This is a genomic window from Bacillus cereus group sp. BfR-BA-01408 (assembly GCF_022663305.1).
GTDB classification, from domain to species: Bacteria; Bacillota; Bacilli; order Bacillales; family Bacillaceae_G; genus Bacillus_A; species Bacillus_A pacificus.
In genome coordinates this window covers 1-47,680 of record NZ_JAKUFF010000031.1, presented here as the reverse complement: position 1 = coordinate 47,680, position 47,680 = coordinate 1, and the positions used below count along the sequence as shown (strand labels likewise).

Sequence of the window (47,680 nt, the reverse complement as noted above, 5' to 3'; positions counted from 1 at the left end):
CGCTGATATATCTCCATAATCACCTATGTAAATTTTATTTACTATCTTACTGCCCCATTAATTTCTAGACTCCTCTCACAATAGTTATTTCACTAAGAGAGATACTTGTCTCATAACTTGAAAAACACATATTCATTGCACTCCGTTATACGTCTAGTTCTTCTTATTTTTTGCTGAATATACTACCAATACAAACCTTAAGACAAGCTACATTGCTTTGAGGAAAAGTAGAAAGGTAGGTAAAATATGAGCATTGAAATATGGATTACTATTATTGTATTCTTCTTAACGATGATCGTTATCTTTTGGCGACCTCGTGGTTTAAATGAGGCGTGGCCGGCAGCAATTGGCGCTGGCATTATCCTGATTACTGGACTTGTATCAAAACCGGACGTCATGGACATTATTAGTAAAATTGGCGGTGCCTCCATAACAATATTAGCGACCATCGTTATGGCGGTAATATTAGAAAGCTTCGGCTTCTTCCACTGGTCCGCAGCGAAACTTGCAAACTTAGCAAAAGGCTCCGGTCGCCGTTTATACTGGTATATTCAATTATTATGTTTTCTTATGACTCTTTTATTTAATAACGATGGTAGTATTTTAATTACAACGCCAATTTTAATTCTTCTCCTAAAAAATCTTCAATTAAAACCGCATCAACAAATCCCTTATTTATTAAGCGGTGCTTTAATCGCTACTGCATCTAGTGCACCAATTGGTGTAAGTAATATCGTAAACTTAATTGCATTAAATATTGTTCATATGACTCTTTATATGCATACTGCTATGATGTTTGTACCTGCAACATTAGGACTATTGTTTATGTCATGGCTTATGTATACGGTTTTGAAGAAAAAACTTCCGAAAAAATTGCCTGTTTCTTCATATGATATTGAAGAAATATTCTTCACGAAAAACTTTCATCCGTTAAAAGGAAAAAATTCAGTTGATACGAAGCAAAAACGGACAAGGTTCATGCTAAAAGTATTAGGCTTCGTCTTCCTTATGCGCTGTCTTCTATTCGTTGCATCCTTCTTATCCATCCCAATCGAGATTGTTGCCGTACTCGGTTCACTCGTTCTTCTCATCTGGAGATGGTACTACTTACGAACGAACCCTGTCGATATTTTGAAAAAGACACCTTGGCACATTTTAATTTTTGCTTTCTCTATGTATGTCATTATTTACGGACTTCACAACGCAGGATTAACAGCAGCACTTGTCCAATGGCTTGAACCAGTTGTAAATCAGCATCTACTTTATGCTAGCTTTACAATGGGCGGACTCGTTTCCCTCCTCTCCAACGTCTTCAATAATCACCCTGCACTTATGATTGGTACAATCACATTAACAGAAATGGGACTAGACCCAATCACTTTAAAAACGATTTACCTCGCAAACATTATTGGTAGTGACATCGGTTCACTACTATTACCAATCGGTACGCTAGCTTCCCTCATTTGGATGTATATCCTGAAACAAAACAAAATTAAAGTAAAATGGAAAGACTATTTAAGTGTATCCCTTATTGTTATCCCGCTCACAACAGTCGTCACATTATTCCTCTTATTCTATTGGGTACATCTCTTCTTCGCCTTATAAAGTGAAACTTTAATCAGTGAGGGGTCTCACTGCCCGCAAATAGCAGGATAAACAACAGAAGCCCGCTTTGCTACCGTCTTAGCAAAGCGGGCTTCTTCTATATTTAAGTTAGGTACTACAGTGTGATCAATCAAGTAAAGAGGTGTAACGTGTTATTGGTATAAATGACTACCCGTTTCTTTAAATTCTTTCGCTTTCTCTTTCATTCCTTTTTCAATTGCTTCTGTCGTTTCTAAATCATTTTCTTTTGCATATTCACGAATATCATGTGAAATTCTCATACTACAAAACTTCGGTCCACACATGGAACAGAAATGAGCCGTTTTCGCACCTTCTGCTGGCAATGTTTCATCGTGATACTCCATTGCACGTTCAGGATCTAAAGATAAATTAAATTGATCGCGCCAACGGAATTCAAAACGAGCTTTTGAAAGTGCATCATCACGCTGATGAGCCGTTTTGTGCCCTTTCGCCAGATCAGCTGCATGCGCAGCGATTTTGTACGTAATAACACCTTCGCGTACATCATCTTTATTCGGTAAACCTAAATGTTCTTTCGGCGTTACATAACAAAGCATCGCTGTTCCAAACCAGCCAATCATCGCAGCTCCAATTGCGGATGTAATATGGTCATAACCTGGTGCAATATCTGTCGTTAACGGCCCAAGTGTATAGAATGGCGCCCCCTGACAAATATCAAGCTCTTTCTCCATGTTTTCTTTAATTAAATGCATCGGTACATGCCCAGGCCCTTCAATCATAACTTGCACATCATGTTTCCAAGCAATCTTCGTTAATTCACCAAGTGTTTCAAGCTCAGAGAACTGCGCTTCGTCATTTGCATCTGCAATCGAACCTGGACGTAATCCATCTCCAAGAGAGAACGAAACATCATACTGCTTCATAATTTCACAAATCTCTTCAAAATGAGTGTATAGGAAGTTTTCTTTATGATGGAATAAACACCACTGCGCCATAATTGAACCACCACGCGAAACGATACCTGTCGTACGTTTTGCAGTAATGGGAATGTAACGAAGTAATACGCCAGCGTGAATCGTAAAGTAATCTACGCCTTGCTCCGCTTGCTCAATTAACGTATCACGATACACTTCCCACGTTAAATCTTCTGCAATTCCGTTTACTTTTTCAAGAGCTTGATAGATTGGTACAGTTCCAACTGGTACAGGCGCGTTACGAATAATCCACTCACGCGTCGTATGAATGTTTTTACCTGTAGATAAATCCATAATTGTATCTGCACCCCAGCGAGTAGCCCACGTCATCTTCTCTACTTCTTCTGCAATAGAAGAAGATACAGCAGAGTTTCCGATATTTGCATTAACCTTCACGTGGAAATTACGTCCGATAATCATCGGCTCTGCTTCAGGATGGTTAATATTCGCTGGTAAAATAGCGCGACCTTCCGCAATTTCCTTACGAACAAACTCCGGCTCTACTCCTTCACGAATCGCAACATATTCCATCTCAGACGTAATAATCCCATTACGTGCATAATGCATTTGCGTAACATTTGCACCTTGCTTCGCTCTAAGCGGTTTGCGATCCATCTGCGGGAAAACAGGTGTATGTTTTGAAGCCACCTTCACACCGTCATCCTCTGGTTTCACTTCGCGACCTTCGTATGCTTCTACATCTCCGCGCTCTAGAATCCAAGAGTGGCGCGGCGCCTGCAACCCCTTTTCTAACTCCACTTTATACTCTGGATCCGTATAAGGACCGCTCGTATCATACACACGAATTGGCGGATTCGGAACACCGTTTGTATCGCTTTGTTCAATCTCACGCATCGGCACCTTCATACCTTCGCGTGGTCCATCCACATACACTTTCTTACTTCCTGGTAAACTCGACTTCAATTCAATTTGCTCAGCCGAAACAGACTGTTTCATAACCTTTGTTGCCCCCCTGTACGTGACAAGGACGAGATATGGCCAGCGTATGCCAAAATAAAAAGAGCCAGGTCCATAAAAAAATAAGGACCTGGCTCATAAAAGACATCATTATGTAAAGCCGTTAACTTCCCTACGCTGGTACGAGCCAGATCAGGTCCAAAGGGTTAAGAAGTTCACGCGCTTCTCTCTCAGCCTACGCATACGTTAGGCACCCCTAGTTTATCACTGATTTAATTTTCAATACTTTCTCATCATACACGATAATCTGAAAAATGCAAAGTTTATTTCTGTCGCTCTTTACGGAATCATCCAAGTTAAATAATAAGCCTGAACATAAGTCATAATCCCCACAATTATTACGAAGAACAAACTATGCTTTACTGTAAACCGGAATAAATCTGATTCTTTCCCAGCAAGTCCAACTGCTGCACAAGCAATGGCAATCGATTGTGGAGAAATCATTTTTCCAGTTACACCGCCCGTTGTATTTGCTGCAACGAGAAGTACTTCAGATACACCAACTTGCTGTGCTGTAATTGCTTGTAAATTTGAGAATAATGCATTCGCTGACGTATCAGACCCTGTTAAGAATACGCCAATCCACCCTAAGAATGGTGAGAAGAACGGGAATAGTCCGCCAGTTCCTGCTAGTGCCAATGCTAGTGTAGAAGATAGCCCAGAATAGTTTGCGATAAATGCAAATCCTAATACAAATCCAATAGATAAAATTGGCATTTTAAGTTCACTTAAAGTTTCTTTAAATGTTACCACTGCATCTTTTACACTCATTTTCAAAATCAGCATGGAAATGAGACAAGCAATTAAAATTGCTGTTCCTGTTGCTGATAATACATCAAACTTCAAAATTGCCTCGTAAGGCGTCGCTTTATTTACAATAGGCTCTGCTTTCATTACTAAATTGTGCAAGCCTGGAATTTCAAACTTAAATACAAGACTTTCTAACGCGCCTCCTGGAGCAAATAATGCTTTAAAGAAACTTTGACTCCAAATGACTACCATAACCGTTAATACGATAAATGGAGACCATGCCTTTACTACTTTTCCCAATGTTAATTTCGGCATCGATGCCGCTGTTGTTGCAGCTACTTCTCTATTTGCTTGCCCAGATTGATAAATTTCTTTCGGTTGCCATACTTTTAAGAACAGCGCTAAACTAACTAAACTTACAAGTGCCGACGTAATATCCGGAAGTTCTGGTCCTAAGAATGTCGCTGTTATGAACTGCGTAATTGCAAATGAGCTACCTGCTACAAGTAAAGCAGGCCACGTTTGTCTTATCCCTTTCACCCCGTCCATTAAAAATACGATAAAGAATGGAACAAATAATGATAAGAACGGTAATTGATGTCCAGCCATTTGTCCAATTTTATGTGGATCAATACCTGTTACTTGTCCGGCAACTGTAATCGGAATACCCATCGCTCCGAACGCTACTGGTGCTGTGTTTGCAATTAAACAAAGACCTGCTGCATATAAAGGATTTAGCCCAAGGCCTGCAAGAAGCGCTGCCGTAATCGCTACTGGTGCACCAAATCCCGCTGCCCCTTCTAAAAATGCACCGAATGAAAAACCGATTAAAATAACGAGTAAACGATGGTCATTCGTAATAGATAGTACAGATGCACGAATTACATCGAATTGACCTGTTTTCACAGATATTTTATATAAAAATACCGACATAATGATAATCCAAGCAATTGGCCATAACCCGTATAAGAAACCATATCCGGTCGCTGCCATCGCCATTGTGAACGGCATCTTATAAGCGAATAAAGCCACTAAAATTGTAAGTACAACTGTAATAAATCCTGCCACATACCCCTTCATGCGGAAAACTGCTAAAGCTAAGAAAAAAAAGATAATCGGAATAAGTGCTACCGCTGCCGAAATCCAAATGTTTCCGAACGGATCATAAACTTGTGTCCATGTGTTCATCGTTCTCTCCCCCTAAAGAATCCCCTTTTAAGTAGAATAACCTCATTAATAGACTATCAGGTCATCATACCTTTCAACCTAAAAATAAAAAACGTTTAAGAAAACGTTTTCAACATCTTTCATTTATACTGTACCATAACAATTTCTATTTAAAAAGATTTTTTCGAAAATTTTATCCGACTTTAATGGGCAGTAAGATCCCACCTCAAAATTCAGCAAAAGCAAAGAGTTTTGGTGAGGGATCAACTGCCCATAAAAGTCCGATTGGTTCAACTAATAATCAGTGGGGGATGAAAAGCCCCCACTGATTAAAGTTTCACTTTATTATTTAACGAAAAAATCTTACAAAATCGTCATGTTCTTGTCATGTTCATCGATAGAAAGCTCGCTACCTTTCCTGCATAATAAAGGTATAACAACGGATATTATTTATGAGGTGATATATATGAACGGAAACAAAATATTAGCAGCTTTATCATACTTTAGTGTATTATTTGCCCCTATCTTATTCCCGATTATTGTGTGGATTGTGGGAGATGTGGAAACGAAACCACATGCAAAACGTGCTCTATGGACACACATTATCCCAAGTATCGCTACATTCATTGGCATGATTATTTTAGGATTTATGGGGCTTGGATCTGATCAGCCGGATGTAACATTTGGAATTGGTGCAATGATTGTCTTATGTATTTGCGGAATCATTAGCTTATACTACTTCATTTGGAACATCGTGAAAGGTATTAAAGTACTGAAAGCCTAATTTCCTTTTTAAACAAACGTTTGATTAAAAAGAAAAACCGTCCCAAAATACCTTTTTGGGACGGTTTTTTTATCTTCTGCGTTTCTTCTTTTTTCTCATCATTTTCTTACGGCGCGTATTCACTTTATCCGCTATAATGTGAAGCGTGCTTGCCACAACAATTCCCATTACGAACGTTACAATTTCAACCTCATGTTCCTTCGCCATTTCTATTAAATTCCCGTCGAGCGCGATTACATTTAATAGGAATAAAAACGGAGAAAACACAATTAACATGTATGCAATACGAATCACATCACCAAGTATAATTGTGTGTGTAAAGAAGGAGCGATGCGGCATTACCTTCTTATACGGATACCAAAATATACGCAGGAATCCCCATTTATTATACGCATTACTATACGTATCTAAATCCGGTGTTAAAAATGTAGTACCTACTAAAAAGCCAATTGCAAAAGTTAATAAAAAATCAAAATTTGTTAGTCCATACGAAAAGAGCATAAACAAAACAACCGGAAGGGATATTAAGTTTATTTTCGTATGCGTTCTTCCTGATGGCATAATGCACTTCCTCGCTTACGTTCGCCCTGTCACCATGTGACAGTTCTCACCTATTGATCTAATTTCTGATCGATAAAGGATGTGTCTATATCCGAACCAAACCATTCTGCCAACTTCACTCGCGCCTTATCTTTTACATCATCATCGACGTATAGCGACGCTTGTAATAGCGCAGCCATTAACGCCCCTAAATCATCCGTATAACCAATTCCAGCAACGAAATCTGGAATCGCATCAATCGGTGCAATAAAATAAGCAAGTGCTCCAATTACAATAATTTTCACTCGTTTTGGAACATCTGGTTTCTGCAAAACGTAAAACAACAATAAACTTGCATAAATGACTGACTGTCCTGCCTGCTTTGCGACATGTTTTACCTTCTTCCAAAATGCTTCAACTGAAAATTTTTGCTCCATGTAAAAGCCTCCCTATTTTTTAAAAGAAATAAGCTACAATATGTTTTCAGTAAAAGTTCATCAAAATTACACATAATCTATCAATGAACTTTCATTGTAACAAACAAACTCAAAAAGAACAAGTGTTCGTTAATTTTTACATACTTCCCTTCATATAATAGGTTTCTAGATAACCACTTACCCATTGTCATTTCTTATTTCTCAACAAGAGATTTTTCACTTTCACTTAACATTCTGCTCTACCTTTGTTATATTTTCTAGTTGACGGACATATAAACGAATGTTAAAGTTTTCTCTGGTAGTGACAAATCTTATACAAAAAATGTAAAATGTTATAGTGTTTCTCAGAAATGAATTTTGTTGTATAATACAGAAATGACGTTATGCTTATGAGTAACACAAGAAACTAAAAGGGTATGCATAGTTATAGTCGTATATGGGTGAATATAGAACCTCTAATTATGGCCAAGAAAACTATGTATTTTTTATTTTAGCATTTTTCGCTCCAAAATCGACCAAGCCTGATAGAGAAAGGGTGGAAATGAATGAAAGAAACCTTGAAATCACAATTTCAAAATGTGCGTTTCACTGCATTCGTAGCTTTAGCCTTATGGTTGAAGACATATCTTATTACACGCACAAGCTTTGATTTAAAACTTGAATCTTTCATGCAAGAATTCATTTTATTCCTGAGCCCATTAGCAGCATCATTACTGCTTGTTGGTCTTGCATTATTTGCAAAAGGGAAAAAACGTAACTATATAGCACTTGGAATTAATTTTGTCTTAACAATCGTTCTTGTTGGTAACGTAATGTTCTACGGATTCTACAATGACTTCGTTACTTTACCAGTACTAGGACAAACATCTAACTTCGGAAGTTTAGGTTCTAGTGTAAAAGAATTGTTTAACTACAAAATTATCCTTGCATTTGCTGATATTATCGTATTCTTCATTTTATTGAAGAAGATGAAGAATTTTGCACCGACAGAACGTGTAGCACGCCCAATGCGTTCCCTATACTTCGTGTCAACAATTGCTATTTTCTTCGCAAACTTAGGATTGGCAGAAGCTGAGCGTCCAGAACTATTAACACGTTCATTCGACCGCGTTATGCTTGTTAAAAACTTAGGTTTATATGTACACCAAGTATATGATCTTGGCTTACAAGCAAAATCAAGTTCACAAAAAGCATTTGCTGACGGCAGTAAGTTACAGGAAACAGAGAACTACGTAAAAACAACGCAAAGCAAACCAGATCCAAATATGTTTGGTACTGCAAAAGGGAAGAACGTAATCGTTGTCTCTCTTGAGTCATTACAAACATTCTTAATCGGTGCAACAGTTAACGGACAAGAAGTTACACCATTCTTAAACCAATTTACGAAAGAAAGTTATTACTTTGATAACTTCTTCCATCAAACTGGGCAAGGAAAAACATCTGATGCTGAATTCTTAGTAGATACTTCAATGTATCCACTAGACCGTGGTGCTGTATTCTTCACACACGGTAACAACGAATATACAGCAACTCCAGAAATTTTACGTCAGCAAGGATACTACACTGCAGTATTCCACGCAAACAACGCAACATTCTGGAACCGTAACATTATGTATCCGGCACTTGGTTATGATCGTTACTACAACGAGCTTGACTATAAGATTACGCCAGAAACGAAATTAAACTGGGGATTAAAAGATATCGAGTACTTTGATCAATCTATCGATATGTTAAAACAAGTGAAGCAACCGTTCTATACTCGCTTCCTTACTTTAACAAACCATTACCCATTCACTTATGATGACAATACAAAATTAATTGATGAATACAACTCTGGTGATGGCGTATTTGACCGTTACATGGTAACAGCTCGCTACTTAGACGAAGCAATGAAACACTTTATTGAGCGTCTAAAAGCAGAAGGTATTTACGACAACTCAGTTATCGTATTCTACGGTGACCACTACGGTATTTCTGAAAACCATAACCGTGCAATGGCACAGTTCTTAGGAAAAGAAGAAATTACTGCATTTGACCATATGAACTTACAAAAAACACCGATGTTTATTCACGTTCCAGGTCAAAAAGAAGGTAAAACAATTTCAAAACCAACTGGTGAAATTGACATTAAACCAACTATTCTAAACTTACTTGGTGTAGACTCTACGAATGACGTTCGATTCGGTCATGACGTATTCTCACCTGACAATAAAGGGTTCGTTGTTCTTCGTGATGGTAGCTTCGTTACAGATAAGTACATGTACACGAACAGTACATTCTACGACCGTGCTACTGGCGAAGTTGTACAACTACCAAAAGAAGAATCTCAACCACTTATTGATCGTGCCCAAAATGAATTGAGCATGTCTGACAAAATCATTGAGGGTGACTTACTTCGCTTCTCTGAAAGCAACAAGATCAAAACTGGTGAAGTAAAGACAGCTATTAAAGAAGAAAAGAAGAGCGCTGAGTAATCTCAGCCTCTTTTTTTTATATTCCTCCATACAATTACTTATATTCATTAACTTTAACATTACATAACCTTTACCAAATATTCACATAGAATTAATGAAGTATCTCTATAATAAAATATGTAAACGAGGTTCTATATATTTCTTATCTCTCATCTGTAATAAGATCCCTTAAAGAAATATGTGAATCGTTTATTTCTACTTTCTTATAATTGTCTTTCAATATGTTTTGTTTCCATACACAAAACATTCAATAAGACGATGTCCCTATGAAAGATAGCTACCCTCCTTGTGCAGCATTCCATAAGAATGTTGCTTTTTTTTATTTAAAAGCAGGATTCTTATTTCTTATTTTCGAATTTGTATATACGAAATGCTGTAAATCACTACCACTTCTCTACCATTTACAAATACATATACGTCATATGTAAAGAATTACTCACATAAAAATTACTGTAGTGATTTTTATTCCAAATGAATGAAAGCTTCACTTTACTTATGCACTTACGAAAGGATGGGACGAAAATTGGCATATGAAAGATTTGTACTTTGGAATGATGCAGTTATTGATACAACGAAACAAAAAACGTACATAGACCTTGAGGAAAGAGGCTTGCAGTTTGGAGATGGAGTCTACGAGGTTATTCGTCTATATAAAGGGAACTTTCACTTATTAGATCCGCATATCACAAGATTATATCGCTCCATGGAAGAAATAGAATTAACACTCCCTTTCTCAAAAGCGGAACTGATTACCCTACTTTATAAACTAATCGAAAATAATAATTTCCACGAAGATGGAACGATTTATTTGCAAGTATCTCGTGGTGTACAAGCTCGTACCCATACGTTCTCATATGACGTCCCTCCAACAATCTATGCCTATATTACAAAGAAAGAAAGACCAGCGTTATGGATTGAATATGGTGTACGTGCCATATCAGAACCGGATACGCGCTGGCTACGCTGTGATATTAAATCATTAAATTTATTACCGAATATATTAGCTACTACGAAAGCGGAACGAAAAGGTTGTAAAGAGGCCCTTTTCGTACGAAATGGTACTGTAACTGAGGGAAGCCACTCTAACTTCTTTCTAATTAAAAATGGAACTCTTTACACACATCCAGCTAATCACCTTATTTTAAATGGCATTATTCGTCAATATGTTCTTTCTTTAGCGAAAACCCTTCGTATTCCAGTACAAGAAGAGCTTTTCAGCGTTCGTGATGTTTATCAAGCGGATGAATGCTTTTTTACAGGAACGACGATTGAAATTTTGCCGATGACTCATCTTGATGGAACCGCCATCCAAGATGGTCAAGTTGGCCCTATCACTAAAATGCTGCAACGATCATTTTCTCAGAGTTTGTTACAATCCAATATGTCATCTTCTTAAACACGAATAATTTCTATCCTTTCTACATTCAATATATGTATTTAAATGGAAATCAAGGTATAGATTTATACCTTGATTTTTTCTTGTAATCTTTTTGTCATATTCAGATTCCCGCATAAGTCTTGACAGTAATCGACATGCTCTTTAGAATTTTTAACAGTTGGTAAATATTTCTTCACTACATTACAGACAGAAAGGAATCGACAAATTATGAAAAAATACCTTGCCGGTCTTGCGGCAGTGTCTGTAGCAGGAGGAGCAGCACCTACACTTGATAGTGTTCAAGCTGCCCCTGAACAAAATACACAAAAAGCTGCTACAACTGTCCAAGCTTCTGCATCAAACAGCTCATCTTATACGGTAAACGCTAGCGTATTACATGTTCGTGCAGGATCAAGTACTTCTCACGACATCATCTCGCGCGTTTATAACGGTCAATCACTAAACGTGATTGGCGAAGAAAATGGTTGGTACAAAATTAACCATAATGGAAAAACAGGTTTTGTTAGTGGCGAATTTGTATCAAAAAATGGTGCAAGTAATTCCAATGTAAGTACAACAGGTGGAAAAAACAAAGTTACTGCTGATGTATTACGTGTACGTACTGCTCCTAACACTTCTAGTTCTGTTTCAGGACGTGTATATGAAGGACAAACATTAAACGTAATTGGCCAAGAAAATGGTTGGGTGAAAATCAACCATAATGGACAAGTTGGCTATGTAAGTGGCGAATTCGTATCTGGTGTTTCTTCTAATGCAGGTTCTTCAAACAACAATACGAATAATAACAACCAAGAATCTGTAAAACCAGCAAGTGGAAACTATACAGTAAATGTATCTTCCCTTCGTGTTCGTACAGGTCCTAGCACTTCTCACACAACTGTAGGCTCTGTTACGAAAGGACAAGTCGTACAAGTTGTTGGCGAAGTTCAAGATTGGTTCAAAATCAATTATGCAGGCCAAACAGCTTACGTAAGTAAAGACTACGTAACAAAAGGCGGTTCTAGCGATAACGTTACACAAGGAAACAACCAAGATAACAAACAAGAACAAAATAATAATGTAACTGTTCAAACTGGCGGTACTTACGTTGTTAACGCAACATCTCTACGCGTACGTACAGGTCCTGCTACTTACCATAGCGTAATTGGTGGCGTATTAAATGGTACGACATTAAACGTAATTGGCTCTGAAGGTAGCTGGTTTAAAGTTAACTATCAAGGAAAAACAGGCTACGTTAGTAGCGAATTCGTGAAATTTGTTAAAGGTGGCACTACTACTCCTGAGCAACCAAAACAACCTGAACAACCTAATCAAGGTGCAATTGGTGACTACTACATTAATGCTTCTGCCTTAAATGTACGTAGTGGTGAAGGTACAAATTATAGAATCATAGGCGCACTTCCACAAGGACAGAAGGTTCAAGTAATCTCTGAAAACTCTGGATGGAGCAAAATTAACTACAACGGCCAAACTGGTTATATCGGCACACGTTACCTTTCTAAAACACCAGTTGGTGGCGCAGTAGATAATAAGCCTAACAACAACCAAAATAACAATCAAAACAACAATAATAACAATACAAGCAATAATAGCGGTGACAGTTCTTCCGTACTTGCATATGCAAAATCAATGCAAGGTGTACCTTACGTTTGGGGCGGAACTTCTGCTACTGGTGTTGACTGCAGTGGTTACATCTACCACGTATTTAAGAAATTTGGTCATAACATTAGCCGTCAAAGTGTTGCAGGATATTGGGGTAGCCTACCACAAACTTCAAATCCACAACCAGGTGACTTAATTTATTTCCAAAACACTTATAAATCAGGTCCTTCTCATATGGGTATTTACCTTGGGGGCGGATCATTTATCCAAGCTGGAGATAAAGGTGTAGCAATCGCTTCATTAAGCAATTCTTATTGGAGTAAGCACTTCTTAGGTTATACGAAAGCACCTTAAGTTATATTTTTAGAGCCTTCTAGATTACTAGAAGGCTCTTTTTAATGTGTATAACCTATTTCTCTAAAAAAATAATGTATCTATTTTCCTATTTCATACACTATATTCTACAATAATGATCCATAACGTTATCATAATGTATATTTTCACATAAAAAACATAACCTATTTCATGTCTAATCATTTTATATGTGTTTTTTTGAAGAATTTTCTTTTTATTTAAACTTTTCGTTAGACGTTTGACCTCTGATGTCCATTATGATAAGTTACTTAAGATGTTATATTTGCAGAAGTATAGACAACTGTTTTATACATTTTTTTACTATGAGGAAGGAGCATACACTGCATGAATCTTTTATGGGGAATTGGCGGCGTGATTGGAGTATTAGCAATCGCTTTCTTACTATCTTCCAACCGCAAAGCTATTAATTGGCGCACGATTTTAATCGCGCTAGCATTACAAATGTCATTTTCATTTATCGTATTACGATGGGATGCCGGAAAAGCAGGTTTAAAACACGCTGCAGATGGCGTTCAAGGATTAATTAATTTTTCTTACGAGGGAATTAAGTTCGTTGCTGGGGATTTAGTCAACGCAAAAGGCCCTTGGGGATTTATCTTCGTTATTCAAGCACTACTTCCAATCGTATTTATTAGTTCATTAGTAGCAATCTTATATCATTTCGGTATTATGCAAAGATTTGTTAGTATCGTTGGTGGCGCATTAAGTAAACTTCTTGGAACTTCTAAAGCAGAAAGTTTAAACTCAGTAACAACTGTATTTTTAGGACAAACTGAAGCTCCAATCTTAATCAAACCTTACTTAGCACGTTTAACAAATAGTGAATTCTTCGCTATTATGGTAAGCGGTATGACAGCTGTTGCTGGATCAGTTCTTGTCGGCTATGCAGCAATGGGTATTCCGTTAGAACACTTATTAGCAGCAGCAATTATGGCAGCTCCATCAAGTTTATTAATTGCGAAACTTATTATGCCAGAAACAGAAAAAGTAGATAATAACGTTGAACTTTCTACAGAGCGTGAAGATGCAAACGTTATTGACGCAGCAGCACGTGGTGCATCAGAAGGTATGCAACTTGTTATTAACGTAGCAGCAATGTTAATGGCTTTCATCGCATTAATCGCTTTATTAAATGGCCTATTAGGATGGGTTGGCTCTTGGTTCGATATTAAACTTAGCCTTGATTTAATCTTTGGTTACTTACTATCACCATTTGCAATTTTAATCGGGGTTTCTCCTGGTGAAGCTGTACAAGCAGCAAGCTTTATCGGTCAAAAACTTGCAATCAACGAATTCGTTGCATACGCAAACTTAGGACCACATATGGCAGAGTTCTCTGCAAAAACAAATCTAATTTTAACATTCGCAATCTGTGGATTCGCAAACTTCTCTTCTATCGCAATTCAATTAGGTGTAACAGGGACATTAGCTCCTACTCGCCGTAAACAAATTGCACAATTAGGGATTAAAGCAGTTATCGCTGGTACACTAGCTAACTTCTTAAACGCAGCAGTTGCAGGTATGATGTTCCTATAAATTAATAAAAAGTCCCTTCTTTCTAAAGAGGGGACTTTTTATTTTCTCAGTATATATTAAATACTTTATGCCGAAATATAAAAACATTATGATACAATAATTATCAAGTCTGTTTATTTTTTCTTACAAAAGAGGGATACTACTTGTTGTTGCCTCTCAAAAAGAATGTAGTCATCCGATCTATTTCTTAATAATTGTGCATACTACAAGTATCCTTGTATGAATTATCTTTAAGGAGGAAAGTTTTGTGAAAGATAACTTCTATAAAGTCCTCTCTATGTGGATTTTACAAATTTTATTTTATTTTACAACTGTACATGTAACGCAATATGAGCATGCTCTCATTTTTACAATTATATATGTAATTGTTAATGTACTATTTCTATTTTTGCCTGATAAAACTGCATTTGTTTTCTTCATATTAGGAACCATTACTTCGGTATTCTACCTGTTCTACCAAGCATGGCTTTACTTATGGAGTACATCAGAACAATGGGAATACATTATTACTCACTTCCTAATGGCAGCAAATTTCTTCATTGTATATATCTCCACTCATCTATTAAAGAAGGTTATTCATGAAAATAAAGAATTAACCGAACGTGTGAGAACGTTAGAACAATACATTGGAGAATCGAAATTATTAACAAGACAAGAATTCGAGAGACGACAAGCATTATTAATCAATGCAATGAATCGTCGTAATGAAACAGGCGTTATGATTTATTTTGACTTCACTTCCTTTAGTAAATATACAAAGGAAAGTGTTATGGACCGTGTAGCTTCATTATTAGTTGAAACGGTAAGAGCTGACTTTGACCTTGTTGCTGAGTATGATAAAAACACATTAGTCATTTTATTACAAAATACAAATGAAGCTGGTGCCGATATTGTAATGAACCGTCTACAGCCTAAAATGGAAAAATGGCTTGCAGATGAGGCCATTCAAGATATTAAGATGAAACGAGAACAAATCGCTACAAAAGGACCGAAGTTATTATGATGACACTCGTTATACTTCTTTTATTCCTTCTATTTTGCGTACTCGTTTTTTGGATCAGCATCACATTTTCAATTAAGTATGTACTTATTTTTACAGCCTTTCTATTCTCTGGCTTACTCGTTTACTATTCTTTCTTAACACTCGCAGGTTTAGTTCACCGAAGTAGGAAACAAAAAGATCGTACGCTAGAACATTACCCAAGCGTCGATATTTTAATACCAGCTCACAATGAAGGCGTCGTGATTAAGGATACTTTAGAGGCGATGGCAAAGATTGAATATCCAGGCAAACTAACTGTTTATTTATTAAACGATAACTCGCAAGATGAGACACCTGAAATTGGTGACGATTTTGACAAAGCTTATGCTCATATTCGTCACATTCGCGTTCCACCTGGTGAACCAAAAGGAAAATCACGTGTATTAAACTATGGCCTTAGTATTTCAGATGGTGAATACTTCTGTGTTTATGATGCAGATAACCAGCCTGAACCACACGCACTGCGAATGCTTGTAGAACACGCTGAAACAACCGAGGATGCTGTTGGAGCTGTTGGGCATGTTCGTACTGTAAATGAAAAAAGAAACTGGCTAACACGAATGATTTCGTTAGAATTTCAAATCTTCCAGCTCCTTATGCAATCCGGACGCTGGTTACTATTCCAAACAGGTTCACTAACAGGAACAAACATGCTTCTTCGTCGCGCTGCATTAGAAGAGCTTGGCGGCTATGACCCTTATGCAATTGCAGAAGACGCTGAATTAACATTACGAATTACACAAAAAGGCTATCTCCTGCCAATCGTTCCAGAGTCAATTACATGGGAACAAGAACCTGAGCATTTAAAAATTCTTATTAAGCAGCGTACACGTTGGCTTCAAGGGAACTTGTACATTTTAGAAAAAATGTTTTCTTCATTAAGTTTCTTTAAAGGAAAACTGCTCGTCCATTCTTTACAACAAGTTTTAGTGTATGTTGTATTTTGGTTATTCTTAATCATTTCGAACGTTTGGTTTGTAATTGGGTTACTCGGGATATTCCAAATTCAATATAGCATCCCACTACTATTTATGTGGTATGTCGCATATGTTACATATGTTTCTCAATTATTTAGTGCCCAGAGTGTGGAACGAACCTTTACACCAACTAATATTTTTATTAGTGTTATCATGTACTTTACGTACGCACAGCTCTTTACGTACTTATTCATTCGTAGCTTAATTTTATACTTACGTGCAAAGAGTAAGAAACAAGTCATTGGCTGGGATAAAACTGTTCGATTCAAAAAAGACAAATAAAAATAAGCACAGAGCGCCGTATGCTCTGTGCTTATTTTTTGCCGTATAAATTATATATCAGACAATACCCCTTAGCTGAAAGTAATTTCACGTCCATCCCCCAACGAACGATCGACCTTCATTTATATACGAAAAAGTGATTGCTATTTTTGTAGAACCAATTGCTTCTCTTGCTGCTCTTTGCGCGTTTCAGTCTTAGGTTCCGTGCTTTCTTGGACACTACGATGTGCCACACGTTTCAAACAAATATGCTTCCACTTTCTTTCGTAACGTTTCATTATTCTAGATGTCCCCCTTGAATGCGCTTTAAAACTATTTGAAATCGCTTACAGGAAATAATATAGCACATATATATAAACGTGACAACACATTTCCGACAATTTTTTGTCAAAAATATGAATAGAATCTGCAAGATATCGAACATTGTCGAAACGAATCGATTTTTATCGGTATAAAAGGCATACTACTAATATAGTAAAGTATTTTATTTCCCTTACTTGCAGTTAAAGTTCCTTCTATATAAAGTGAAACTTTAATCAGTGGGGGTCTTACTGTCCATTAAAACGGGATAAAAAAAAGAGCTGATACATAATCAACTCTTTTTCCTTCTATTATTTATGACGCTTCATACGCCCTTCTTTTTGTAACTCTTTAAATAATGCTGCCATCATAAAGAAAATAACGAAGACGAATGGGAATGCTGCAATGATAGCTGCCGTTTGTAAGGCTTCTAATCCACCTACATATAATAAGATAGAAGCTAGAGCAGCTAAAACGATACCCCAGATCATTTTAATGCGATTTGGTGGATTTAAACTACCATGTGTCGTTAACATCCCTAAAACGAATGTCGCTGAATCTGCAGATGTAATAAAGAATGTAGAAATAAGAAGGATAGCTAGAACAGATAACGCTGATCCAAAGCTTCCCATCTGATCAAACATAGCGAATAATCCTACTTCTGTTCCCATCTCTTTAATTTTTTCAAAGATATGTGCATCACCAAACAGTTCCATATGAATACCAGTCCCGCCGAAAACTGAGAACCAAAGAGCACCAATTATTGTCGGTACGAGTAACACACCGATAACAAATTCACGAATGGTACGCCCTCGTGAAACACGAGCAATAAATGTACCTACGAATGGTGACCATGCAATCCACCATGCCCAATAGAAAATTGTCCATGATTGAATCCATTGATTTCCGCCTTCATCTAATGGACTTAATCGGAAACTCATACTTGGCAATTCCTGAATATAAGAACCGATTGTCGAAGTGAAGTAATTCATAATAAAGTTTGTTGGACCTGCAAACAATACAATAATCATAAGTGCAAACGCAAAAATAATGTTTGTATTACTTAAATATTTAATTCCTTTATCAAGACCTGTTTGCGCAGATAACATAAATAACACTGTTACGATTGCAATAATAACTAACTGAGTCGTTAATGAGTTCGGGATAGATGTTAAATAACTAACACCACCGGCTATTTGTTTTGCGCCAAGACCTAATGATGTTGCCACGCCAAACACAGTGGCAAAAACAGCTAACACATCAAATAAATGAGCAATACGCCCATGGTCCCCGCCCTTAAATAACGGTCCTACTGTCGCACTAATTGTACTTGCTTTTCCTTTTCTAAAAGTAAAGTAAGCAATACAAAGCGCTACAAATGCATATAGTCCCCACGGATGTAATCCCCAATGGAAAAATGAAAAACGCAGTGCAAGACGCGCACTTTCCTCAGTTGCACCTTCTCCAAACGGAGGCGCGTATAAATGGTTTAATGGTTCGGCAACGCCCCAGAACACTAAGCCGATACCCATACCAGCACTAAATAACATGGCAAACCATGTCATATAACTATAATCAGGTTCGTCATCATCTTTCCCTAAACGAATAGAACCGTATTTTGAAACAATTAAAAAGATAGACACACCTAAAATAATAGAAACAGAAATAATATAAAACCATCCAAACTTACTAACTAATGCAGTTTGAATTGCGGTTGTTACATTTCCTAAGCTACCTTTTCCAATAATAGATTCGGGAATAATCCCCCAAATTGTAAATGCAATACATAATGTTAATGAAACGATGAATGTTTTTGTCAGTTTCCTCATCAAATCCCCCTTCGTAGGTTTTACTTTTATAAATAACATTAATTCCGATATGTAAAATCGGATAGAAAACTATAATTTTGCGGTGATTTTCTTACTTTCACCTTCACCAACTAGAATTCTGATGGACAGCCTTACCTTCCGTATAACCTTTTCACTCTGCAAGAGCTATAAGATCGAAATACTGCTGTCAAATTGTGCGAGAAAAATGCGGATGGGAATGTATTTTCCCAAAAAAGGATGTGTTACAGATTTAAAAAAGGGCATTTTCCTTCCTTGCAACCCTTTCTTTTTGTAACAATTATGCGGTTTTTTTGCTAGTATATAGCACGTGTTTATAGTTTCACAAACGAAATGTTTATGTTTATATAACTATATTACCCATAAAACGGTAAAATACTCAAGGAATGTAATCGTTTAGTAAACATCATGTAACACTCTTGTAATATTTTTATTTACGCCGAAAACAATATGTTGTATTAAATATTTTGAATATAAGTAGAAACCTACTAAACATATAGAATGAAAAACGCTTTCCTATATTTTTTGTTATATTACAGGATGTTAACGACTTATTACGAATGGTTTGTAATTGTGTGTTTTCCCCAAATCCGAAAAAATCTGTTGCTATAATGAGGACACGAAAACAAACGCAATGGAGGCTATCATGAAAAAATTAATTGGTATAGCAACAGCAGCAGTTTTTGGTCTTGGGATTTTCACATCATCTGCTAATGCAGAAACTGTTGTAACAACAGACGTACTAAATGTACGCGAAAACCCTACTACGGAATCAAAAGTTGTCGGTAAATTACTAAACGGTAATAAAATAGATGTTCAAAATACAGAGAACGGATGGTCAAAAATCACTTTAGATGGTAAAGACGCATTCGTAAGTGCAGAGTTCACTAAAAGCATCTACTACGTAACAGCTAACGTATTAAACGTACGTGCTGAAGCGAACACAAACTCAGAAATTCTTGGGACGCTTAAGAAAGATGATATGATCGAAACAACGAACCAAGTACAAAATGAGTGGTTACAATTCGAATATAACGGAAAAACAGCTTATGTTCACGTTCCTTTCTTAACAGGTACAGCACCTGTTATTGAGAAACAAGAACAACCTGCTCCTGCTAAAGCGCAAGCACCAGCTCAAGCACCTGCAGCTCAAGCAAAACAAGCTGCTAAGCCTGCTGTAAAGGCTGCTGAAACTAACACACCTTCTGGTGGTCGTGAGTTAACAGTTGTAGCTACAGCATATACAGCTCATCCGAGCGAAAACGGTGGCACATATGGCGGCCGTGTATTAACTGCAATGGGTCATGACTTAACAGCGAACCCAAACATGAAAATGATCGCTGTTGACCCGAAAGTAATCCCATTAGGATCTAAAGTATGGGTAGAAGGTTACGGAGAAGCTATCGCTGGAGATACTGGCGGTGCAATTAAAGGTAACCGTATCGACATCCTACTTGGATCAGATAGCGCTGCTCAAAAATGGGGACGCAAAACTGTTAAAGTGAAAATTTTAAAATAACCAATGACTGCTGAAGCCAGTTCTCTTTGTTGAGAGCTGGCTTTTATTTTTTTATAATACATATAAGGAGGTTACGTCCATGAATGTACAAGCAAAAGTAGACTGGATCGGTACACCAAAACCGTATATATATAAAGATGAAGTAACATACGACGCTACTTCCATTGATTTCTCACTTGCTGACGACGACAATCGATATAAATTAATTGTGCTCAAGTCTGAAGATAATACACATTACAAATTTGTCCAATATGGAATCAAACCTGGCTCACAAAAGCCATTCCCTATCGACATTCCATTCGAACAAAACATGTTACCAATTATAGAGCAAATATTACATGATCCGTATGTACAAGCGATATTAAAGGAAACGCGCTTCTAATCGAAAAAAGACTATCTCAATCATGAGATAGTCTTTTGCATTAATGAGTTGGACCAGATACTTCCTCTGATTTCAACGTATTATTCGCTCCAAGAGAATGGTACAATATCTTTCCATTTCCATTCACAGTAACGATATGATCATTATTAAAGCTTTTGAACTTCACAGAGCCATCACCGTAACGAATATGATACTCTTCATATGTCGTTACTTTATATTTCGTAGCACTTTGACGCTCTACATTACGAATTTCCATTGTTAATAAATCTTCTGTAATTCCTTTTTTGTGTAAATACTGTATATAATCACGGTCTTCCTTATACGATTTCCCGCTCTTATCATAATTATTTTCAATTAAGCTAAAATCATTTAATGAAATCGCACGTACATTATCATAAATATGATTTCGTACAAAGTCACCAACAGCCGAACTTGATGTTTCTTTTGGGAATTTTAAGTAATACGTGCTTTGGTCTCCAATTTTAACACTTTCAGATTTCATCACACCAAAATCAGTAGTTTTCTCTAAATGTACTTCTACTGTTTCATCTGTGGATACAGGACCAAGCTTATAACTTCCATAGCTTAATTTTCCACGTTTTTTTCCATTCACAAATACAGTTGCATCATTTTCATCAGAAGAAAGGGTTACATAATTTCCTTCTAATGATAATGTAACATCCACTTTCGCCTCTTTTTCATCTGCCAAATCCACTTCTTTTTCTGTTTCTAACTCAGTTAGTTCCGTCTTCGCTTTTGCCTTTACAACGTAAGACCCAGGGAAATATGGACCAACTTCTTTTGAAGTTTTATCACTTGATAGCTCTGTCTCTTTCTTATCATTCACATATATTTCAGCACTTTTCGCAGTTGTGCTTACATTCATGTAATAAGATTTCATGTTAAATTTATATTTCGGATATAAGAACCATTCTTTCCCGTCTTCTATAATTTGACCATCTTTAAATGATGCTTTATCTGTTGTTAATTTTTGATTCACTGTCTCTTTCTGTAAATACGAAATTAATTCTTTGTTGTACGAAGGGTTCTCTTTTAAATAACGCATGTACGCCTTAATATCTTCCGTCTTAATCTTTAAGCTTGGATCATCTGCTTTCACAATTTCATCAATTGCCGTAATGTCTTTCTTTTGGAATGCTTCAATCATTACATTCACTTGCTTTTCTTTTGAAAACTTATATGCTCCAAATTTATATGCTCCAAATAATACAGCCGCAATAATGAGGAAACCGATGATTAAAAATACATTTTTCTTACTTTTCGCTGGTTTTATCTCATTTTGTACTTCTGTGTCTGAAGCAGCAGTGTTATCAACAATTACTTCAACTTTGCTTCCACATTCAGGACAAAAGTTCAAATGGCCTGCAACGTTTTTTTTACATGTTCCACAAAACTTCAACATGCTCTCCCCCTATTTTTTAGCTAATTTCATTCCAGCAAATGCCGCCACATATGTCACAATAAAACTAAACATAGTTAAATATACAAATGAATTTTGCATAGATAATACAGTACCGCCCGCTCCAAATAAATTCATTACATTTCCAGATACATCAATTTGGAACTTAGAAAGGATGTTTATTGCAATCATCATAATTGTGTAAGAACCACTGCATACTGCTAATGTAATATATATATTGGCAGTCGGTAATTCAGATAACTTTCTTCCCGCTCTAAACATAAGGAACAATGGAATAATAAGCAGTAATAAACCATAATTGAATACGTTATTCACTTCATCAAATTCAGCAAGGCTTTCCTGACTTGCTCCTTTTGAAATCATTACATCTCTAACCTCTACGCCATTTACAGAGACGCCTGATATAAATGAAAACGATAATGTACTCTCAGATGATTTTGATTTCTTACCAACTCCAGTAAATTCCTTACTCAGTGCTGGACTTGTTACTTCTAACGGAGCAAAATGAGCCATACTCCATAATTGAGGTGTTAACTCTAATGCTAATAATGTACTTTCAGATTTTAAGGTTGTTATTTCTTTTAATGGTTCAATACCGTCTTCCTTACTTACCAACGCCATAATACAAACCGCTACTGCTGTTACTAAAAGTCCTTTTATCATAGCTGAAACACCGTAATAAACAGACGCTCCATATGGCATTAACTCTTGAAATGCTGCTGCCATATTGTTTTTACTTGTATGAGCAATAAATCCTACTAAAGTAAATAACGTCCCGCATACAAAACCACTTAAGAAGCTCTTAATTGCTGAATATCCGACTGTAATCTTACCTGCATCCGAGAACGGGATTGTAACAGATTGTGATGCTATAAAGCTTATAATGAATAAAAAGACACCGTAAATAATACCAACTGTTGCCGCTACAAAAATTTGATCTTTAATCGTTTTTGCAACATGCTGTTTTCCTAACCATATTCCTGTTCCAGCGAAAATAATAAATGGAATGATTAATAATAATGTAAATGGAGTATGCCAAGATAAAGATAATATCAATCCACTATCATCACTAGCTGTAAAACCAAGTAAATGATAATTTAACAACGTAGCAGTTGCGCTTGCATAAAAGCTCGGCAACATTTCTAACTCTTTCGCAAATTTACTCAACATCTCACTTAATATAGACGCAAATAATACACTACCAATCCATCCTGCAATTAACATGAGAATACTTGCAACAGCTCCACCAATGAAACCTGTTTTTAAAACGGCTTTATCTGCTGTAAATTTAACTTCAGGAGTACCGTCTATTGCAGGCAATTTAATAGATTGTTCTTTTTTCTTCACAATAAATAAAGAATGCCCACACTTTTGACAATATAAATTTTGCTGAGCATTTTCACTGCCACAACCTTTGCAGTATTTTGCAGTATCTTGTTCTAACGTTACTACATCTATAGCTCCTGCAATCTCCATACTTCCTTCATTAGGGCAATAATTTACTTCTTCACCATGTTGCTTTCCGCACGTGCGACAATACATCTTATTCACTCCCCACTTTGCTTAATTCCACAAACCGGACAGTAAGTAGAGTTTTTATCGATATGCTCATCGCATGAAATACAATTTGCCGTTTCACCGTCATTTTCTACCGCTAACATTGGGTTAGGATTTCCGCATGAACCACAAAACTTATCATTCATCGATAAAGGCCCACCGCATTCACATGTAGCTTTCTCGCCTTGTTGTTTTTGCAATTCAACAATGCGTTTTCTCGCTTGATAAATAGCTACATCAAATTCTTGAACTGGAGCAATCATTTCTTTCAAACTTTCTTCATTTACTCCGTTTCCTCTTAATTGAACATATACTTGTTGTCCAACTTCTAATAGAACTTCTGCCTTTTTCTGCATTTGCACTTGCATTCCCTTTTTCAATTGGGCAATCTCTTGTGCAACTTGCAGCTTCATCTTCCCTTGCTCAATTCCTTCTTGTAACTTATTCATTCCACTGCCTAACTTCGTCTGTAAATCTGACAAACTAATTACCCTCCTATAAATATATAGTAATATATAAAATTAACATTTTATATATTACCATGATTTTCAAGTAATGTAATCTAAATTTCATTTTTTCTGTTTTGAGCATTTTTTGTTTATAATGGTAAAGGAAAGAAATATGTGTACGGAGGAATATTATGCTGCAACACTCAATTACGAAAGATGAAATTATGATGATTGCGAATGAGTTCGTTCAAGGACTAGATCCACAGCAAACAGCTGACCAGGAACATGTCGCTACAGCTCGGCACCTATATCGTAGTGGTGTTGTCTACAACGTTGACTTTGATGGCTATACGCTATCAGGAACTGTAGATGCTGAAGGCAGCGTATATAGCGTCCATATCCCGATTCGTAACGTCGCTGAAAGCTATTGCGATTGCTTCGCACCAACGCAGTGTGAGCATATGCTCGCTGTGTTACTATCGGCAGCATCTAGTTTCGGGCAAGTAGGAGATGTATTAACTTTATTCAAAAATAATACGAAACCTTCTCTTCCTCCTATTCGAACTGCAAGACAAGTATTGCAATCATCAGCTTTTGAAGAAACGGATTATAAAAGTTGGCAATCATATTTTGATAACGAATATGAATCATTTAAAAAAGAACAAGCTCGGCTTACTTATAAACAAATGTATTTTCTTATGAGTATTTTTACGGACTTCTATACGAAACTCGAGCGGAAAGCTCCGCGTATCATTGTGATACATGAATTGTTCAGGCTACATGCAGCGCTTTATTGCTTTCAAAAATTATTAGAAGAAATTCAGGAATTTGAGGCAAATAAAACGTATTCTTATCACCAGCCTGTTAATGTCGTTCGCCTATTTGTAGATAAAGTGGAATCCATCGTTCGGGACTTACAATCAGAATCGATTCCTTCAGAGTCTAAATCAATTCTGCAAGAAACAGCTCGTCTCGTTCACGAAGTATTTTTCTCCACCGATGCCTATACGCAAGAGAGGTTCTTTATTTATCGTCACATATGGAGTGAACTGTTACACAATAACGAGCAACTACAAGAAGAGGAAAAACGAATTGATACGAAAATGAATCCACTTTCCAAAGCATTAGCATCTTCTCATCTACTCTTTTTAAATGATGAAGATCGATTAGCGATGGACTTACTAAAGAAACAACCTGCTTCTGTTGTAAGTCTTTACTTCTATTGGTTAGAAGAGTTATTACATGCAATGAAATGGGATCGTGCGAAAAACTGGCTTTCCTTTACGTATAAACAAGTGAAGAAAACGATACATGAGCACGAAAATACAATTTTCATAAAAGATATCGTTCGCTTATTCGTCATCATGTATGAAACGTATGCAACCCATACAAATGAACAAGCTGGATTCGAAATGATTTTGCAAGAGCTATTACCATATAGTTTCGCAAACTATGAGCAATACGTACTGGCGAAAAAACAGTATCGAACATGGGCAGAACTTCAGCTCTTACATGGATTTGAAGCGATTGAACTTTTGAAAGAGCCGCTGAAAGATATTGAAAAGGAAGCACCAGAAGCAGCACTTCCTCTTTATCATCTTGCTGCTACCGAAGCTATTGAAGAGCGAAATCGCAAATCATATAGACGTGCAGTTCGTTACTTAAAGAAATTACGTACATTATATAAACGATTAAAGCGTACCGATGAATGGGATGCTTTCATTATTCACATCGCAAACTTACATTCACGTCTGCGTGCACTACAAGAGGAATTACGGAAAGGAAAATTAATCGATGATCAATCAAACTGAAGTAACAATTAGGCTCCAGCACGTTAGTCACGGTTGGTTCCTTTGGGGAGAAGATGATAGCGGTACTCCATTATCCGTAACAAGTTGGAAACGAAATGCATTTACATGGCACTCCACTTCCTTCTACGGCACGTTTCTAAAAGAAGCAACCTTTGAAGGAAGACAAGGTGTTATGCTAACAAACGCACAAGCATTTGAATACATCGCGAATAAACCGATGAACTCCTTTGCCCGTATTCAAATGAACGGCCCTATTACAGCACTTACGGAAGATGCGAACGAATTGTGGGATGCCTTCACAAGCGGTAGCTTCGTACCTGATATGGAGCGTTGGCCTAAACAACCATCTTGGAAAGTTCAAAATACTCCAATCGAAGATGAAACATTGGCATCTCTTTTCTCGGCTGCAGTAAATGAAAGCATATTACAAGATAACCGTTCAAATGACGGATGGGAAGATGCAAAGAGACTTTATGAACATTACGACTTTACGAAAAGACAATTAGACGCAGCACTACATGAAGAAGATTGGCTTCGAAAAATTGGTTACATTGAAGATGACCTTCCCTTTACAATCGGACTACGACTACAAGAGCCGCAAGAAGAATTTGAAATGTGGAAGCTTGAAACAATTGTTACGCCAAAGCGCGGGGCACATCGCATATATGTATATGAGAGTATCGATTCTTTACCAAAACGATGGCACGATTATGAAGAACGTATTCTGGAAACACAAGAAAGCTTCAGTAAGCTCGTACCGTGGCTAAAAGATGGTGATACATTCCGAAGTGAACTCTTTGAAACAGAAGCGTGGAACTTCTTAACAGAAGCAAGTAACGAATTACTCGCCGCAGGTATTACAATCTTATTACCATCGTGGTGGCAAAATTTAAAAGCGACAAAACCAAAATTACGTGTGCAACTGAAGCAAAATGCTACACAAACGCAATCTTTCTTCGGCATGAATACACTCGTTAATTTTGACTGGCGCATTTCAACGAACGGCATTGATTTATCAGAAAGCGAATTTTTTGAACTCGTTGAACAAAACAAGCGGTTATTCAATATAAATGGTCAATGGATGCGACTAGATCCAGCCTTTATTGAAGAAGTACGAAAGCTCATGAATCGTGCTGATAAGTATGGACTTGAAATGAAAGATGTCCTGCAGCAACATTTATCAAACACGGCTGAAACAGAAATTGTAGAAGAGGATAGTCCGTTTACAGATATTGAAATTGAACTAGATGGATATTATGAAGACTTATTCCAAAAACTATTGCACATTGGAGATATTCCGAAAGTAGATGTCCCTTCATCACTAAACGCCACACTCCGTCCGTATCAACAACATGGCATTGAGTGGTTATTATATTTAAGAAAGCTTGGATTCGGCGCATTGTTAGCTGACGACATGGGACTTGGAAAGAGTATTCAAACGATCACTTACTTACTATATATAAAAGAAAACAATCTCCAAACAGGTCCTGCTTTAATCGTGGCTCCGACATCTGTTCTTGGAAATTGGCAAAAAGAATTTGAGCGTTTCGCACCGAATTTACGTGTTCAGTTACATTATGGAAGTAACCGAGCTAAAGGGGAACCCTTTAAAGATTTCCTTCAATCAGCAGATGTTGTATTAACATCTTATGCATTAGCTCAGCTTGATGAGGAAGAACTTAGTACGTTATGCTGGGATGCTGTTATTTTGGATGAAGCACAAAATATTAAAAACCCACATACGAAACAGTCTAAAGCAGTACGAAACTTACAAGCAAATCACAAAATCGCATTAACTGGGACACCGATGGAAAACCGCCTTGCCGAGCTTTGGTCTATTTTCGACTTCATTAATCATGGATATCTTGGCAGCTTAGGACAATTCCAGCGCCGCTTCGTCTCACCAATTGAAAAGGACCGTGACGAAGGAAAAATCCAACAAGTTCAACGTTTTATCTCACCGTTTTTACTGCGTCGTACGAAGAAAGATCAAACAGTCGCATTAAACTTACCAGATAAACAAGAACAGAAAGCTTACTGTCCACTAACTGGTGAACAAGCTTCCTTATATGAACAACTTGTTCAAGATACGTTGCAAAATGTAGAAGGATTAAGCGGAATTGAACGACGCGGATTTATATTACTCATGCTGAACAAACTTAAACAAATTTGTAATCATCCCGCTCTTTATTTAAAAGAAACAGAACCGAAAGACATCATCGAGCGTTCCATGAAAACGAGCACGCTCATGGAACTCATTGAAAATATAAAAGATCAAAATGAAAGTTGTTTAATCTTCACGCAATACATCGGTATGGGGAACATGCTAAAAGATGTGTTAGAAGAACATTTCGGTCAGCGCGTCCTCTTCTTAAACGGTAGTGTACCGAAGAAAGAACGTGACAAAATGATCGAACAGTTCCAAAACGGAACGTATGACATCTTCATTTTATCGTTAAAAGCAGGTGGTACAGGATTAAACTTAACAGCTGCCAACCATGTCATTCACTACGATCGTTGGTGGAATCCAGCGGTAGAAAACCAAGCAACAGACCGTGCATATCGCATTGGTCAAAAGCGCTTCGTTCACGTTCATAAACTGATTACAACGGGGACACTTGAAGAGAAAATCGATGAAATGTTAGAAAGAAAACAATCATTAAACAACGCCGTCATTACAAGCGATAGTTGGATGACAGAACTATCTACAGATGAACTAAAAGAATTACTTGGTGTATAAACAAAAGGAGCTAATCTTTTCGAGATTAGCTCCTTTTTCTATTCCAAAACCAATTACTTATTATAATACCTGTTAATCCGCCGCACGTATCCAGTAATGAATCTTGCCACATCGGTGTACGATCGCCCGTAAACCATTGATGAATTTCATCAAATGTTGCATATCCCGCAACGAAAAGGAGAGCGTATATAAAACACCTTTTTCTCGAATAACCTGATCGATGAAAAGCGTAATACGTCAATGAGCCGAGCATAAAGAACACCATAAAATGAGCACCTTTACGAAGGAAAAACTCAATAAATCCGCCTACACCTTTATTTGCAATACTAACAGGTGTACCACCGCCGTAATCGATAGATACCCATGAAAAATGCTCTTTCACAAACTCCACATTTACATATTGTTCAATATCCGAACGCATATCCTGCTTTTTATATGGTTGTGCCGAGGAATAGAAAATCAGCCCCATCCATAGTAAAACAGGAATCCAAAATAACCATTTACGATTCATTCTTCCGAAACCCCTCTCTTATTCTTTTAAGAGTACCAAAAAAAAGAATAAATTTCACGCCAAAACATGACATTTGCATCCTATTTATATAGTGAAAGGGGGTGATAAACATGGCAGTCGAAACAATCGTAATGGATTTAACTTTACGTCTCGTTTTAAACAATGGATTAGATAAGAATGGAAAAACAGTTTTTAAGAACAAACAATTTAAGCGCGTAAAAACAAACGCAAACTTAGAGCAAGTACAAAACGTAGCACGTGCTCTTGCTTCTTTACAAGCATCACCACTTCACGCTGTACAACTTGTTAGCACATCAGATCTTTCTACCCTTTAAGGTGGAAATGTAATCAGTGGGGATGCCCCACTGATTACAAAATAAATAAAAAGGAGGAATCAACGTATGCAAGTACTAGAATTAATTTTCGCGAAAGAAGATGGAAAAACAGTTGTCTTTTCTATCGAGAAGCCAATCACGCCCGTCGATGCACAAGTCGTAAATCAAGTAATGGATACGATCCTTGCCTCATCTGTATTTTCATCAATTAATGAAAATACCCGAAAAAAAGGAGCCCGTCTCGTAGAAAGGAATGTATCTGAAGTTCCCATTACCTTATAAACAAAAAGACGAATCTGCATCATTTTGCAGATTCGTCTTTTTTCTTCGGCATTTCAATTGGAATAAAGATTTTTGAAAAACCGACGCATACATATTTATAGTGTTCTCCGCCGATATCAAATTCCGTCTTATATGTTGAGAAGAATATATAATCATCTCGCTTCGTATAATGATCGATTAACAATCCAACTTGCGGCTCAACATATTTTTTCGCCAACTTCTTACCAGCCGATGCTAAATCACCAAGGAGCCCCTCTTCATTTTCCTTTTGAACTTCGTCTAGCTTCTTACTTACATCATTACGTTTCATAAACTGCTTCGCTGCCCAATCCGTATATTCACCTTTACTCGGATTACTATTTGCTAAATATACTAGAAGAACAACAACTAGAGCCATAATAATATACCTTTTCTTCATACTATCTCACCGCCTACTCTTTTCTATTTTCATATATATGTACAAGCGATGCAAATTAGAAAGACTATCATCTATTGATTGTAAACGAATAGCTAAAATTTACAATATGAAATAAAAGATTAACAATTAATTTACTTAATTCGTATATAATTATATTGAGAATTATTATCATTTATAAAGGGGGAATTAAATTTATGAATGACGAAAATGATATTATTATTTCTAATTCTACAATGATGTTAGAACCACACAAGCACCCTTACTATCAGACAAAGATTATCGAAAGTAGCGGGAACCATCTTTACTCCTGTCAAACTGCTCTCCAACTTATCAAGAAATCTTGTCTAACCAATGTTCACTCTACTTATCAAGGTAGACGGAAAGCAGTTCAAACAAACTTTCATTTCAAACGAAATGTGCCGATTCCAATTAATCATCGAGAATATATTTGTGCTTTTCCAACAGAGTCTCCTTCTTCTCCAAACTGTATATGGCTATTTTATAACCATATAGATGACATAGAGTTTTTCAAAAAAAGTAAAAAAGCTACCATTCATTTTTCAAATGGTACAACTACAACTATACATATCAGTCAACATAAGTTAAAACAACAATTATTAAAAGCCGGATATGTATTATCACGTATGAACATGCAAGATTCACTACAATTTAAAAGCCTCTTACTACATTTACTACCTTAACAGAATAAGTAGAATGGAAAGCAATATCACTTGCCTTCCATTCTTATGATCATGTTTATCCTCTTAAACTATCTCGCATTTTCTCAAGTGCTCGCCGATACATCCACCTTACTTGATAATAGCTCATCTCTGTCTCTAAAGCGATTTCCCCCATCGTCTTTCCTACAAAAAAACGCTCAAAAATAATATACTTCTCCTTCTCATCTAATACACTCATAAAATCCTTCGCTTTCATTTCAATATCTTCAAAATGAAAGATATCCTCATACGCTCCTACACATACACACTTTTCTTGCACTGCAAACTCTTTCTTCAATCTTTCTAATATATAACCACGCACCGTTACAACTGCATATGCAGGAAAACTCCCTTTCTCTGCATCAAACTTTTCATACGCATGCCAAAGACCGATTAACCCACATTGATAATACTCTTCATAATCTTGATAGATCCCTAACCTCTTTATTTGATTTACAATCAATCCTTCATACAACAAAGCTGCCTCTTTAAAAGTCGCTGGTTTCACACAGTACCCGTTTCTAAAAGGTATACCTTTCTAGTATTCCGCGGTACCTTCACAATATAAAAATAAAGAAGGGAATTCACTGTGAGTAATTTTAAATACTATCGCTGAAATTTGAAATTACAATGGGTTGTATTTGAAATTTCAACGGCGGTATTTGAAGTATGGGTAAAAATAAAAAAGGTGACTCTTGGAAGAGCCACCTTTTCAAAATAATATGTTATGCGCCAAAACCAGAAAACATACCGCCTAACATACTAAACCCAACTGTAAAGATAAAGAATATACAAATTAAAATTGTTGCCTGCTTTTTACTTAAACCAGCAACGATATGCAAGCCTAGGCCAGTTAAAATTAAGCTCCAAATGTTGAAAACTTCAAATGCAGAACCAATGCCATATGCAATTGTTCCTTGCTCAAATAAAGGTCCTAAACTTGTATATTTATCAATACCGTTTCCACCAAGTATATAACCTAAAACTACATTAATAAGACTACCAAGATAAAAAACAACATTAGCATAAATATAAATAGATAATATCTTCATATATGGAGTATCATTGCTCATAAACATCATAATCACTTTATAAAATCCTGCTACTACGAAAAGACCAATAGCTGTTCCAATTAGCCCCCCAAAAGCTCCAATACCAAGTGTAGTTCCTTTCATTATCCCTGTCGTATCTTCTTTAAGTAGCTTTGCCATATCCGGGTTATTAATTAACCCTAAGTAAGCTGCTACTGTTGCAAAGATAGTCCCCATTACAAGAAATAAGAAAAAACCTCCCCAAACCGGACTCTTCGTCTTCATTCTCTCAAACTGCTCACCTGGAGAAGTAATCATCCCTAATAATGATGGCTTTTTCGAACCAACATCTTGCGTATTAATATTAGCTTCCATTATAACGCCTCCTTCTATTTATATAACCCGTTCTAACGGGCGGTTCACTTCCTCACATAGAGGCTACGAACCGCCCACTAGAACGGTAATGTGTAGTTCTACTACACTAGTAATTACTCATAACGAAGTGCTTCAATTGGATCTAATTTCGCAGCTTTATTTGCTGGAATTAATCCGAAAATAATACCGAGTGTCATCGAGAATAATACGCCGCCAACGACAACTTCCCATGAAACAAGAGGTGGCCATTTTGCGAATGTGGAAACGATATATGCTCCGCCATATCCAAGACCAATTCCGATTAAGCCGCCTAGAAGTGTTAACATAACTGCTTCAATTAAAAACTGTAATAAAATTTTACTACGCGTTGCCCCAAGTGCTTTACGTATTCCAATTTCGCGCGTACGCTCCGTTACAGATACGAGCATAATATTCATAACACCAATACCACCAACGACTAATGAAATGCCTGCAATACCGCCAATGATCATCGTCATAATACCAGTTACTTTAGAAACGTTTTCTTGGAATTCTTTTAAATTCACCAGTTCATATTTACCTGGAATTTCACTTGGCTTACGACTATTTAATACATCAACAGCTTGTTTTCCGGCTGCTTCTAAATCGTCTACATTTTTAGCTTGAATTGCGATATTTTGAATATCATCTGTTCCGAATAAAACAGGCCATACTGTAAGAGGGATTAACGCTTCTTCCATTTCAAATCCCATAAATTCATTATCAGATGTATACACACCAACAATTTGCATTGGCTGCCCCTTCATCTCAATAATTTGTCCAACTGGGTTTACGTCCTTAAATAACGTTTCTTCTGTTTTTGTGCTAATCATCATAACGTTATTTGCATGAGTAATATCTGATTCACTTAAAGTACGTCCCTTTACGACCTTTACTTTATTAACTGCAAAATATTCATTATCAAGACCAATAACATTCAGATTTGCCTTTTTATCATTTACATCAAGTATCTCCATCCCCTGATTTGTTGTAATAACGTGGGATACATCCTTCACTTGTTTTACTTCCAGAATATCTTCTTCCGTTAACTTCGGTATTTCATGCCCGCCCATATTAAACTCATCATTAATATCTGCTTTAAATTGAATTGGCATAAGATTATTACCGCCAGAACCTGCGAATTTCGACTTCAGCATCGCTTCTCCGCCTTGCCCAATTGCAACGACAGTAATAATAGAACCAACGCCGATAATAATACCGAGCATCGTAAGAGCTGAACGCAGTTTATGAGCTAAAATAGAAGAGAGGGCAATTTTTATACTATCTAGTAAACTCATACCGCACACCTTCTATCTTCTGTAATTTTCCCGTCTCGCAGTACAATGCGTCGGGAAGAATACGCCGCTACTTCCTCTTCATGCGTAACCATAACAATTGTTGTACCTTCTGCATTAAGCTTCGTGAAAATATCCATAACTTGCTCACCAGACTTCGTATCAAGCGCACCAGTCGGCTCATCGGCCATAATGAACGTTGGATTATTCGCGATCGCTCTTGCAATTGCGACACGCTGCTTCTGTCCACCTGACAATTCGTTCGGTAAATGATGCACGCGGTCTGCTAATCCAACTTTACCTAACGCCTCTAAAGCACGCTTCCGACGCTCTGCTTTCTTTATGCCGCCATATACGAGCGGAAGCTCAACATTTTCGACTGCTGAAAGACGTGGCAGCAAATTAAAGTGCTGAAACACAAAACCGATATATTCATTACGAATTAAAGCAAGCTTTGACTCGTCTGCTGTTAAGATATTCACATCGTTCAGCATATATTCGCCTTCTGTTGGACGATCTAAACAACCGATAATATTCATAAGCGTTGATTTACCAGAACCAGACGGTCCCATAATCGAAACAAATTCACCGCTCTGAATCGTTAAACTAATACCATGCAAAATCGGCACAGCCAATTTTCCTTGATAATACGTTTTAGCAATATGGTTTAACGTAATCATTTCTCTTTCACTTCCATTCCGTCATACACATCGTCGGAAGGATTTTTAACCACCTTTTGCCCCACTGTTACGCCTTCAGTAATCTCTGTCCAGTCTCCATCAGTAGAACCTTTTTTCACATTTTGTTTACGAAGCTTTCCTTTATCCTCAACATAAACAAATGCATCATCACCTTTTTCTACAATGCTCTTAGTCGGAACAGCAACCATCTTCTTATTCTCTAAATTTACTTGCAGAGAAACGTGATAACCTGGAGATAAACCATCTTGACTATCAAGGCTTGCTTTATATGTATATTGAGACATATTTTGAGTCGCTTCGCCCATACCGCCAGCTTGCGCCATCTCTGCACTCGTTGGGAATTCACTTACTTCTGTAATCTTACCTGTCCACTTCTTCTTATTATTTGCTTTCGCAGTAACAGTAAATGTTTGATCTTTTTGAATTTGTGACTTTTGAAGCTCAGTTAACGTCCCTTGAATTTGGAACGGATCTTTAGAAGCCACTTGTAAGAAGGCTTTCCCTTGACCACCTAACGCTTGAGATGAACTTTGTGCCGCATCTTTATCTAACTTTTGAACAACACCAGCAAAGTTACTATAAATCGTAAGCTCTTTCTGCTTTTTACTTAACTCTTCTTTCTGCAACTTCCCTTTTTCTTTCTCAAGATCCGTTGTCTTTTGCGCCATCTCTAACTCACTTACTTGCTCTTCCATCGGATCTGTTACTTCTTTCCCAGCTCCGCTATCTTTCGCCTTCTTAATTTCTTTCTTCAGCGAATCAAGCTTCTTTTTCCCTTGATCATAACGCATATCTGCCATCTTCTGATCAAGCTCAGCTTGCTTCATTTGAAGATTAATCTCTTCATTATCATAAGAGAATAACTTCGTACCTTTCTCTACCTCTTGTCCTTCTTTTACCTCAATATCTTTCACTTTTCCTTTGGCCGGATCCGCATAAAAACTTTCAATATTTCCAGGCTTCACCTGACCAGAAATTAACTTCGTATTATTCAGCTTACGCTCCGTTACCTTCTCAAAACTTACAGCATCAGCAGATGTTGATGCCCCCTTCTTCTTCCCTTGCATTACAAAAATATTAACTGCTGCTACAATAACAATTAGTGCAATAACCCCGATAATAATCCATTTCTTCTTCTTGTTTGGAGTACGAACCGTATTTGGTACCATATTCTCGCTCCTTTTTATAACTTAATAGTTTAATATAAAATTGTATAAAACTTTCTGAAAACGAATTACATATTATTACATTCTTTTTACAAAGTTTTACACATCCATTTATATTGTAACAAAAATTCCAATGATTAGAAATATGACATTATGTCTTTTAAGATAGATTTAAGGAAAGATTATAGTAATATAAGAAAAGCTATCCAAAATGATAATTGGATAGCTTTTCAAACAAAATATTACGCCGCTTTAGGCGCTTTGCTTTCATGTCCACGTTGAACGATGAACAAGAAGATCGTTGATAAAATAGCACCTGTTAATAGTAAGATGAAGCAACCATCCCAGCCAGAACGATCAACAATAACACCGATTGCTGCGTTTGCTACAAGACTTCCGCCTACGTAACCGAACAGACCACACATACCAACTGTCGTACCTACTGCAAATTTCGGTACTAATTCCATCGCACTTAAACCGATTAAGAACTGTGGTACATAAATTAAACAACCGATAATAGAAACTGCAATACTTACAACAAGTATGCTAGTTGCTTGCCAATATACAAACGTACCAATAACAACTCCGACCATACTAATGATACATAATGGCATACGTTTTCCTTTAAATAATTTATCACTTAAAAGACCAACGATTAATGAACTTGGAATTGCCATACCTTCAAAGATTGCGTACGCCGCATGTGCTTCATTTTTTGAGAAACCTTTAACTGTCGTTAAATAAAGTGGAACCCAGTTAATAACGCCGAAACGAATTAAATAAACGAATGCATTTGCAATACATAAGAACCATACAAATTTATTTTTCACTACATACTTCATTAAAATTTCTTTTGGTGACATCTTGTTAGCATGATCTGCTTTTTCAAGATTTTCATAGTCATTACGATACTCATCAATTGGAGGAAGACCTTCTGATTCCGGTGTATCCTTCGCATTAATCCAAACAAGAACTGCAATTACCATTGCGATAATCGCTGGGAAAATAAACACACCGCCTTGCCAATGATTTTCACCAAAAATACCTACACCAATTCCGACAAGTGGTGGTACAAGCATTCCACCAACGTTATGTGAAATATTCCAAAGACCTGTTTTCGTACCACGTTCTTTCTTTGAAAACCATTTCGTCATAACGATACTACAAGGAGGTGCACCCATACCTTGTACAATACCGTTCACAACAAGTAATGTAACAATCATCCCAAATGAAGATGCAAAACCGAAGCAAATATTTACAAGCCCTGATAAAAATAAACCGACCGCGATAAAGCGCTGGGCGAAAGCTTTATCTGATAAATTCCCCATAAAGAACTTACTAAATCCATAAACAATTGCCATTACTGAACCTAGTAGACCAATTTGAGCTGTACTAAAACCATATTCTTGTACTAAATACGTACTTGATAACGTAAAGTTACTACGAACTAAATAATAAGCAGCATATCCAACTGAAATTCCGATTAACACACGAATACGTAGTAATCGATATACACGGTCGATCATATCCGCAGGCAATCTTTCAATTGCAGGTGCTGGCTTGAGCCATTTAAACATATTCTTTCGTCTCCTTTTCTCACTTCTGAGAGAGACGTTGTCTATTCCAGATCTCGATTATTCCGCTATTTGATATATGTTGGTTCGTTCTTCTAACCGGCTGTCCTTCTATTTCTTTCTCGTTCTTCGCAAACATCGTTGGCACGCCAAACGAAACCTTTTCTAAAATGTGACCCGCTTCTTCTGATAAACAATAATCAATAAATAAATCCGCAATAATACCGTTCGGTGCACGTTTTAGTTTCGAAATCGCATTAACAGATAGCCCTGTTTGCTCAGGTACGATACTTACAACTGGAAAGCCTTGTTTTTGAAGCATTCTCTGATCTCCCATGAAATTGATGCCTATCATATACTCACCACTCGCAACAAGCTCTACTGGCATGTAACCATTCACTGTTACTTCACCAACTTGCCCTGCAAAGTTCTTAACATATTCTTTCGCTTCCTCTTCACCTACAGTATCAATAAGTGATTGAAAAAACGTATAGGCTGTTCCTGAAACATTTGGATCTGGCATAACAATCTTTCCCTTATATACTGGATTTAATAAATCTTGCCACCTTGATGGATAAGGAAGTCCGAGCGGTGCTAATTCTTCGTTCCACCGCTCTTTATTGATCGCAATTGCCAGCTTCTCTACTTCATAACCGTACCAATAACCGTCTTTATCTTTCACAGTTTTTGAAATACGGTTCGCATGCTGACTCGTAACAGGAATAGATAGATTTTTTTGCTTCATCATTTGATGCGCGTCTACCGTACCGCCAATAATAATATCCGCTTTCGGATTTCCAGCTTCCTCTTCTACCCTGCGAAGAAGCTCTTCTGTCGAAAGACGAATAAATTCATACGTACAGCCGCGTGGTTTACAAAATGATGAAAGCAACGCTTCCCCAACTTCCTCGCGAGCCGCTACATACGCAACAAGATGACGATCATTCAAAATAGGGAGACCACTTTTATTATATTTAATAGAGGTTGTATCTCGAGAGCAACTAGACATCGCTCCTCCAATTACTAGCAAAAAGAAGAAAAAGGCTATCTTTCTCATGACACATTCTCCTTTACAAATACATTTGCGAGGGAGCTTTTCATATACATGACATTCCCATTATTATCACCGAGATATTGCACAACAAAATACGATGGATACACAGAAATAGTAAGAATGTCTTCACGATCATTCTTTATACGCTTACCTGTTTTATAAGCGGTAATATAAGCGATCGGTTCATTCTGTGATTGTAATAACTTCTGAATTTCTCCGTAATCTGTAATTTGCTTTGCGTACCGAATCGAATCAAGTATGTGCGTAACATTCACCGCACGTTCCACACCACCTTGGCGTACTATGACATCCTGTGCTGACGCAAAAAAATCATGAATACGTTCTGGTGTGTAATACAGGCTTAACAAATACGTTTGCAATGCTGAAATCATTGGATCCGTACCATTCTTTCCGTACATATCAGCCCCGTACTGGAACAAGTCACCTACTGCAAAAGTACGCTTCTGTCCATTCAAGTACGTTACTTCTCCAGTAAATACTTGTTCTTGATTCTTAGCTTCACTCGGATTGATTTGAATTCGGTCAAAGAATGAAACAATCGTATGCAAACGAACTTCATCCGTTATAACAATTTCTCCCCACTTTTCATGCCTAACCTTCATTTCAGTAGGCAGGGATTCATTCACTCTTTGTAAAACAGCTTGTTTGTCATTCACGATTGTGATCCGATTATATATTTGCTTCTCCATCACATAAAACAAAATAAGAGAAACGATTATACAAAGGACAAACATAAGAATTTGAAATGATAGCCTTTTCATTTCTGCCTACCTCCAAGATAAAAAAACGTTGTTTCGAAAATACCGCATAATTGTTTCATAAATGTATCATTTAACCGCTTTCAAGTTTTTTATGTCTTCCATCCGTCTCGGAAGCAAGAATGTGATAAATATGGTAGTACCAACCTCTTCACTACTCTCAATCCGCATACTTCCGCCCTGCTTATTCATAATCTCCTGACAAATATACAAACCATACCCATTCCCGTAACTAGAAGAAAGTACCTTCCCTTCTGGCGATTCATTCCACTCTGCCAGCACACCTTCATCTATACCAATGCCATCATCATGAACAAACACCTTCGCCTCACGTTCATTTACAATGACATTCATACGAATTTGCGTAGCATCGCTATATTTTATCGTATTATCTAGCACATTTAAGAAGATCTGTTTCGTCTTATCGAAATCGGCAACAACATATACATCTGTTAACTCATTGATAACTTCAATCTCAAACTTCTGCAGACGAGGTTTCACGATTGAAACTGCTTCTTCGGCTAATTCCTTTATATTCACAACTGTAGGTGATATTTCAAACGTACTCGTCCCGTACTTTGAAGACTTAAGTAATTCCTCTACAAGTGATAATAAACGCTCACTTTCTACAGCTACATAGCGCAAGCTCTCCTGTACATCTTCCTTCTCCTTTAACTTCGGAATTAAATCCACATAGCCAATAATCGCCGTTAGCGGTGTTTTTAGCTCATGCGTAATACGGTCTAAGAAATCTTTCTGCTTCTCTTTCTCTTCCTTCAATTGCTTAATATGTAGTTCAATCCCATCAGCCATCGCATTAAAAGACGCTGAAAGCTGCGCAATTTCCACATATTCATTTAGCTCAATCTTACTTTTATAATCACCATTCGCAAGCCGGTGCGCCATTTGTCTTAACTGATCAATCGGCTTATGAAGAGACTTCGCCAAACGAATTGCAAAGAAAATACCTGCAGCTACGAGGCAAAGAGACGTCATTAAAAACGTCCAACCAACATTTGTTAACACTTCCTTCTCACCCGTTAACTCATTTATAAAACGAACACTACCAATGACATCGTTTCCATAATAAACCGGGCTTGAAAACAAAAGAATTGGAGCTGGGTCTCCCTCTTCAAACACATAAGATTTCTTCCCCTTCAAAGAACTCTCAATATCAATATTCCGATGAAGAAGCGCTCCCTTTTGCGTATCCGCCACAACATCCCCATTCTTCCCGATCATCTGTACACGGACATCCATGCGCTTTGCTAAATACGAAGCAATTAAAAGTGAATTCGGACCGAGCGTCTCTACCTCTGCTTCCTTCTCTAAATAATTCATCGTATAAATTTGTGCTTCTACACTTAACTTTTCTAAAGAATTTGCCGCGTTATGATACATATTCTTTTCTAACGTAATATAAACAACTGCGTACAAAAGAACAAATATCGGGATTAATAATCCAACGATTCCAAACACCATATTTCTTTTTAAAGACATACCATCACCACTTAACAATCCAGTTTATAACCAACGCCATAAATTGTCTTAATATATTCCCCGCTATTCCCTAACTTCTTCCGCAGTCTTTGCACCATAATATCAACCGCTCTCGTATTTCCGATATACTCAAATCCCCATACTTTCTCAAGTAACTCATCTCTCATAAATACACGCTGCGGATTGGAAACAAACAACTGACATAAATTAAACTCTCGGTACGTTAACTGAATCTCTTGCCCACTCACATGCACTTTTCTTTCCTTAGGACAAATCGTTATCTCTCCCGCCCCGATTACTTCATGGCTTACCGTTACCTCCTTCTTCTTCACGCGCCGCGTCATATTCTTGACCCGAAGAATAAGCTCCGCATAATTAAATGGCTTCGTCACATAATCATCTGCACCAAGCTGCAAGCCAAGCAATTTATCATTCATCTGACTCTTCGCAGTTAACATGAGAACTGGAATATCCCGATCCTTCTCCCGGAACAAACGAAGCAACTCATACCCATCTGTATCTGGAAGCATAACATCCAAAATCAAAACATCCGGCCCTTCATTCCATCTCTCTAAAGCTTCTCTCCCGTCAGCCGCCGTAAGCACTTCATATCCTTCCATCTCAAGCTGCATCCGAATCAAATTACGAATACTCGATTCATCATCCACTACAAGTATTTTCATCATTCTCCTCCTTCCATCCTGTATTATAGTACAGTTTAGTATAGCAAAAATCATACAAAAAAAGAGAGGGTATTGTCGAACATATTTTGTCGACGATACTCTCTCCTGTTATATTTCATCTCTTATACGCTCGCAATAATAAATTCAGCACGTCCTACCACTCTATATTCCCCAAAATCGCTTGGTAATATGAGATGATCTCCTTGCTCCAATTGATACCTTTCAGTACCGTGTATTAGCTTGCCTTCTCCATCTATTACACTTAAAAGAAGAAATGGATTTTTTTGCGTTAAGTTAACCACTCCATCTAATTCCCATTTTTCTACTGAAAAATAAGGACATTCACTAAATTTTCTTACATATAAATCTTCTATTTTTTCATATTGAACAGATTGTTGCTTTGAAACAAATGGTGTCTCTATTACTTCCATACTTTTCTCCAGATGGAGTTCACGCAGTTTCCCCTCTGAATCTCTTCTATTATAATCATATAACCGATAAGTAGTATCAGAGTTTTGTTGCGTTTCTAATATTAAAATACCTTCACCAATTGCATGAATAGTCCCACTTGGAACAAAGAAGAAATCACCTGGTTTCACTTTTACACGTTGTAATAGCTTGTGCCACTCTTCTTGTTCAACCAAATTTACTAGTTCATCCTTTGTTTTTGCATGATGTCCATAAATAATCTCAGCACCTTCTTTGCAATCGATGACATACCAACATTCAGTCTTTCCTAGCTCACCATTTTCATTTATACGTGCATATTCATCATTCGGATGTACTTGAACAGATAAATCGCGATTTGCATCTAAAATTTTTGTAAGAAGAGGGAATCGATCTCCCTCAATATTCCCAAATAACTCTCTATGATTGTTCCACAATTGTCCCAAAGACAAGCCTTTATACTTTCCATTTTTAACTACACTTTGTCCATTTTGATGCGCAGCAAACGCCCAACATTCTCCCGTTTGTTCTGATGGTATTTCATATCCGAAAGAGGTTAATTTCGTACCACCCCAAATTCTTTCTTTAAAAATGGGTGCAAAAAATAACGGTTCTGTCATGATTAAAATCCTCCATTTTATACGATGTCATCTAATAACTTATGTGCTTCTTCTCTCGTTTGGACAGATATTAATCTCTCTCTATAACTATCATCCATAAGTTTTCTTGAAAGCATTTGAAGAATCTTCAAGTGCTCATTTCCTTCACTCTCTTTCGGAACTGCAATCATAAATATTAATTTTGCATCCGTTCCATCTAAACTCTTCCAATCTACCCCTGATTGTTTAATTCCAAATACAACACTTGGTTTTTTTACTGCATCTGACTTCCCATGAGGAATCGCAATGTTCATTCCAATGCCTGTACTACTCTCTGCTTCACGACTCATAATTGCTTGCTTAAACTCAGAATCAGAATGTAAAGCACCTACGGCATTTAATTTCCCAATCATTTCATCAATAATATCATCACGTGTCTCTCCCGCTAAATTAACATCAATTAGCTCCAGACTTGTTATATCTGTTAACTTCTGAATTTCAATCTTTTCAGCTTTCTGTTCTATTTCTTGTTCTTGAGCTTCCGTTACTTCCTTAGTTGCTGACACTTCTTTCATTTCTTTTAATTCCTGTGTTTCTTCAATCTTTGAAATATCTTTCTTTAATACATTCACAATAACCGCTGTAACAATAGAACCTGCAATAATAGCAACAAAGAACATAAATACGTTATCTACCGCTCCTAGTACCGCAACGATAGGTCCACCATGTGCTACTCTACCTCCTACGTTACCAATCATTGCAATAACAGCACCTGTCATCGAACCAGCCATAATACTAGGAATAACACGTAATGGATCCTGTGCTGCAAAAGGAATAGCTCCTTCTGTAATACCGAATAAGCCCATCGTAAATGAAGCTTTCCCCATTTCCTTTTCAGACTCTTGGAACTTTCTCTTTCCTATAAATGTAGCAAGTCCCATTCCAATTGGCGGAATACAAATCGCCGCTGCAATCGGTCCCATAATTTCATAATTTCCTTCTCCAATCATTGCAGAACCAAATAAGAATGCTACTTTATTTACTGGACCACCCATATCAAATGAAATCATTGCACCTAAGATTAATGCTAAAAGAATTGAACTTGACCCTTGCATACCAGCTAACCAAGCTGTTAATGATTCAAATACTTGTGCTACAGGAGCACCGATAATAAATACAAATGCTAAACCAACAATAAGTGATGTAAATACCGGAATAATAATAATCGGCATAATTGGTTGAATCGCTTTTGGCACTTTTAACTTTTTAATTCCTAACGCAACATAACCAGCTAAGAAACCTGCAATAATGCCGCCTAGGAAACCTGCGCCACTCTCACTACCATAAAAACTTCCCGTTGCTGCAATATATCCGCCAATCATACCAGGAACAAGCCCAGGTTTATCAGCTATACTGTACGCAATATAGCCAGCTAAAATTGGCACCATAAATGCAAATGAAGCGCCACCTATTTGCTCAATTGTTTTCCAAAAAGAACCTTCTGGTATTACTAAACCACCAGGAGTTTTCTCACCACCAAGTGTTAATGCAATTGCAATTAATAATCCTCCTACAACAATGAAAGGAACCATGAATGATACACCATTCATCAAATGACGGTATATAGGGTTTTGCTTTTTCCCTTGTGGGTCATCTCCTGCCTCTTTCACATCTGAATGATAAACAGGAACATTACCATCTACTACTTTTTGAATCAGTTCCTCTGGTTTACGTATACCATCTTTAACTCCTACGACTAATAACCTTTTACCTATGAATCTATCTTTATTTACGGCACGATCTGCAGCTATAATGATGCCATCTGCTTCACGAATCTCCTGCTCAGTAAGTTCATTTTCAACACCTATACCTCCTTGTGTTTCAACTTTCATTTGAATTCCTAATTTATCCGCTGCTTTTTGCAAGTTTTCTGCAGCCATATACGTATGGGCAATCCCATTCGGACACGATGTAATCGCTAGTACTTTCATTTTAATCCTCCTCACCCTTATGTAAGCGCCTACAAATAATATATATCAATATTCGATTCATAAAAGTTTTCTTTTTTACCGTAACCTCCGGAAAAAACATTATTTTACCGGAGCAAATAAAAAAGTAAGGCTTCTCGCCTTACCTATTCATATCTTAAATAAGATAAAAACTTCATTATATTTGTTTCCTTTATAAGCTTCTGAACAAAAACAGGTTGTTCACTTATAAAAGACAACTCATGAAATAACTGTTTCGTAACTTCCTTACCATCACTCTTAACTGCTAACATAAATACGAGCGATACTTTCTCTACTCCCCAGTCCAAAGGCTCCTTCAGCGTAGCCACTGCAATTGCGGATTGTTTAATTAGCTTAGGACTCCCATGCGGGATTGCAACTCCTGCCCCAATTGTCGTTGCTGACATTCTATCTCTAGCAATCGCATTTTCAATGTATTCTTTCTCTACATATCCCTTTTCATAAAGAGATCTCGCTAATTTTTCAATTAATTCGTAGCGATGTTCTACTTCTTGTTGTAAAAAGACTAAAAAAGGAGTTGTGTAGTTCAATAATACAAAGTCCTTATTGCCGTTAGACGGTAGTTCATCTAATTTCTTCATAAATTCCTCTAACTTACTTTCTTCACTCCGCTCTAATAAAGGAGATACAACAAAATGAGGGATATTTAACTGCGGAAGATCTGTCGTAGAAATAATAAGCTCTACCTTTTTATTTTTCATTAAGTATTCTTCTAAATAGGACTTTGCGATACAATCCAGCACATGGATATAGCGGAATTTCCTTTCGATTTTCGTCCGTAATAATTGCGACATCCCTATCCCCATATGACAAACAATAATTACATTTTTTGATACCTTTTTATCACTCAAACGCTCCATTGCCGCCTGAAAATGCAAAGTAAGATAGGCTGCTTCTTCCTCAGGGATTTGTAGATTTAATGATTTATTAATATCATCCAGCTCATGAATTAACATATCAAACATATACGGATACATTCGCTTAATTTCATGAAGCATCGGATTTGAAACAGAAAGATTATATTGCAAACGATTTAATGTCGTGTACAAGTGCATCTGTAATCCCTCTAGTAAAAATGGATCCTCCCCGAAATCGATTTCATTCAATTTAGATATACGACCTATTAAATGCGATACAACTTGTGAAAGCACAGGATTACTCACATTTAACTTATTTCTTTCCCATTCATCTTGATAACGAAATTTCCCGCCTAAAATATGAATGGCTAAATAAGCTATCTCTTCTTCAGTGAAATGAACCGTAAATACAAACTCTAATCTTGTTAAAAAATCTAATGTCCAACCATACTCTTTCGTCTCTCGCACAATCTTTAAATCATCATTAGACATCGAAATTGGTTGTTTTAACTTCATCCTCCGCACCATGATTAACGTATGTAATAAAAGATTTTCTAACGTATCATCTGTAAAAAATATATCATACCTTTTTTGTAACGCTTTCAATTCCGTCATTATAAATTCAATTTCATGATACAAAAATTGCTTTTTAATAAATTGATTCATTAATTCACGATTATGAATTAAATCTGATAGTTTAGCTAATGCCTTCCTCTTACTTCTCTCATCGCTCTCTACCGTTAATCCTATCCTTTGCTTTACAACCAAATCTAACCCTAGTTCCTCAAGCCACGTCTCAATTCTATCTAAATCTTTCTTAACCGTAGCTCTATTAACAAAATACTGCTCAGCAAGCTCCTGCACTGTAACTGGTTTAACATTCATCAACAAGCTATACGCAATTTGCAACACTCTCTCCTCATCTGATGCATAGCCTATATCCTGTTTTACAGCATACAGTTTATTGAACAAACTCGACTTATCATAATCCGTAATTTCTAAACAAACACCTAAACCCGGTCTCCGAATAAGAACTGCCTCTGAATACTTCTCTACATATTCCTCAATGATCTTAAAGTCATTACGAATCGTCTTCTCTGAACAACCAATCCTATCAGCAAGCTCCTGCACTAACAAATACTCATTAGACTCAGATAATAAAACTTGTAAAATTTCCTGTTGCCTTTTATTCATCTGCTTCACCTGTTTCTTCTATCCTTTGCACCCAATATGTTACTAACTTAGTGCATTTATCATAACATATTAGTGGATTTCTGAATTAGGGGATTTTATTGTTTGGAATTTGTTCATAAAAAAGAGTTCGATAACATAATCGAACTCTTCTAAAATTTATTATAAACGATTCATAACATCTTCTTTAATAATAAGTAACTTTTGTTCACTATTTTGTAAAGAATTATCTTGAACACCGAAGTAGAACTTAATCTTCGGTTCAGTTCCAGATGGACGTAGGCAGAACCAAGAACCATCTTCTAATTGATATTTTATCACATTTGATTTCGGCAAGTGAATCTCTTCTTTATGTCCATCTTGTAAAGATGTAATCATGCTCGCTTTATAGTCTTCAACTGCTACAACTGTTAAGCCCGCTACTTCTTTCGGAGGATTTTCACGGAATGTTGCCATCATTTCTTGAATTTGTTCCGCTCCATCTTTTCCTTTTAGCGTTAACGATACAAGATCTTCACGGAAGAAACCGTACTTCTCAAACACTTCTAATAGACCATCGTATAACGTTTTACCTTGTGATTTGTAGTACGCAGCTACTTCACATGCAAATAGAACAGATTGTACCGCATCTTTATCACGGCAGAATGGACGGATTAAATAACCATAGCTTTCCTCATAACCGAATTGGAATTCGTATTGTCCGCTTTCTTCATACTGTTTAATTTTCTCACCGATAAATTTAAATCCAGTTAACGTATCAACTGTATCTAAACCGTATGCTTTCGCGATTGTACGACCAATTTCAGACGTTACGATTGTTTTTAATACAACACCGTTCTCTGGTAGCGTTCCGTTTTCTTTCTTTTGAGATAATAAGTAATCAAGCATTAATGCACCTGTTTGGTTACCAGTTAATACTTGGAACTCACCATCGTGATTACGAACTGCTACACCAAGGCGGTCTGCGTCAGGATCCGTTGCGATTAACACATCTGCGCCTACCTTCTCACCTTCACGAATTGCATATTCAAATGCTGCATGCTCTTCTGGGTTTGGTGATTTTACTGTAGAGAAGTTCGGATCTGGTAACTCTTGCTCTTTTACAACTGTTACATCTGTAAATCCAACTTCTTCTAAACCACGGCGTACAGAAATATTTGATGTT

The 47,680-nt window shown here is 37.0% G+C and carries 39 protein-coding genes and 1 riboswitch; of the genes, 15 read left to right on the top strand and 24 right to left on the bottom strand.

The features are described from left to right. Nucleotides 1-246: 246 nt before the first annotated feature. Complete coding sequence (locus MR083_RS14680; RefSeq protein ID WP_242269500.1) at nucleotides 247-1,605, top strand: arsenic transporter; 1,359 nt, start codon at nucleotides 247-249, stop codon at nucleotides 1,603-1,605. A 152-nt stretch (nucleotides 1,606-1,757) separates the two neighbouring features. Here the strand turns inward: MR083_RS14680 and thiC are convergent, their stop codons facing one another. Both thiC and lldP read right to left on the bottom strand, forming a co-directional pair. Next, nucleotides 1,758-3,518 carry a phosphomethylpyrimidine synthase ThiC gene (gene thiC, locus MR083_RS14675; RefSeq protein ID WP_000814474.1) on the bottom strand — a complete coding sequence of 587 codons (1,761 nt, stop codon included), beginning with the start codon at nucleotides 3,516-3,518 and terminating at the stop codon, nucleotides 1,758-1,760. A gap of 113 nt (nucleotides 3,519-3,631) precedes the next feature. After that, nucleotides 3,632-3,747: riboswitch (TPP riboswitch) on the bottom strand. Nucleotides 3,748-3,818: 71 nt separating this feature from the next. After that, nucleotides 3,819-5,477 (bottom strand): L-lactate permease, encoded by a 1,659-nt coding sequence (lldP, locus tag MR083_RS14670; protein WP_242269499.1) that lies wholly within the window; start codon nucleotides 5,475-5,477, stop codon nucleotides 3,819-3,821. Between the two features lie 445 nt (nucleotides 5,478-5,922). Here lldP and MR083_RS14665 point away from each other — a divergent pair, with 445 nt between their 5' ends. Then, nucleotides 5,923-6,240 (top strand): magnetosome magnetite crystal formation protein family, encoded by a 318-nt coding sequence (locus MR083_RS14665; protein ID WP_242269498.1) that lies wholly within the window; start codon nucleotides 5,923-5,925, stop codon nucleotides 6,238-6,240. A 69-nt stretch (nucleotides 6,241-6,309) separates the two neighbouring features. Here the strand turns inward: MR083_RS14665 and MR083_RS14660 are convergent, their stop codons facing one another. Next, the gene (locus MR083_RS14660) at nucleotides 6,310-6,801 is read right to left on the bottom strand and encodes a metal-binding protein (RefSeq protein WP_001139083.1); all 492 of its coding nucleotides are present in this window, start codon (nucleotides 6,799-6,801) and stop codon (nucleotides 6,310-6,312) included. A 50-nt stretch (nucleotides 6,802-6,851) separates the two neighbouring features. After that, nucleotides 6,852-7,217: a YkvA family protein gene (locus MR083_RS14655; protein ID WP_000435502.1), complete on the bottom strand. Its 366-nt coding sequence runs from the start codon at nucleotides 7,215-7,217 to the stop codon at nucleotides 6,852-6,854. A gap of 545 nt (nucleotides 7,218-7,762) precedes the next feature. Between MR083_RS14655 and MR083_RS14650 the strand changes: the two genes are divergently transcribed. From MR083_RS14650 to MR083_RS14625, 6 genes are all read left to right on the top strand, one after another. Beyond that, nucleotides 7,763-9,691, top strand: a complete 1,929-nt coding sequence (locus tag MR083_RS14650; protein ID WP_000665331.1) for an LTA synthase family protein — start codon at nucleotides 7,763-7,765, stop codon at nucleotides 9,689-9,691. Nucleotides 9,692-10,202: 511 nt separating this feature from the next. Then, nucleotides 10,203-11,087, top strand: coding sequence for a D-amino-acid transaminase (locus MR083_RS14645; protein ID WP_049112924.1), 885 nt, complete (start codon nucleotides 10,203-10,205; stop codon nucleotides 11,085-11,087). Nucleotides 11,088-11,297: 210 nt separating this feature from the next. After that, nucleotides 11,298-13,046: a C40 family peptidase gene (locus tag MR083_RS14640; RefSeq protein ID WP_000760300.1), complete on the top strand. Its 1,749-nt coding sequence runs from the start codon at nucleotides 11,298-11,300 to the stop codon at nucleotides 13,044-13,046. A gap of 345 nt (nucleotides 13,047-13,391) precedes the next feature. Next, the gene (locus tag MR083_RS14635) at nucleotides 13,392-14,603 is read left to right on the top strand and encodes a NupC/NupG family nucleoside CNT transporter (protein WP_001051013.1); all 1,212 of its coding nucleotides are present in this window, start codon (nucleotides 13,392-13,394) and stop codon (nucleotides 14,601-14,603) included. Nucleotides 14,604-14,850: 247 nt separating this feature from the next. Continuing rightward, the gene (locus MR083_RS14630; RefSeq protein ID WP_061184224.1) at nucleotides 14,851-15,606 is read left to right on the top strand and encodes a diguanylate cyclase domain-containing protein; all 756 of its coding nucleotides are present in this window, start codon (nucleotides 14,851-14,853) and stop codon (nucleotides 15,604-15,606) included. Further along, nucleotides 15,603-16,904 (top strand): glycosyltransferase family 2 protein, encoded by a 1,302-nt coding sequence (locus MR083_RS14625; protein WP_000988770.1) that lies wholly within the window; start codon nucleotides 15,603-15,605, stop codon nucleotides 16,902-16,904. The genes MR083_RS14630 and MR083_RS14625 overlap by 4 nt, the downstream gene beginning before the upstream one ends. Before the next feature lie 611 nt (nucleotides 16,905-17,515). Here MR083_RS14625 and opuD read toward each other — a convergent pair. Further along, nucleotides 17,516-19,033, bottom strand: coding sequence for a glycine betaine transporter OpuD (opuD, locus tag MR083_RS14620; protein ID WP_001229108.1), 1,518 nt, complete (start codon nucleotides 19,031-19,033; stop codon nucleotides 17,516-17,518). 664 nt (nucleotides 19,034-19,697) lie between these two features. On the opposite strand from opuD, the gene MR083_RS14615 reads away from it, so the two are divergent. Both MR083_RS14615 and MR083_RS14610 read left to right on the top strand, forming a co-directional pair. Next, nucleotides 19,698-20,570 carry a cell wall-binding protein EntA gene (locus MR083_RS14615; RefSeq protein WP_000733321.1) on the top strand — a complete coding sequence of 291 codons (873 nt, stop codon included), beginning with the start codon at nucleotides 19,698-19,700 and terminating at the stop codon, nucleotides 20,568-20,570. Nucleotides 20,571-20,649: 79 nt separating this feature from the next. Further along, nucleotides 20,650-20,952, top strand: coding sequence for a DUF3910 family protein (locus MR083_RS14610; RefSeq protein ID WP_016718955.1), 303 nt, complete (start codon nucleotides 20,650-20,652; stop codon nucleotides 20,950-20,952). A 40-nt stretch (nucleotides 20,953-20,992) separates the two neighbouring features. On the opposite strand, the gene MR083_RS14605 is transcribed toward MR083_RS14610, so the two are convergent. From MR083_RS14605 to MR083_RS14595, 3 genes are read right to left on the bottom strand one after another with little or no spacing between them, the layout of a single operon-like run. Beyond that, nucleotides 20,993-22,372, bottom strand: a complete 1,380-nt coding sequence (locus MR083_RS14605) for a zinc ribbon domain-containing protein (protein WP_029141234.1) — start codon at nucleotides 22,370-22,372, stop codon at nucleotides 20,993-20,995. 12 nt (nucleotides 22,373-22,384) lie between these two features. After that, nucleotides 22,385-23,935, bottom strand: coding sequence for a zinc ribbon domain-containing protein (locus MR083_RS14600; protein ID WP_242269497.1), 1,551 nt, complete (start codon nucleotides 23,933-23,935; stop codon nucleotides 22,385-22,387). Between the two features lie 5 nt (nucleotides 23,936-23,940). Beyond that, entirely contained in the window at nucleotides 23,941-24,432 is a 492-nt protein-coding gene (locus tag MR083_RS14595) for a zinc ribbon domain-containing protein (protein WP_033692244.1), read from the bottom strand. Between the two features lie 158 nt (nucleotides 24,433-24,590). Here MR083_RS14595 and MR083_RS14590 point away from each other — a divergent pair, with 158 nt between their 5' ends. Both MR083_RS14590 and MR083_RS14585 read left to right on the top strand, forming a co-directional pair. Then, nucleotides 24,591-26,210 carry an SWIM zinc finger family protein gene (locus MR083_RS14590; RefSeq protein ID WP_016718959.1) on the top strand — a complete coding sequence of 540 codons (1,620 nt, stop codon included), beginning with the start codon at nucleotides 24,591-24,593 and terminating at the stop codon, nucleotides 26,208-26,210. Continuing rightward, nucleotides 26,194-28,950, top strand: a complete 2,757-nt coding sequence (locus tag MR083_RS14585) for a DEAD/DEAH box helicase (protein WP_242269496.1) — start codon at nucleotides 26,194-26,196, stop codon at nucleotides 28,948-28,950. The genes MR083_RS14590 and MR083_RS14585 overlap by 17 nt, the downstream gene beginning before the upstream one ends. 25 nt (nucleotides 28,951-28,975) lie before the next feature. On the opposite strand, the gene MR083_RS14580 is transcribed toward MR083_RS14585, so the two are convergent. Then, nucleotides 28,976-29,461: a VanZ family protein gene (locus tag MR083_RS14580; RefSeq protein ID WP_001080717.1), complete on the bottom strand. Its 486-nt coding sequence runs from the start codon at nucleotides 29,459-29,461 to the stop codon at nucleotides 28,976-28,978. Nucleotides 29,462-29,571: 110 nt separating this feature from the next. On the opposite strand from MR083_RS14580, the gene MR083_RS14575 reads away from it, so the two are divergent. Together MR083_RS14575 and MR083_RS14570 are read left to right on the top strand one after the other, a co-directional pair. Next, nucleotides 29,572-29,796, top strand: a complete 225-nt coding sequence (locus MR083_RS14575; RefSeq protein WP_000257707.1) for a DUF1659 domain-containing protein — start codon at nucleotides 29,572-29,574, stop codon at nucleotides 29,794-29,796. Nucleotides 29,797-29,862: 66 nt separating this feature from the next. Beyond that, on the top strand, nucleotides 29,863-30,078 hold the full coding sequence (locus MR083_RS14570) for a DUF2922 domain-containing protein (protein ID WP_001197600.1): 216 nt from the start codon (nucleotides 29,863-29,865) through the stop codon (nucleotides 30,076-30,078). A 19-nt stretch (nucleotides 30,079-30,097) separates the two neighbouring features. Here MR083_RS14570 and MR083_RS14565 read toward each other — a convergent pair whose 3' ends face one another. After that, nucleotides 30,098-30,496, bottom strand: a complete 399-nt coding sequence (locus MR083_RS14565) for a DUF4359 domain-containing protein (protein WP_000747726.1) — start codon at nucleotides 30,494-30,496, stop codon at nucleotides 30,098-30,100. A gap of 194 nt (nucleotides 30,497-30,690) precedes the next feature. On the opposite strand from MR083_RS14565, the gene MR083_RS14560 reads away from it, so the two are divergent. Next, nucleotides 30,691-31,197 carry a competence protein ComK gene (locus tag MR083_RS14560; RefSeq protein ID WP_000997440.1) on the top strand — a complete coding sequence of 169 codons (507 nt, stop codon included), beginning with the start codon at nucleotides 30,691-30,693 and terminating at the stop codon, nucleotides 31,195-31,197. Between the two features lie 55 nt (nucleotides 31,198-31,252). On the opposite strand, the gene MR083_RS14555 is transcribed toward MR083_RS14560, so the two are convergent. From MR083_RS14555 to MR083_RS14490, 14 genes are all read right to left on the bottom strand, one after another. Continuing rightward, the gene (locus MR083_RS14555; protein ID WP_074615067.1) at nucleotides 31,253-31,723 is read right to left on the bottom strand and encodes a sigma-70 family RNA polymerase sigma factor; all 471 of its coding nucleotides are present in this window, start codon (nucleotides 31,721-31,723) and stop codon (nucleotides 31,253-31,255) included. Between the two features lie 217 nt (nucleotides 31,724-31,940). Next, nucleotides 31,941-32,621, bottom strand: coding sequence for a YknW family membrane protein (gene yknW, locus MR083_RS14550; protein ID WP_000387931.1), 681 nt, complete (start codon nucleotides 32,619-32,621; stop codon nucleotides 31,941-31,943). 113 nt (nucleotides 32,622-32,734) lie between these two features. Next, nucleotides 32,735-33,937 (bottom strand): ABC transporter permease, encoded by a 1,203-nt coding sequence (locus MR083_RS14545; protein ID WP_242269495.1) that lies wholly within the window; start codon nucleotides 33,935-33,937, stop codon nucleotides 32,735-32,737. Continuing rightward, nucleotides 33,934-34,614 (bottom strand): ABC transporter ATP-binding protein, encoded by a 681-nt coding sequence (locus MR083_RS14540; protein WP_000631600.1) that lies wholly within the window; start codon nucleotides 34,612-34,614, stop codon nucleotides 33,934-33,936. The genes MR083_RS14545 and MR083_RS14540 overlap by 4 nt, the downstream gene beginning before the upstream one ends. Further along, a complete protein-coding gene (locus MR083_RS14535) occupies nucleotides 34,611-35,804 on the bottom strand; it encodes an efflux RND transporter periplasmic adaptor subunit (protein WP_000249044.1) in 1,194 nt (397 codons plus the stop codon). The genes MR083_RS14540 and MR083_RS14535 overlap by 4 nt, the downstream gene beginning before the upstream one ends. A gap of 239 nt (nucleotides 35,805-36,043) precedes the next feature. Beyond that, nucleotides 36,044-37,378 (bottom strand): MFS transporter, encoded by a 1,335-nt coding sequence (gene pgtP, locus MR083_RS14530; RefSeq protein WP_000477605.1) that lies wholly within the window; start codon nucleotides 37,376-37,378, stop codon nucleotides 36,044-36,046. 19 nt (nucleotides 37,379-37,397) lie between these two features. After that, nucleotides 37,398-38,432: an ABC transporter substrate-binding protein gene (locus MR083_RS14525; RefSeq protein ID WP_001225632.1), complete on the bottom strand. Its 1,035-nt coding sequence runs from the start codon at nucleotides 38,430-38,432 to the stop codon at nucleotides 37,398-37,400. Next, nucleotides 38,429-39,211, bottom strand: a complete 783-nt coding sequence (locus MR083_RS14520) for a DUF3919 family protein (protein ID WP_000826630.1) — start codon at nucleotides 39,209-39,211, stop codon at nucleotides 38,429-38,431. Before MR083_RS14520 ends, MR083_RS14525 begins: the two co-directional genes overlap by 4 nt. Nucleotides 39,212-39,277: 66 nt before the next feature. Further along, nucleotides 39,278-40,708, bottom strand: coding sequence for a HAMP domain-containing sensor histidine kinase (locus MR083_RS14515; RefSeq protein WP_000054051.1), 1,431 nt, complete (start codon nucleotides 40,706-40,708; stop codon nucleotides 39,278-39,280). A gap of 11 nt (nucleotides 40,709-40,719) precedes the next feature. Further along, entirely contained in the window at nucleotides 40,720-41,391 is a 672-nt protein-coding gene (locus MR083_RS14510) for a response regulator transcription factor (RefSeq protein WP_000699577.1), read from the bottom strand. A 122-nt stretch (nucleotides 41,392-41,513) separates the two neighbouring features. Further along, nucleotides 41,514-42,458: a mannose-6-phosphate isomerase, class I gene (manA, locus tag MR083_RS14505; protein WP_242269494.1), complete on the bottom strand. Its 945-nt coding sequence runs from the start codon at nucleotides 42,456-42,458 to the stop codon at nucleotides 41,514-41,516. 17 nt (nucleotides 42,459-42,475) lie between these two features. Further along, nucleotides 42,476-44,428 carry a PTS fructose transporter subunit IIABC gene (locus MR083_RS14500; protein WP_242269493.1) on the bottom strand — a complete coding sequence of 651 codons (1,953 nt, stop codon included), beginning with the start codon at nucleotides 44,426-44,428 and terminating at the stop codon, nucleotides 42,476-42,478. Between the two features lie 143 nt (nucleotides 44,429-44,571). After that, on the bottom strand, nucleotides 44,572-46,518 hold the full coding sequence (locus MR083_RS14495) for a BglG family transcription antiterminator (RefSeq protein ID WP_242269492.1): 1,947 nt from the start codon (nucleotides 46,516-46,518) through the stop codon (nucleotides 44,572-44,574). A 159-nt stretch (nucleotides 46,519-46,677) separates the two neighbouring features. Continuing rightward, nucleotides 46,678-47,680, bottom strand: a 1,003-nt coding sequence (locus MR083_RS14490) for a phospho-sugar mutase (RefSeq protein WP_242269491.1), incomplete at its 5' end; no start/stop codon positions are given.

Coding starts and splice junctions, on each gene's coding strand:
- opuD (WP_001229108.1), bottom strand. CDS start 19,033: ATGAGGAAACTGACAAAAACATTCATCGTTTCATTAACATTATGTATT.
- MR083_RS14590 (WP_016718959.1), top strand. CDS start 24,591: ATGCTGCAACACTCAATTACGAAAGATGAAATTATGATGATTGCGAAT.
- MR083_RS14650 (WP_000665331.1), top strand. CDS start 7,763: ATGAAAGAAACCTTGAAATCACAATTTCAAAATGTGCGTTTCACTGCA.
- MR083_RS14525 (WP_001225632.1), bottom strand. CDS start 38,432: ATGAGAAAGATAGCCTTTTTCTTCTTTTTGCTAGTAATTGGAGGAGCG.
- MR083_RS14625 (WP_000988770.1), top strand. CDS start 15,603: ATGATGACACTCGTTATACTTCTTTTATTCCTTCTATTTTGCGTACTC.
- MR083_RS14570 (WP_001197600.1), top strand. CDS start 29,863: ATGCAAGTACTAGAATTAATTTTCGCGAAAGAAGATGGAAAAACAGTT.
- MR083_RS14585 (WP_242269496.1), top strand. CDS start 26,194: ATGATCAATCAAACTGAAGTAACAATTAGGCTCCAGCACGTTAGTCAC.
- MR083_RS14545 (WP_242269495.1), bottom strand. CDS start 33,937: ATGAGTTTACTAGATAGTATAAAAATTGCCCTCTCTTCTATTTTAGCT.
- MR083_RS14580 (WP_001080717.1), bottom strand. CDS start 29,461: ATGAATCGTAAATGGTTATTTTGGATTCCTGTTTTACTATGGATGGGG.
- MR083_RS14660 (WP_001139083.1), bottom strand. CDS start 6,801: ATGCCATCAGGAAGAACGCATACGAAAATAAACTTAATATCCCTTCCG.
- MR083_RS14495 (WP_242269492.1), bottom strand. CDS start 46,518: ATGAATAAAAGGCAACAGGAAATTTTACAAGTTTTATTATCTGAGTCT.
- MR083_RS14560 (WP_000997440.1), top strand. CDS start 30,691: ATGAATGACGAAAATGATATTATTATTTCTAATTCTACAATGATGTTA.
- yknW (WP_000387931.1), bottom strand. CDS start 32,621: ATGGAAGCTAATATTAATACGCAAGATGTTGGTTCGAAAAAGCCATCA.
- MR083_RS14515 (WP_000054051.1), bottom strand. CDS start 40,708: ATGTCTTTAAAAAGAAATATGGTGTTTGGAATCGTTGGATTATTAATC.
- pgtP (WP_000477605.1), bottom strand. CDS start 37,378: ATGTTTAAATGGCTCAAGCCAGCACCTGCAATTGAAAGATTGCCTGCG.
- MR083_RS14655 (WP_000435502.1), bottom strand. CDS start 7,217: ATGGAGCAAAAATTTTCAGTTGAAGCATTTTGGAAGAAGGTAAAACAT.
- MR083_RS14600 (WP_242269497.1), bottom strand. CDS start 23,935: ATGTATTGTCGCACGTGCGGAAAGCAACATGGTGAAGAAGTAAATTAT.
- MR083_RS14615 (WP_000733321.1), top strand. CDS start 19,698: ATGAAAAAATTAATTGGTATAGCAACAGCAGCAGTTTTTGGTCTTGGG.
- MR083_RS14645 (WP_049112924.1), top strand. CDS start 10,203: ATGGGACGAAAATTGGCATATGAAAGATTTGTACTTTGGAATGATGCA.
- MR083_RS14640 (WP_000760300.1), top strand. CDS start 11,298: ATGAAAAAATACCTTGCCGGTCTTGCGGCAGTGTCTGTAGCAGGAGGA.
- MR083_RS14500 (WP_242269493.1), bottom strand. CDS start 44,428: ATGAAAGTACTAGCGATTACATCGTGTCCGAATGGGATTGCCCATACG.
- MR083_RS14520 (WP_000826630.1), bottom strand. CDS start 39,211: ATGAAAAGGCTATCATTTCAAATTCTTATGTTTGTCCTTTGTATAATC.
- MR083_RS14535 (WP_000249044.1), bottom strand. CDS start 35,804: ATGGTACCAAATACGGTTCGTACTCCAAACAAGAAGAAGAAATGGATT.
- MR083_RS14540 (WP_000631600.1), bottom strand. CDS start 34,614: ATGATTACGTTAAACCATATTGCTAAAACGTATTATCAAGGAAAATTG.
- MR083_RS14510 (WP_000699577.1), bottom strand. CDS start 41,391: ATGAAAATACTTGTAGTGGATGATGAATCGAGTATTCGTAATTTGATT.
- MR083_RS14610 (WP_016718955.1), top strand. CDS start 20,650: ATGAATGTACAAGCAAAAGTAGACTGGATCGGTACACCAAAACCGTAT.
- MR083_RS14575 (WP_000257707.1), top strand. CDS start 29,572: ATGGCAGTCGAAACAATCGTAATGGATTTAACTTTACGTCTCGTTTTA.
- MR083_RS14680 (WP_242269500.1), top strand. CDS start 247: ATGAGCATTGAAATATGGATTACTATTATTGTATTCTTCTTAACGATG.
- MR083_RS14665 (WP_242269498.1), top strand. CDS start 5,923: ATGAACGGAAACAAAATATTAGCAGCTTTATCATACTTTAGTGTATTA.
- MR083_RS14635 (WP_001051013.1), top strand. CDS start 13,392: ATGAATCTTTTATGGGGAATTGGCGGCGTGATTGGAGTATTAGCAATC.
- manA (WP_242269494.1), bottom strand. CDS start 42,458: ATGACAGAACCGTTATTTTTTGCACCCATTTTTAAAGAAAGAATTTGG.
- thiC (WP_000814474.1), bottom strand. CDS start 3,518: ATGAAACAGTCTGTTTCGGCTGAGCAAATTGAATTGAAGTCGAGTTTA.
- MR083_RS14565 (WP_000747726.1), bottom strand. CDS start 30,496: ATGAAGAAAAGGTATATTATTATGGCTCTAGTTGTTGTTCTTCTAGTA.
- lldP (WP_242269499.1), bottom strand. CDS start 5,477: ATGAACACATGGACACAAGTTTATGATCCGTTCGGAAACATTTGGATT.